Origin of the sequence: Phormidium sp. CCY1219, from assembly GCF_035615515.1 — a bacterium.
Lineage (GTDB): Bacteria > Cyanobacteriota > Cyanobacteriia > Cyanobacteriales > Laspinemataceae > CCY1219.
Window position 1 is genome coordinate 1 of the sequence record NZ_JAJENT010000418.1, and the last position, 57,671, is coordinate 57,671.

Annotated in this window: 43 protein-coding genes (1 of these 43 running past the window's edge); 19 read left to right on the plus strand and 24 right to left on the minus strand. The window is 51.3% G+C overall.

The genetic code is table 11. The features are described 5' to 3' along the window. Positions 1–306: 306 nt before the first annotated feature. The 4 genes from LKK83_RS09270 to LKK83_RS09285 form a co-directional block, all read right to left on the minus strand. Entirely contained in the window at positions 307–918 is a 612-nt protein-coding gene (locus LKK83_RS09270; protein ID WP_324630795.1) for a hypothetical protein, read from the minus strand. Between the two features lie 339 nt (positions 919–1,257). Further along, positions 1,258–1,719, minus strand: a complete 462-nt coding sequence (locus tag LKK83_RS09275) for a YbhB/YbcL family Raf kinase inhibitor-like protein (RefSeq protein ID WP_324630796.1) — start codon at positions 1,717–1,719, stop codon at positions 1,258–1,260. A 175-nt stretch (positions 1,720–1,894) separates the two neighbouring features. Beyond that, complete coding sequence (locus tag LKK83_RS09280) at positions 1,895–2,806, minus strand: hypothetical protein (RefSeq protein ID WP_324630797.1); 912 nt, start codon at positions 2,804–2,806, stop codon at positions 1,895–1,897. A gap of 111 nt (positions 2,807–2,917) precedes the next feature. Then, a complete protein-coding gene (locus LKK83_RS09285) occupies positions 2,918–3,493 on the minus strand; it encodes a type 1 glutamine amidotransferase domain-containing protein (protein WP_324630798.1) in 576 nt (191 codons plus the stop codon). Between the two features lie 850 nt (positions 3,494–4,343). Between LKK83_RS09285 and LKK83_RS09290 the strand changes: the two genes are divergently transcribed. Beyond that, positions 4,344–6,008 carry an alpha-amylase family glycosyl hydrolase gene (locus LKK83_RS09290; protein WP_324630799.1) on the plus strand — a complete coding sequence of 555 codons (1,665 nt, stop codon included), beginning with the start codon at positions 4,344–4,346 and terminating at the stop codon, positions 6,006–6,008. A gap of 124 nt (positions 6,009–6,132) precedes the next feature. On the opposite strand, the gene cls is transcribed toward LKK83_RS09290, so the two are convergent. Then, on the minus strand, positions 6,133–7,554 hold the full coding sequence (gene cls, locus LKK83_RS09295; protein ID WP_324630800.1) for a cardiolipin synthase: 1,422 nt from the start codon (positions 7,552–7,554) through the stop codon (positions 6,133–6,135). Between the two features lie 81 nt (positions 7,555–7,635). Then, a complete protein-coding gene (locus tag LKK83_RS09300; protein ID WP_324630801.1) occupies positions 7,636–8,445 on the minus strand; it encodes an endonuclease/exonuclease/phosphatase family protein in 810 nt (269 codons plus the stop codon). Between the two features lie 466 nt (positions 8,446–8,911). Between LKK83_RS09300 and LKK83_RS09305 the strand changes: the two genes are divergently transcribed. Then, positions 8,912–9,907, plus strand: coding sequence for a manganese catalase family protein (locus LKK83_RS09305; RefSeq protein WP_324630802.1), 996 nt, complete (start codon positions 8,912–8,914; stop codon positions 9,905–9,907). Between the two features lie 156 nt (positions 9,908–10,063). Beyond that, on the plus strand, positions 10,064–10,963 hold the full coding sequence (locus LKK83_RS09310) for a DsbA family protein (protein WP_324630803.1): 900 nt from the start codon (positions 10,064–10,066) through the stop codon (positions 10,961–10,963). On the opposite strand, the gene LKK83_RS09315 is transcribed toward LKK83_RS09310, so the two are convergent. Next, the gene (locus tag LKK83_RS09315; RefSeq protein ID WP_324630804.1) at positions 10,901–11,185 is read right to left on the minus strand and encodes a glycosyltransferase family protein; all 285 of its coding nucleotides are present in this window, start codon (positions 11,183–11,185) and stop codon (positions 10,901–10,903) included. The genes LKK83_RS09310 and LKK83_RS09315 overlap by 63 nt on opposite strands. Before the next feature lie 245 nt (positions 11,186–11,430). Then, on the minus strand, positions 11,431–13,407 hold the full coding sequence (locus LKK83_RS09320; RefSeq protein WP_324630805.1) for an AMP-dependent synthetase/ligase: 1,977 nt from the start codon (positions 13,405–13,407) through the stop codon (positions 11,431–11,433). A 482-nt stretch (positions 13,408–13,889) separates the two neighbouring features. Here LKK83_RS09320 and LKK83_RS09325 point away from each other — a divergent pair, with 482 nt between their 5' ends. After that, positions 13,890–14,609 (plus strand): hypothetical protein, encoded by a 720-nt coding sequence (locus tag LKK83_RS09325; RefSeq protein WP_324630806.1) that lies wholly within the window; start codon positions 13,890–13,892, stop codon positions 14,607–14,609. 104 nt (positions 14,610–14,713) lie between these two features. Continuing rightward, positions 14,714–16,006 carry a hypothetical protein gene (locus LKK83_RS09330; protein WP_324630807.1) on the plus strand — a complete coding sequence of 431 codons (1,293 nt, stop codon included), beginning with the start codon at positions 14,714–14,716 and terminating at the stop codon, positions 16,004–16,006. Between the two features lie 118 nt (positions 16,007–16,124). On the opposite strand, the gene LKK83_RS09335 is transcribed toward LKK83_RS09330, so the two are convergent. Next, positions 16,125–17,588: a carotenoid oxygenase family protein gene (locus LKK83_RS09335; protein ID WP_324630808.1), complete on the minus strand. Its 1,464-nt coding sequence runs from the start codon at positions 17,586–17,588 to the stop codon at positions 16,125–16,127. Between the two features lie 320 nt (positions 17,589–17,908). Here LKK83_RS09335 and LKK83_RS09340 point away from each other — a divergent pair, with 320 nt between their 5' ends. Together LKK83_RS09340 and LKK83_RS09345 are read left to right on the plus strand one after the other, a co-directional pair. Continuing rightward, on the plus strand, positions 17,909–20,464 hold the full coding sequence (locus LKK83_RS09340; RefSeq protein WP_324630809.1) for a penicillin acylase family protein: 2,556 nt from the start codon (positions 17,909–17,911) through the stop codon (positions 20,462–20,464). A 1,095-nt stretch (positions 20,465–21,559) separates the two neighbouring features. After that, a complete protein-coding gene (locus LKK83_RS09345; protein WP_324630810.1) occupies positions 21,560–25,525 on the plus strand; it encodes a PAS domain S-box protein in 3,966 nt (1,321 codons plus the stop codon). A 63-nt stretch (positions 25,526–25,588) separates the two neighbouring features. Here the strand turns inward: LKK83_RS09345 and LKK83_RS09350 are convergent, their stop codons facing one another. Further along, positions 25,589–25,891 carry a hypothetical protein gene (locus LKK83_RS09350; RefSeq protein WP_324630812.1) on the minus strand — a complete coding sequence of 101 codons (303 nt, stop codon included), beginning with the start codon at positions 25,889–25,891 and terminating at the stop codon, positions 25,589–25,591. Between the two features lie 616 nt (positions 25,892–26,507). Here LKK83_RS09350 and LKK83_RS09355 point away from each other — a divergent pair. Next, entirely contained in the window at positions 26,508–26,759 is a 252-nt protein-coding gene (locus tag LKK83_RS09355) for a hypothetical protein (protein WP_324630813.1), read from the plus strand. 547 nt (positions 26,760–27,306) lie between these two features. Further along, a complete protein-coding gene (locus tag LKK83_RS09360) occupies positions 27,307–28,119 on the plus strand; it encodes a PHP domain-containing protein (protein ID WP_324630814.1) in 813 nt (270 codons plus the stop codon). Positions 28,120–28,219: 100 nt separating this feature from the next. Here LKK83_RS09360 and LKK83_RS09365 read toward each other — a convergent pair whose 3' ends face one another. From LKK83_RS09365 to LKK83_RS09405, 9 genes are all read right to left on the minus strand, one after another. Next, positions 28,220–29,914: an alkaline phosphatase D family protein gene (locus LKK83_RS09365; RefSeq protein WP_324630815.1), complete on the minus strand. Its 1,695-nt coding sequence runs from the start codon at positions 29,912–29,914 to the stop codon at positions 28,220–28,222. 413 nt (positions 29,915–30,327) lie between these two features. Next, positions 30,328–31,515 carry a baeRF7 domain-containing protein gene (locus LKK83_RS09370; RefSeq protein ID WP_324630816.1) on the minus strand — a complete coding sequence of 396 codons (1,188 nt, stop codon included), beginning with the start codon at positions 31,513–31,515 and terminating at the stop codon, positions 30,328–30,330. A gap of 134 nt (positions 31,516–31,649) precedes the next feature. Next, positions 31,650–31,787 carry a hypothetical protein gene (locus tag LKK83_RS09375; RefSeq protein WP_324630817.1) on the minus strand — a complete coding sequence of 46 codons (138 nt, stop codon included), beginning with the start codon at positions 31,785–31,787 and terminating at the stop codon, positions 31,650–31,652. A 185-nt stretch (positions 31,788–31,972) separates the two neighbouring features. Continuing rightward, a complete protein-coding gene (locus LKK83_RS09380) occupies positions 31,973–32,503 on the minus strand; it encodes a gluconokinase (RefSeq protein ID WP_324630818.1) in 531 nt (176 codons plus the stop codon). A 91-nt stretch (positions 32,504–32,594) separates the two neighbouring features. Continuing rightward, complete coding sequence (locus LKK83_RS09385; RefSeq protein ID WP_324630819.1) at positions 32,595–33,446, minus strand: Npun_R2479 family HD domain-containing metalloprotein; 852 nt, start codon at positions 33,444–33,446, stop codon at positions 32,595–32,597. Between the two features lie 105 nt (positions 33,447–33,551). Continuing rightward, positions 33,552–33,719, minus strand: coding sequence for a hypothetical protein (locus LKK83_RS09390; RefSeq protein ID WP_324630820.1), 168 nt, complete (start codon positions 33,717–33,719; stop codon positions 33,552–33,554). Positions 33,720–33,848: 129 nt separating this feature from the next. Further along, positions 33,849–34,016 carry a hypothetical protein gene (locus LKK83_RS09395; RefSeq protein ID WP_324630821.1) on the minus strand — a complete coding sequence of 56 codons (168 nt, stop codon included), beginning with the start codon at positions 34,014–34,016 and terminating at the stop codon, positions 33,849–33,851. Positions 34,017–34,688: 672 nt separating this feature from the next. Continuing rightward, positions 34,689–35,450: a hypothetical protein gene (locus LKK83_RS09400; protein WP_324630822.1), complete on the minus strand. Its 762-nt coding sequence runs from the start codon at positions 35,448–35,450 to the stop codon at positions 34,689–34,691. 135 nt (positions 35,451–35,585) lie between these two features. Continuing rightward, the gene (locus LKK83_RS09405; protein ID WP_324630823.1) at positions 35,586–37,946 is read right to left on the minus strand and encodes a glycoside hydrolase family 31 protein; all 2,361 of its coding nucleotides are present in this window, start codon (positions 37,944–37,946) and stop codon (positions 35,586–35,588) included. 374 nt (positions 37,947–38,320) lie between these two features. Between LKK83_RS09405 and LKK83_RS09410 the strand changes: the two genes are divergently transcribed. Beyond that, a complete protein-coding gene (locus LKK83_RS09410) occupies positions 38,321–39,124 on the plus strand; it encodes a hypothetical protein (protein ID WP_324630824.1) in 804 nt (267 codons plus the stop codon). 444 nt (positions 39,125–39,568) lie between these two features. Next, on the plus strand, positions 39,569–40,384 hold the full coding sequence (locus LKK83_RS09415) for a hypothetical protein (protein ID WP_324630825.1): 816 nt from the start codon (positions 39,569–39,571) through the stop codon (positions 40,382–40,384). Between the two features lie 17 nt (positions 40,385–40,401). On the opposite strand, the gene LKK83_RS09420 is transcribed toward LKK83_RS09415, so the two are convergent. Next, the gene (locus LKK83_RS09420; RefSeq protein WP_324630826.1) at positions 40,402–40,566 is read right to left on the minus strand and encodes a hypothetical protein; all 165 of its coding nucleotides are present in this window, start codon (positions 40,564–40,566) and stop codon (positions 40,402–40,404) included. Between the two features lie 173 nt (positions 40,567–40,739). Here LKK83_RS09420 and LKK83_RS09425 point away from each other — a divergent pair, with 173 nt between their 5' ends. Both LKK83_RS09425 and LKK83_RS09430 read left to right on the plus strand, forming a co-directional pair. Further along, a complete protein-coding gene (locus tag LKK83_RS09425; RefSeq protein ID WP_324630828.1) occupies positions 40,740–41,570 on the plus strand; it encodes a hypothetical protein in 831 nt (276 codons plus the stop codon). Between the two features lie 141 nt (positions 41,571–41,711). Beyond that, positions 41,712–42,455, plus strand: a complete 744-nt coding sequence (locus tag LKK83_RS09430) for an LmeA family phospholipid-binding protein (protein WP_324630829.1) — start codon at positions 41,712–41,714, stop codon at positions 42,453–42,455. A 130-nt stretch (positions 42,456–42,585) separates the two neighbouring features. Here the strand turns inward: LKK83_RS09430 and LKK83_RS09435 are convergent, their stop codons facing one another. After that, entirely contained in the window at positions 42,586–43,452 is an 867-nt protein-coding gene (locus LKK83_RS09435; RefSeq protein ID WP_324630830.1) for an aldo/keto reductase, read from the minus strand. Positions 43,453–43,696: 244 nt separating this feature from the next. After that, positions 43,697–44,479, minus strand: coding sequence for an ABC transporter permease (locus LKK83_RS09440; protein ID WP_324630831.1), 783 nt, complete (start codon positions 44,477–44,479; stop codon positions 43,697–43,699). 260 nt (positions 44,480–44,739) lie between these two features. On the opposite strand from LKK83_RS09440, the gene LKK83_RS09445 reads away from it, so the two are divergent. Next, a complete protein-coding gene (locus LKK83_RS09445) occupies positions 44,740–44,859 on the plus strand; it encodes an ATP-binding protein (protein WP_324630832.1) in 120 nt (39 codons plus the stop codon). A gap of 104 nt (positions 44,860–44,963) precedes the next feature. On the opposite strand, the gene LKK83_RS09450 is transcribed toward LKK83_RS09445, so the two are convergent. Then, positions 44,964–45,752 carry an ABC transporter permease gene (locus LKK83_RS09450; protein WP_324630833.1) on the minus strand — a complete coding sequence of 263 codons (789 nt, stop codon included), beginning with the start codon at positions 45,750–45,752 and terminating at the stop codon, positions 44,964–44,966. A 68-nt stretch (positions 45,753–45,820) separates the two neighbouring features. Then, positions 45,821–46,819 carry an ABC transporter ATP-binding protein gene (locus tag LKK83_RS09455; RefSeq protein ID WP_324630834.1) on the minus strand — a complete coding sequence of 333 codons (999 nt, stop codon included), beginning with the start codon at positions 46,817–46,819 and terminating at the stop codon, positions 45,821–45,823. A 59-nt stretch (positions 46,820–46,878) separates the two neighbouring features. Between LKK83_RS09455 and LKK83_RS09460 the strand changes: the two genes are divergently transcribed. The 5 genes from LKK83_RS09460 to LKK83_RS09480 form a co-directional block, all read left to right on the plus strand. Further along, positions 46,879–47,124: a hypothetical protein gene (locus LKK83_RS09460; protein ID WP_324630835.1), complete on the plus strand. Its 246-nt coding sequence runs from the start codon at positions 46,879–46,881 to the stop codon at positions 47,122–47,124. Between the two features lie 172 nt (positions 47,125–47,296). Then, positions 47,297–52,573, plus strand: coding sequence for a PAS domain S-box protein (locus tag LKK83_RS09465; protein ID WP_324630836.1), 5,277 nt, complete (start codon positions 47,297–47,299; stop codon positions 52,571–52,573). Between the two features lie 678 nt (positions 52,574–53,251). Then, on the plus strand, positions 53,252–54,433 hold the full coding sequence (locus tag LKK83_RS09470) for a hybrid sensor histidine kinase/response regulator (RefSeq protein WP_324630837.1): 1,182 nt from the start codon (positions 53,252–53,254) through the stop codon (positions 54,431–54,433). 191 nt (positions 54,434–54,624) lie between these two features. Next, entirely contained in the window at positions 54,625–56,361 is a 1,737-nt protein-coding gene (locus tag LKK83_RS09475) for a hybrid sensor histidine kinase/response regulator (RefSeq protein WP_324630838.1), read from the plus strand. 181 nt (positions 56,362–56,542) lie between these two features. Next, positions 56,543–57,671 carry the 5' portion of an AAA family ATPase gene (locus LKK83_RS09480; RefSeq protein WP_324630849.1) on the plus strand. The gene runs 398 nt beyond the window's last position, so only the first 1,129 of its 1,527 coding nucleotides appear in the window; its start codon is at positions 56,543–56,545; its stop codon lies beyond the right edge, outside the window.

The window sequence follows — 57,671 nt, forward strand, 5'->3', positions numbered from 1 at the left end:
TTTAGGCTGGTCAGGTGGTTAGAAGTACAAGCCCCTGGCTTTAGACATGGGGTTGGTTTCTACGGAGTCCCTGACTACTCGCGGGAGTGGGGTTCAATGCGGGCTGGATCGAACGGCAAGAATAGCTAGCCGCGCGCGGGTCAGCCAATATCCTATTGCATAACAACGTGATTTTGTCAAGGGGAAATCGAACGGAAAATCTCCGTTAAATTCACTCTTTCAAGAATACAAGAGTTGTGGGTGAAATCAATCTGGCGTTGCGGATCGATTCGATTCTCCCGAGAGGCGAATTTTTGATGACTCACCCTAACAAATGGGTTGATTCCCGGGTTTGACTGCATGAATGGACTCGCTACCCGAATCGGGCCACGATCGCCGATAGGAGGCTTCTTCGGGTTTGCCCCATCCCAGTTGCAGTAGGATTTCGAGAAAGTCGGATTTCTCCCATTTAAACAGGGTGGCCCATTCGGTTTTGCGGGCGATCGCCGCTACATCCCCGGGGGAAATCTGCCGATAGTCCGCCCCATGATTGACCCTCAAATACAAGTCCATCTCTGCGGTGACTCCTTCCCAAAATTCTAAGATCGAGGCTTTGGCGGCTTTCAGGGTCTCGCGATCGCACGGGAGGCAAATCAGTTGATCGTCGAGTTGCGGATAGGTTAGGGTTTTTCCTTTCAGGGCGATGTCACGCCACACCAGTCCCGACACTTGATGCGATCGCTGATACTCGTGAACCGCCGCTTTAAAATCTTGATATGCCGTGAATTTCTGCAAGCCTTCTGCTTTGAGGAAATAGTCAACCACCGGCAGCCCAATCGCGGGCGTCGCAGATAAGTTCAGGCGATCCCCTCTCAGACAGGCGCGGCGCTCCTGAGCTAAGATGTCGATTAACTCCTGCGTGCTGTAGACTTTCGCCATGTGAACACCATCTGCCTTGGACTTTTCGAGATTGTGTACTGTTTCAGCAGATTTTTCACAATCTCGGCGGTTTTTCAACCTGAAAGCTGAGTGGATTTTAGCATAAGTCCCGAGGGCTATTCATCTTTAGGGTTGGCAATCTGCAATTCGTTGGCCGCCGATTGCCAAGCAATTTCGCAGGTAAAGACCGGAAATCTCAGGTCTCGACCTGCGAAGCGATCGCCGGGATGAGAGAGGAGCGATCGCGCAGAATTAACGAAAGAAGCCGAACATCAGTTATCCTTGTTCCACCCGAGAAAACCCGGTGCAAAAAGCGCTGCAAATCTCATCCATGCAGTTTTAAGCTGACTGTTTCGCATAGCGCCCCATGAGTTCTACCGCCGTTAAAATATGGCCTTCCATTGCCGCTTTTACTTCTGCCTTGCTTGCACCCGGGGCTAAACTCAACAAGCTATCCAAGGCATAGAGCTTGAAAAAATAGCGATGCGTGCCGCTGGGGGGACAAGGACCGCCATATCCGACCTTGCCAAAGTCGTTTTTCCCCTGGACGCCGCCCCGGTCTAAAGAGGATTCCGTGGGCACTCCTTCGGGCAGGTGACGAATATTTGCCGGAATATCGTAAACCAACCAGTGGGTAAAACTGCGGTTGGGGGCATCCGGGTCTTCCACAATTAACGTAAAGCTACTCGTCCCTTCCGGTGGCGTCCCCCAACTCAGTGGCGGCGAAATATCTTCGCCATCGCAAGTGTATTTTGAAGGGAGAGTGTTGCCGATAAAAAAGGCAGGACTTTTGAATTCCATAAGGTTAACCGATGTTTTTCAGTCTCAAATAAGCTATCATAGTTCAGGTCAGACAAAGCTTTTTTTAAGTTTATCTTAATATTGTTTGAAAAAGCCGGATAATGCCGATAATTTAACCCGAAGCAGGAGAGTTGGAAACGGGAAAAAGTAAGCGGATGAGTTCGGGAGAAAATTATTAAAAAGTGGCAGCGATCGCCACGGTGGCGATGGGGTAGAGATTGACAGAACCATCTCTAACCGATAGGCGGGGAAGCGAGGCCCATCGGAAGTCGCAGGGGGGAATAAAACCGCCCCAGAAAGCACCAGAGTTTAGCGCCATTCCCCAGTTAGCAGGGGTTCGATGGGATGGCGAGTTTTTCGCATCCGCTTTCTCGTTGAGAATTTCCGCCGTGGATTCGGATTCTTCTTGGGGATCGAGTTCCACGCCCAGTTCCTCGGACACATCGGCGCTAGCAGCAATTAACAGCATCTCAGCACCTTCGTAGTCGAGAAAATCCGGCGGATCTGCGGCGATAAAGCGACGAGACGCAAAGCGTTCTTGCAGGGTTTTCGGCAATTGTGGCTTTTGCTGCGATCGCTTCGCGGTGGCTTGGGGAGAAGGTTTTTCCGGATTTTTGATTTGCAAGATGTAACTGGCTTGTTCTGCAATATTGAGTTCCCCTTGCGCTTCCCCCGGATCCTCGGGTAACTCCAGGGCGTAGGCTAAATGGGTGTGACCGTGATGATTGACGATATCGTAGACCCCTTCACCCACGGATCGGGCGGCGGGTTGATGGCGATCGCCGCGCGTTTTGGTTTGGTAAGTGGTACGGCGCAGACCGGCTTCGATTTTTTCAGCAGAGTCGCTGACGCTTTCCACAAACCCCCAGATTTGTGTTCCACCATCGTTGATTTCGGGCAGGTGTTTTGACCCGATCGCCATCAAGCGATAGGATGGCTTTTCGTGGGGTTTGAGTACCATGTAGAAGCGCTGTAGGTCCGCAAGTCCGGTGACAGAATCGGTCTCCACTTTCGGACGATAGCAGAAATATATATTGCCCTTTTCTATAACGTTGACCCGATTGGGTTTATCTGGATTGGATGCCATAAATTTCTGCGATTTTAGCTAAACTGCATCGGTTGCGGTGTGGATGCACGCGAGGGAAACTGGGGTAGGGAGAAGAGTCGCCACCCACCCCGGGAAAGGGTTAACCGATTTCTATCCCACCGCTTGGGGTTGTTTTTGGGATTGTTGCTGGGCCAATAGTTCGAGGGTTTCGCGATTGAAAGCGGGTAAGTCGCGGGGGTTGCGACTGCTGACCCAGTTGCGATCGCGCACCACTTCGCGGTCTTCCCAGTTTCCGCCACTGTTGCGAATGTCATCCACAATGGTGTGATAGCTGGTTAAAGTGCGACCTGGGGTCAGTTCCGCCGACACTAGCAACCAAGCACCGTGACAAATTACCGCGATCGGACGGTTGGTTTCGTCAATGCGCTTGACAAACGCTTGCGCTTTGGGGTTAACCCGCAAGGAATCCGCATTCAATCCGCCCCCGGGAAGTACCACCCCATCGAACTCATCGGGGTTAGCGTCATCCAGGCTCATATCCACCGGGAAGCGATCGCCTTTGTCGTGATGATGGAAGCCTTGCACTTGTCCGGATTGTGGGGAGACGAGTACCGTTTTTGCGCCGGCGCGATCGAGAGCTTGGCGCGGTTCGGTCATTTCCACTTGCTCGAAACCATCGGTGACTAAGATGGCGACGCGCATGTGGTTTAAATTATGTTGTGCCATGATGTTTCTCCTGTGTGATAGTGTGTGTGTCGTGCGATCGCGCGCGCCGATGCGGCGATTCGCTCCCCCAAGCCAGTTCGCATATCACTCATCCCGAATGCGCTCGATTTAGGGAAAGGGGAAGGCATCAGTGGGGTTAATAGCGGTTGCGTCTGGCATCAGTTTAAGGATTGAATAAAGGTGGACGGTCGGCGCAGTGAGCTGGGCGATCGCAATTAAATTTGTTGGGTTTGTTATCCGGGATTTAAGATTCCCTTTCACTGCTGTTTAGTTTACAGCCCTTCTCGCCTCTACCCTTCTATCGAAAGGAAGGGTTCGGGGGAAACAAGCAAAAAATTTCAAATGCCAAAAAATTATCGAGGGAGCCATCGCGCGATCGGCACATTTTTCAGCTTAACCCGCATGAGGGAGAAAACCCTCTACCGAAAGAATAGCTCGCGCCTCTACCCAAAGGCAGAAATTTCCCAGAAGGGAAGGCGCTGCTGCAACAAAACCCTCAAAGAGTGGTGCAGGGCAGCTCCGCGTATTGAAAGCGACAATCGGCTGTTACCAAAAATCTATCTAGCGGTAGATATAAACCGCAAAATTGCGGCAACAATGTTATTATAAAAGCACAAACGATGCCCCGGGGTCGGCAAAAATGACAAGGAGCGATCGTGCTAGGAAGTGGGAAATTTCCGACGGAATGTCTCACCCTGGCTTCCAGAGAAACGAGAGCGATAGGAAAGACGCCGGGGATACAAAAACGTAAAAAAACACAGACCCTTGCTGATTTCGCGGAATGGATTCGCGATCGGCGAGGATTTACGAGAGTTGTATAGATTGGTTGAGAAGAAAAGAGAGGTTTAAAATGGCAACCCCGATTGAATTCACCTTATTTGCACCTTATAATAAAGCAGCAACCCTGAAAGGGTCTTTTTCCGATTGGGAAGAGATACCGATGGAAAAAGACGACCGGGGAAATTTTCGCACCACCGTGGAATTAGAAGATGGGGTTTATGAATACAAATACCGCGTTCGGTCAAAAAGCTGGTTTCTCGACCCCGATGAATGGGTAGAAATCATCGATACCTACGCCACGGATATTAACGATTCCCAACAAAATGGGGTGGTCAGAATTAAAGATGGCGAGCGAATTGTAGATACCTACGTTTGGCAGCATGACGACAAATGGCTACCGCCCAATGACGAGTTAGTGGTTTACGAAATACATGCGGCGGACTTTTGTGGCGGGATAGGAGATTCAATTTCGCGCGGGAGTTACAAAGCACTGACCGAAAAATTAGATTATCTGGCAGATTTGGGAATAAACGCCCTGGAGTTGATGCCGGTGAACGAACACCCGGGAGATAAAGGGTGGGGCTATAACGTTCGCCACTATTTTGCCACAGAATCGAGCTACGGTTCTACAGCAGAGTTAAAGCATTTAATCGACGAGTGCCACGCGCGCGGAATTCGCGTCATTCTCGACGGAATTTACAATCATTCAGAAGATAAATGCCCGTTATTGTTAATCGATCGCGATTACTGGTATTATCACGATCGCCACTACCCCGACGATGCGGATAATTATTGGGGTCCGGAATTTAATTACGATCGTTACGACGAGAATCTCGACATTAAACCCGCCTGGGAATTTATCGGCGATGTGGTGCGTTTTTGGGTCAGCGAATATCATATCGATGGCATTCGTTACGATGCATTGCGTCAACTCGCCAATCGCGATTTTATGAAGTGGATCGCCCAGGAAGCGAGAAACACCGCCGGACCGAAACCCTTTTATAATATTGGGGAAAATATTCCCGATGATTCCAGTATTGCGGCGGGATTAGACGCGCCGATGAATGCCTGTTGGCACGAGAGCTTTCGCTATCATATAGTGGGGCATATTTGCGGCGACACCTTCGATGTAGAGGAACTCAAGAAAGCAATTGATGGGAAGCGCGACGGATATTTGGCGGCGACAGATGCGATTAATTATATCTCCAATCACGACCACCCGCATGTTTTGGCGGAATTAGGCGATCGCGAAATTTTAGATGATGCCGCCTTTCAACGGGCTAAATTAGGAGCTGTTTTATTAATGACCGCAATGGGCGTCCCCATGCTGTGGATGGGCGATGAATTCGGTCAAGCAGACCACGAAAATCCGAATGCCGAATGCGACGTGCAATGGTCTTTGTTAGAAAATGACCGCAATCGCAATTTGTGGGAATTTTATCGCGGATTAATTGCCTTACGCAAAGACAATCCGGCGTTGCACTCTTCCAATATCGAGTTTTTCCACGAAAATCCCGAGGATAAAGTGCTCGCCTACATTCGGTGGAATGACGAAGGAACGCGCCTGGTTGTGGTTGCCAATTTTTCCGATAATTTTCTCGAGGGATATGAAGTGACGGATTGTCCCCACAACGGAACCTGGCACGAATGGACGAAAGATTACGATTTGGAAGTACAAGACAATCGCTTAGTGGTGGATTTGGGAGAATGGGAAGCCCAAGTGTTTGTTTCTTAACCCAAAAAAGCAGATAAAACTTACCTCATGGTTTTCCTCGGGGCGCAGGAACATGCGCCCTTTTTTTTTTGCGGGAAGGGTTGATATCAATTGCGCCAGATTGGTTTGACAAAGCCCCCCAGGATTACAGAATCGGGGACATCAGACGGGCGACGCGAACCGCTAATTTAAACCATAAAGGCTTGGTTTTCATTTCCGATGAGGAGATTAAGTCGGAATTGTTAAAGTCAGTGTTTAGCATTTTCTCAATACGGGTAATAAAACCGCAATTGAGAATAAAAGCCATAATCTCAAAATTTAGCTGAAACGAGCGATTGTCCAGATTTATGGTGCCCACGCCAGCCATTTGGTCATCGAGTAACAGAACTTTTTCGTGCAAAAAGCCGGCGCGATAGCGATAGACCTTGACGCCACTGTTAATCATTTCGGCAGCATAGGAAAAAGAGGCGAGAAAAACCAGCAAGTGGTCCGGGCGATCGGGCAATAAAATCCGCAGGTCTACTCCGCGCAATGCTGCAAGTTTCAGCGCCGTTAATATGGATTCGTTAGGGACGAAATAAGGGGTGGTAATCCACAAGCGATCGCGCGCGGCATTAATCAGACTGACAAACAACAGGGTACAGGTGGAAAATTTATCTCCCGGTCCGCTAGGCACTACCAGTGCGGTTTCGTTTTTCCCAGCAGTAGATTTCACCTGCCAGCAGACCTCGGGAATGTCGCGCACGGCCCAATACCAATCTTTCAGAAAAGCAATTTGAAGGCATTGCACCGCAGGGCCAACTATCTGCAAATGAGTATCCCGCCAAGGACTCAACGGGGGTTTTTTACTGGCATATTCTTCCCCGATATTCAAGCCGCCAATAAATCCAATTTTACCATCAATGACGACAATTTTGCGATGATTGCGGAAATTAATTTGAAACCGATTGCATTGTCCTTTTGTGCTTTTAAATGCTCTCATTTTTATGCCGCGCGATCGCAGCTCTTCCACATACCGATTGGGCAGGGCATAACAGCCGATTTTGTCGTAGAGAAAATAAACCCGAACCCCTTGGTTTGCCTTTTCAATCAACGCCTGTTTAAATTTCTGACCCACCCGGTCATCGCGCACGATATAGAATTGAATCAGAATGTAATCCGTAGCCGATTCTATGGCAGACAAAATTGCCGGAAAGGTTTCCTTGCCATTGATGAGTAACTTCGTCGAATTCCCGCAGGTAAACGGAAAGCGATCGAGGGCTTCAGTGAGTTTCGCTAAAGAAGCAAAACGCCGGGGCGGGTCGATTTGCCATTGATAGATTTCGCGATCGAGTTGTTGAATGATTGTTTGATACTCGCTGTCTGCGCTGCGGTGCGCTTCCACATAACCGTGAAATTTATTTCTGCCAAAAGTCCAGTAGAGGGGAATAGCAATATAGGGAAAAGTGGACAGGGAAAGCGCCCAAGCAATGGCACCTCGGGACGATCGCACCCGCATCACCGCATGAGCGGCGGTGGCAATTCCCAGCCCATGAATTAACAAGACTATCGCAATTACAATTCTCATGTTGTCACTCCCCAAATTGTTCCCCCGCTTGGCACTTCTGTGTCAAGGGTTGATGGCATTTTATCTTTTTTTTGGTTGGTTTTATAGCAAAAGTTCCACCCCCATCGGTGTGTGATCCGAGGAGGTAATTTCTTTGAAGACTGTAGCACTTGCTGGTTTTTGAGACAACCCGCGATAGTAAATCCAATCTAACGGGGGAGAGGCGAAAAAGGTTTTCAGATGGGTTTGTGCCGGGGGAGAAAACTGCACCGGGGTTAAGTGCAAGCGATCGCCCATTAAATTGAGCAATCTCAGTCGCCGCTGACTCCAGGTATTAAAATCCCCACACAGGACGATCGGTTCGGATCGGCGGTGGAGAAATTGTTCGAGTTTATTCAGTTGCGCTGCAAATTTTTCGGAGGTGACAAAATTAATGGCATGGGTGTTGACGACTAACAGGGGTCGATCGCGCTTGGCAATCGCATATTCGACAATCAAGGAAACTTTTGGCGTATTGGTCAGAGGTTCGCAATCTTGGGTCAGCAGTGCGGTTCTGGCGATTGGTTTGACGGGCGAGGCGGTTAAAATGCCGCAATAGTTATCGGTATAAGTATCCCGAAAATTGGGGGCAAAGTTCCAGCCCATTGATTCTAAGGCTAAAATCGATTTGGTTTGGGTATTGAGGCCAATTTCTTGCAAGCAGACCAAATCCGGTTGATAGGTTTCGAGAATGTGAAAAAAGTCTCTGGTCCAAGCGGGGGTGTTATTTTGTTTGGCGACATTCCAGTTCAAAATTTTGACAGCGGGACTGGCGATCGCCTCCTGGGAAAAATTATCGCGATCGATAATGCTTTCTGCCACCATAACAAAGCGGGTGGACAAGGAAAAGAAGTTAAAAAAATTGTTGGTCATCGATAAAACACGGAAGGATAAACGCTGAAAAAATAGAGGGTGGTTTGAGAGTAGGATGGGCATTCTCCACCACTGCCGACAGTTAGAGATGACCCTCGGGCAACAGTTTAGGAGTTGAACTTTCACCGTAGCGCTCCGAGGGGATTTTCTCATCTTCCCATAGGTATAGATAAAGCTCGAATAAAAGATACAAAACAGTGGGTCGGGTTTCTTAAATAAAACAAGAGACCGGCTGAGATTTGAGGGGAGGCGATCGCGGTGGGTTTAGGGGAAATCAACTCAATTTTTTGGAAAATCATCCCTGGGGTATAAAAGAGAGGAGCGCAGAAAGACTAACCTGTGAAAAGAGGTCAGGCTCATCCAAAGCCAATGGTTCTGCGAATCAGCAGAAAGACTCAGGCAAAACAACTCGATCGAAATTGAAGCCGCTCCTTTGTAAAAACCAAAGATTATTCCAGGAAAACACATGTTTTATCACGTCAAAGAGTTACAATACAACGCGCGGGTTTCCGGTCCGGATCCGCGCTTTGCCAGTTTGCTTTTAGAACAATTTGGCGGTCCGAATGGGGAATTGAAGGCAGCGATGCAGTATTTTACCCAAGCTTTTGGTGCCCGTCAGCCGTACCCGGAAAAGTACGATATGTTGATGGATATCGCCACGGAAGAATTCAGCCATTTAGAAATTGTCGGTGCCACGATTACCATGTTGCTAGATGGCATCAACAGCGACCTGAAAGAGGCGGCGGCGAATAGCGAAATCATGCGCTTTCTCAATGGTAACAAAGAAGAGCGGGAGAACATCGTGCATCAAGTAGCGATGACCGGGCCGCAATTAATGGCACGTTCTGGCGGGGGTCCGACGGTGACCGACAGTCAGGGAATGCCGTGGAGTGGCTCTTACGTGACGGCGAATGGCGACCTGACGGTGGATCTGCGATCGAACATTGCCGCCGAGTCGCGCGCCAAAATCGTGTACGAATACTTGATGCAGTACACAGACGATCCCTATGTGAACGACACCCTGCGCTTTTTGATGACCCGGGAAGTCTCTCACTTCAAGATGTTCTCGGCAGCCCTAGATACCATCGAACCCAATTTCCCGCCGGGAGTGCTGCAAGGGGATCCGCGCTACAGTCACCTGTACTTCAACATGTCTAACGGAACCAGCGCGCGCGGTTCCTGGAACGAAGGCCAAGGCCCGTGGGAGTCGGGGGAACAATGGGTATATATTGACGATCCGGTAGACCATGTGGTGAAGAGCAAGGGGTTATCGGAGAATTACCCCGTGCAAGGCAGCAAGCACAGCGAAGAAGAAGTGGCGCGCAAGAACAAGGAGCTGAGCCAGAAGCGATCGCAAGAGGTGAAATCTGCAATGGCACATCACTCAAACCAGTGGTCTGCCTATGGGGAAAACACCTTAGCCAGTCCGAAACAAGCGCAAAACAGTCCGCAATCAAAGTAAGCGATCGCAGAAGGGGTAAATCCTGCGATCGGGCTTTGGCGGGTTAAGCCAATCGTTGTGCGGGGAGGGGCATAAGGGTGCCTCTCCCCACCGCTGGTTTAATTCTCTCATTGTTTGAGAAATTCGCCGTTGAAAATAGAGTTAGGAGGTCAATACATGGTACTGAGTCCCGAAGCCACAAGTGAGACAACCGACAATCCGCTGCAAGTTCCCTCGGAAACCGAAGCGGTGGAATCGATGCCGTCGGATATCGAAATTACCTATTACACCGATCCGCTGTGTTCCTGGAGTTGGGCGATCGAACCGCAGTGGCGGCGGTTGCGCTACGAGTTTGGCGATCGCCTACAGTGGCGTTACGCGATGGGCGGCTTAATTCCCGACTGGCAGAAATTTAGCGACCCGCTCAACGATATTTGTCGCCCGGTGCAGATGGGACCGCTGTGGGTTCAGATTCGGGATATCACCGGGATGCCCGTGCGCGAAGGGATTTGGGTAGAAGACCCGCCGAACTCCTCTTATCCGGCATGTCTGGCGGTGAAAGCCGCCCAACAACAAGGCAACACCGTGGCGGAAGTATATCTGCGTCGCCTGCGCGAGGCGGTGATGGTGGAACAGCGCAATATCGCCCGTGACGAGGTGCTGTGGGAACTGGCGGAGGAACTGTCTGGGGCGATCGACCTGGGGCAATTCCAGGAAGACCTGGACAGTGCGGAGACGGTGGAAGCCTTCCGGGAGGATATCAAGGATATGCGCTATCGCGGGAGCGGTCGCTTTCCCGCCCTCATCTTGCGACCCCGGAATGGACGAGCGGTGCTGCTGGTAGGCTTTCGCCCTTACAAAGTGCTGCGCGACGCGATCGCTCACATTTCGCCGGAGACCGAACCCCAGCGCTCCGCTACCGATGCGATCGCCTATACTACATACTGGGGACGCATCACCGCCCCAGAACTGGCAGAGGCACTGAACCTGCAAACGTCAGACGCTCGCCAGAAGTTAGACGATGCGGTGCAGGAGGGGCATCTCGCGCGATCGGGGGAATTTTATCGGGAGCGATAATGTGAGGCAATCCGGGATAGGGTCGGTGCGCCACCCCTCCCGGCTGTCAATTGTTCCCGTTCGGTGGCTGTAGGTATGTTCGGCGAAAACCCGCTTGCGGGCCGTTTCTCCGATCGCCGTTGCTTGTGCGGGAGTGAGTTGACGCAGGATATCGGCAACGCGATCGCTCAGTCGGTTGCCTAAAAATCCTAAATCGCAGGCAAATTTCGGATCCGGTGGCACGGGGTGATGGGTGTGGGGATCTAAGGCGTTGTAAATGGGAACGCATTGGCGCGCCCCCTTGGCTCTCGCATGTTGCCTTTAATGTCCGTTAGGATATGCTGTTTTGACCGCCAAAACCTGTCAATAAAACTACTTAATATAAATCGAACAAATACTAGCCGCATCCAATTAATTTTTTTCAAATGAAGTCATGTAGGATGGGTCTACCCACCCTACGACTTTAGCTGGGTTTTTTCCCCAGTGACCTATCCAGAAAACATTTGCTCGATTGTCTCTTTATAGCGTTCCAGCACCACATTGCGCTTCACTTTGAGGGTTTGGGTGAGCATGCCATTTTCTTGGGAAAAGGGTTCTAAAAGAAGGCGAAACGAACCGATGCGCTGGTTGGCATTATATCCGGGGCGGTTTTTGATTTCCCGTTCCATTTCTTTTCGGAATAACGATTCGACGGCTTCATTTTTTCCGGCATCGAAAACCCTTTCCGATTCGGTGTTCGAGTCGGTAGAATCGGGTAAATCTAGGGACACTTGATTCTCTTTCGCCCATTGTTTCAGAGCATCGAAATTGGGGACGATTAAGGCACCGAGCGATCGCCGATCTTGTCCGATAATGGTGATTTGGTCGATATACCGACTGCGGGCACAGGCGCGTTCCAGGGGTTGCGGTTCTATATTTTCGCCATTGCTCAACACGATGGTATCTTTCGCCCGCCCGGTTAGCACTAAATTGTCTTGCACCGTCAACCAACCGAGGTCTTCTGTATTGAACCACCCTTCGGCATCAATGACTTTTTCCGTCGCCTCTGGATTGCGATAATAGCCTTGCATAATCTGCGGACCTCGCGCCAAAACTAATCCTTTTTCGCCTTGGGGTAACGTTTCTTTGGTTTCCGGATCGACGATGCGAATTTCCGTCGCGGGAATCGGTTGTCCGGCGGATCCGCGCAGGTTACAATCGGGACTTCTTGCGGTTAAAACTGGGGAGGTTTCGGTCAACCCGTAACCTACCAGCACTTCAATGCCAATTGTTTCGTAAAAGGTATCCAAACTCATGGCGAGAGTGCCACCGCCACAAATGGTTAGCTTTAATTCCGGACTCATTTGTTGGCGTATTTTTTGATAAACTACTCTCTCGGCTAAGCGATGCAGCGGCCAGAAAAATGCCATTTCTCCTCGGGCGCGGAGGCGCTGAAATCCGGAAGGATTTGGACGGTCTAAACTCAGGTTATTGACGATTCGGCGCGCTTGGATGTAGCGATGACTGGCAGACATTAGAAACTTCGCGAGTCGCTGTTTTTGGGGAGATTGTTTGCCTAACTGCTTTTCGATTGCGTCGTGGATGAATTCTAATAAGCGAGGGACGGAGACAAAATAATTGATTTTTTGGGCTTTTAAATCGCGCTTGACGTGGCGCAAATTGGTGTAAACTAAGGTACAGCCTTGGGAAAGAATGTAATACTCGATCGCCCGTTCGTAGATATGCCAAGGGGGAAGAATGCTCGAAACCCGATCGCCGGATTTCACCTTGGCGAAGGCGGATAAGTTATTCACTTGATGGAGTAAATTGCTATGAGAAAGCATCACCGCTTTTGGCTTGCCGGTGGTTCCCGATGTGTAGATCAGCGCCGCTAAAGTGTCGGGGGTTTGTTCTACTGGTTCTAACTCGCGATCGCCTCCGGTTTCTATCAGCCGATTGAAATTGAGAACGCTTAAATTATTATCCGCTTCCGGTTCTTCATCGGAGAGCAAAATAACCACCGCGATCGGCAAGTCATTCAGTCCTTCCCGCAGCTTTTTCAGGGTAGCTTGATTCTCCACTACTAAAGCGGTGGATTCGCTATTGCTGAGGATATAAAGTAGTTCGTCTTTATCGGCGTTGGAACTTCGCACTACATCCACTGCGCCAGCAGTCATAATGCCCATATCGGCGATCGCCCACCGATGACTATTTTCCGAAAACAAGGCCACGCGATCGCCCGGTGTGACCCCCAACTGTTGCAACCCCACGGCAAATTTCACCATGCGATCGCGCGCCTGGGAATAGGTGAGTTTCGCTTCCGGTTTCCCGTGGGGGTCATATAACGCCACGGTATCGCCAAATCGTTCCGCCGCCAACGCCCACATTTCCGGTAAAGCGCTGACTTCGGTATTCTTTTGACCGTTTCGGTTTTCCCTTTCGCTTGCGGTAGGTTGCGTGGCAGTTGCTAAGGAGGGGCGATTCATTTTCTTTTCTTTCTTTTCTTATACCATCCCCGATATGATAATTGTTTTTTGCCATTTTGCACTCTACCTAGGGGTAGAGAATTTAGCCAATTGTGTGAGTTTTTTGGGGTGCAGAGATTACAGTTAAAGTTGATATTTGATGCGGATTTATTATACCACAATTGATGACTTTTTTTCTGGTGTTAAAGAAAAGGAGTCAATTGTGCCACCCACGGCGGGGAGGCGGTATCTCTGGAGGGGAACGAGGGGAACGCGGGGAAGGGCGAGGGCGAGGGGTCACAGCAGGTTGTCATCGGCTGATTTTAGGCTTCAGTTGCGATCTTTCCCGAGAAAGAGGGGAAATTCTACCCATAGAGGGTGGATTTGGGGGGAAGTTCGATGAAAGAATATTGAAGGAGTAAACCCCTCAGAATTGTAGATCGGCGATCGCCGTTTCGCAGTTCTATGAGATTGGACTAAAATTTTAACTAGGCAAGGATGGTATGCAAACCTTTCGATTGACCTCCCTCTTGGGCTTAAAAGTGCGAATAGACTTATGCTGGATGATTATTTTCGCCCTCATCCTGTGGACTTTTACCGCCATCGTATTTCCCTACCAATTCCCCCATCTATCCCCCAGCACGCATTTGGGGATGAGCGTGATGCAAACCCTGTTATTCATGGCGTCTGTGTTTGCCCATCAACTTTCCCAAGCTTTAGTTGTGAGGGCGAAAGGCATTCCGGTGAGCGGAATTAACTTATTGATTTTTGGCAGAATCTGGCGATCGCGCCCCTATACTGAAAATCCGCAAGACGAACTGCAAATTGCCGGGGGGGGACTGATAACCCTGGTGGCGATCGTGCTTTTGTATGCGTTCCTCGGGTGGTGGGGCAACCGCGCGGGGTGGAGTGTGGCGGTGACGGGAATTGCCAATGCTCTCGCCTGGATGAATGGCATGTTAACCATGTTTAAAGTGCTTCCCGGTTTTCCCCTGGATGGCGGGCGCTGGTTCCGCGCCCTAGTCTGGAAACTCACCGGCAACTGGAAAACCGCCACCCGCATTGCTTCTCGATGCGGTGTATATCTCAGTTATGGGATTATCGCCGTGGGCGTGGCAGAACTAATCGGTGGTTACATTCTCGACAGTATGTGGTCGATTTTAATCGGTGGATTTCTCAAAACTGCCATTGTTCAAGGAAACCGCGCCTCTTTAAATCAATAGGGCTTTTTTAGATTAAACAAACCGATAATTCTATACGCTAACAACCAATAATTGCCATTATAGAATATGCAGGCTAAACTAAAAAAAGAATTGAAAAAGGGAGGATGCAACTCTTGCGAAGTGCAATTAGAAGAACGCTGCTATTTCTGACGGGGTTGGCGTTATTAATCGGACTCAGTGGTATCCCGCCAGCGTGGTCTCTAGTGAGCGAAAGCGATCGCGAAGTCGTGGTGCCGGCTTCAGAAGCGATCGCCGATGACTTTTACGCGGCGGGAGAAACCGTCACCATCAATGGCACAGTGGGCGGCGATGCCATTCTCGCCGGGGAACAGCTCATTATCAACGGCGCGATCGAAGGAGATTTAATCGCGGCGGGTCAAACGGTAAAAATTGCCGGTGCGGTAGGAGATGATGTGCGAATCGCGGGGCAAGTGTTAATGCTGGCACCGGAAGCACGCATCGGAGACGATTTGGTTGCGGCGGGGCTGAGTTTGGAAACCCAGACCGGCAGCACCATAGGGGGCAATGTAGCCTTTATGGGGTCCCAGGCACTCCTTGCCGGCACCGTAGGAGAAACGGCACAACTCACCACCAGCGCCTTGCAAGTGCAGGGAACGGTGGGAGGAAACCTGGATGCGAAGGTGGGCGGAAACAATTTCGCGTCTCCGGGAATGTTTGATACGCCGTTACCCATCCCGGAAGTTCCCTCGGGTCTCACCCTCGCTGCTGAGGCGCAGATCCAAGGTAATGTGAGCTATCCCGCAACTGCCGCCGCCAATATCGCTCCGGAAGCTACAATCGGCGGTGAGGTGGTGGTGGTGAAACCCTCGCCCCCCGAGGAGGTTTCCCCTGATGCGGGACAAGTGGTGTGGGAAACCTTGCAGCGTTGGATCGCCTTAAGTTTGGTGGGGTTGCTGCTGCTGTGGCTGGTTCCCGACTGGACGCAAAATCTGGGCGAAACGGCGCGATCGCGAGTTCTGCCCAGCCTCGGTTGGGGAATTCTCACTTTAGTGCTAGTGGGAATTTTGACCGCCCTGGTGATTCCCGCACTCAGCCTGTTGCTCGTGGGTATCTTGGGCACTACCCTCTCCAGTTTAGCGCCCTTGGTTCTGGGAATTGCTTTACTCGCCGAATTGATATTAATTGTCGGTTTCTTGATTTTTGTCGGTTATGTGCCCCAGGTTGCCTTGGGTTGGCTGGGCGGACAGTGGTTGCTCTCATCCATGCAGCCCACTTGGGCCGCTAACCGCTTTTTACCCCTGCTGCTGGGTCTGCTCTTGTTTGTCATTCTCACTGCAATTCCCGGCTTCGGCGCACTTCTCAATCTGGTTATTATGCTCTTGGGTTTGGGCGCTTTCTGGATCTGGATTCGCCCGAAACTCGGATCGGTGTTTTAATCTCGCAATACATACAAATCCCTGTAGCGATGTAGTAGTAGTGTGACTCGTTCCCAGCATCTAGCATCTGCTGGGAACGCCTGGCCCGAGGCTCCGCCTGCGCCACAACCAGGGTAGATTACCGTTTCGCCGCTCTCCAAGTGCCGTGAAAGCTAAAGGGAATCACTTCGGGCAATTCCAAGCGACACACCGGCTCGTCATCTAGGCGATCGCTATCGTAAATCCACACTTCGCTGCGATCGGCATCGCTGTCATACACCACCGACAGAATCCAGCCCAACCCGGGGTCGATCGCATCAGCAGCATAGATCGGCTCGCTCACATAGCGATTTTCGCCTAAATCCGCTTCGGTGAGGGTATTGGTTTCGTAGTCATAGCGCGCCAACTGCTGCAACAATTCCCGGGAAATATCCGCCTCGCGACGGTAGAGCGCCAGATAAGTATAGCGCCAGGATTGCCCCACGCGATCGGGTCGCACTACGGGAAACTCGCTGGGGCGCGCGATCGCTTGCTCCATCTCGACGATTCGGGCGGTTTGCGGCTCTACTCGCACTTTCCACAGCGTGCCACAGGCGGGCGTATGGGTTTCCCCGGTGGCCACTTCCCGCAAGTAGTGATTGGTTTGTGCGAAATCGTCAAACCGCACCAGATCCAGGATGGCGGTTCCGTCTGGCGCAACGCAGCCATTGCCAAAATGCCACTGGAAAAAGGGTTCGGTGTGGTTGCGACTGATGACCTGCAGGGTTTCGCGGTCTACCACGATAATCTCGGTTCCCCGGCGCGGTTGCCATTGTAGCGCTTCGCTATAGCTGCTCAACCCCAACAGCATCGAGAGTCGGTTTAATTCTAACGGGGGCACGAAAAAGATGAGATACTCTCCGGCGAGAACGAAACTATGGATAACCGACACGCTATCGAGTTCGATCGCCGCTTTTTGCCAAATTTTGCCAGTGCGATCGCTTTTGTAAAGATTTAACTGCGGTTTTGCCCCCATGCTCACTCCGAAACTGAATATCTCACCCGTTTGCGGATCGCGCTGCGGATGTGCGGTGTAGGTCTCTTTCCCCTGCAGTGCGCCTAAATTATCCGGTCCGAAGGTTTCCAAAGTGTCCAAATCCAGGGCGTGAGGCCATCCGCCTTCCCACAGGGCTAACAGTTTTTCCGGTAGGGTCAGCACGGAGGTATTGGCCGAGTTTTTAATCGCAGCGCGATCGCCAAACACGCGCATCCAGTAATTCCAAATCGGCCCTGGCTCTTTCATGCCATAATTCGCATACAGAAACCGACCTGCTGCGGATTCTTCTATATATCCTTCGGTTTGCACGAACCGATAAACTCCCGAAGCGCCCGCATCGGTAAACTGCACGGCTAAAATCGCCCCATCGCCATCAAACCAGTGGCCCACCGGTTCGCCGCCGCGTTCTAAGCGCGCCGGACCGTTGCGATACAAGGTGCCGCGCAACCCTTCCGGAATCTGACCGGAAATGATACTCAGGGGCGTGCGAGAAAATTCTGAGGGAATGCGCGCGATCGCTTTCGCCCATCCTTTTTGAGAGGGCTGTACCCGGGGTGCTGTTGTCATCACTAAACCCGCCTATCCAATTGTGACATCGGTAACGAAGCAAGGCGATCGCCTCCATAAAACTCCCAAGACGCCACGTCAGCTTCCTGGTGTCAATGAAGGCATTTAATCCCCTTCCTCCCGCCGCTCATTGTAGCACCACCCAAGCCCAAATTTCTATTCCCAAAGAAAGATTTTTTTTGCGATTTTGCGATAAAATTAGCCCAGGTTCCACCTGCCCTTTTCCGAGACCAGATTCTCGCAACTCTATCGGGGCAGAGGCCACCCTCTCTTATCCTCAAAATTCTCTCTGAATTAATTCTACCAATCGATTGTTCCGCATGAAACTAAACTTCCGCAAACTCTTTACCATCAAACTCTTTACCATCCTCGGCGTCATTGTGCTAGTCGTGGCCCTGCTGCTGGGGGGAAGTGCCACCTACCTGATTCGCGCCTCTTGGCCCCAAGAAAAAGGCGTGGTGCAACTTTCCCAACTTTACGATACCGTCACCGTCTACCGCGATCGCTGGGGCATTCCCCAAATTTACGCCAATAATTCCCATGACTTATTTCTCGCTCAAGGCTATCTCCACGCCCAAGATCGCTTTTGGCAAATGGATTTTTGGCGGCATCTCGGGGCCGGTCGCCTGTCAGAAATGTTTGGCGAATCGCAACTGAAAACCGACCGCTTTTTACGCACCTTGGGATGGGCGCGAATTGCCGAACGGGAATTAGAAATATTACCCGCCGAAGATATGGCCAGCTTACAAGCGTATGCCGAAGGCGTCAATGCTTATTTAGCCACCCATAAAGGCTCTCACCTCAGTTTGGAATATCCGGTGCTAAAGGTTCTCAATCCCAACTATCAACCAGAACCCTGGCAACCTCTCCACACCCTCACCTGGTCAAAAGTGATGGCGTGGGATTTGGGAGAAAATATGCAAAAAGAAATCGAACGGGTGATTTTGCTCAATACCCTTCCTCCAGAACGGGTGGAAGAATTATTCCCCCCTTATCCCGCAGAACACCCCGTCATTGTGAAAAATTTTAACCCGCCAAATCGCAACAAATACAGAAGCATTTCCCCCGGCAAAAATCAGCCGGAAGAAAACAGCTTTTTTTCGGATAACATGTCCTTAAATCCCTGGAAATCGGTGCGGGAAAAAATTATCGCGCTTAACGAGATAGTCGGGCCAACCGGCAGCGCAATTGGGTCGAATAGTTGGGTGGTTTCGGGAGAGAAAACCCGCAGCGGCAAACCCCTGTTGGCGAATGACCCGCATTTAGGGGTACAGATGCCCTCAATTTGGTATGAAAATGGCCTGCATTGCACGGTGAAATCGGCGGAATGTCCTTATGAAGTCACCGGGTTTTCGTTTCCTGGAGTCGTGGGGGTCGTTATCGGACATAGCGATCGCATTGCCTGGGGATTTACCAATGCAATGGCGGATGTGATGGATCTGTACGTGGAAAAAATTAACCCGAATAATCCCGACCAATATGAAGTAAATGGGGAATGGGTAGATATGGAACAAGTCACGGAAACGATCGCGATCGCTGGGGAAGATCCGCGCCCGATTGTCCTGCGCTATACTCGTCACGGCCCGATTATTTCCGATACCTATCCTAAGCTGGCACAATTAGGCTTGCTACCCGGCAACGACCTACCAGAAAACTACGCGATCGCCTTGCGCTGGAATGCCTTAGAACCCGCCCGATTAGTTTCGGCAATTCTCAACATCAATCGCGCCCAAAATTGGCCGGAATTTCGCGCAGCAGCCCAGTTTTTCGATATCGCCCAGCAAAATTTACTTTATGCCGATATCGAGGGCAATATTGGCTTCCAGATGCCTGGAAAACTGCCAATTCGCAGCCGTGGCGACGGACGTTATCCCGTGCTGGGTTGGCGGGAAAATGCGGCGGAATGGACCGATTACGTACCGTTTGAAGACTTGCCATTTCTATTTAATCCCCCGCCAGGATATATCGTCAATGCCAATCACGCGATCGTCGATCGCGATGCTCCCTATTCCATTGCCAAAGATTGGGATTACGGGTTTCGGGCAAAACGGATTGTAGAAGCGATCGCCGAGTCAAATCGGTTGTTTGAATTGTCGGATTTTCAGCAACTCCAGGGAGACAATACCAATCTGAATGCCGAAATTATATTGCCCATTTTCCGAAGTTTGTCTTTTTCCGAAACCCGCTTAGAAACGGCGCGTCAGTTGTTGGTTAACTGGAACGAGAAAAACCAGATAGATCGACCCGAAGCCGCGTTGTTTGAAGCGTTTTGGAAGCATCTGCTCGCGGAAACCTTTCAGGATAGTTTACCGCTGGAATATTGGCCCGATGGCGGCGATCGCTGGATGCAAGTGGTCAAACTAATCCGCCGCGAACCGAATAGTTTTTGGTGGGATAATCAAATCACTTCCGCCCGGGAAACTCGCGACGATATCTTTGAGAATGCGTTGGTCAAAGCTGTGGAAGAATTAGAAGAAACCTTCGGTCCCGATCCGAGTCAGTGGCGTTGGGGAGATTTGCATCCCGTGACCTTTCGCAATAAAAGTCTGGGAGAATCGAATATCCCCGCGATCGAAGCGATATTCAATCGCGGTGCTTTTGCCACTTCTGGCGGAAATGCGATTGTCAATGCCACGGCATGGGATGCAGCAAAATCGTTTGAGGTCAATTGGATTCCCTCAATGCGAATTATCGCCGATTTAAGCGATTTGAATGCATCGGTGGCGATTAATTCCACCGGGCAATCGGGTCATGCATTCCATCGCCACTATCAAGATCAAATCGAACCGTGGCGCAATCTAAAATATCACCCGATGGCAAGCAACGCCGCCGCAACGCTCACCTTAATCCCCTCCTCTCACTCCCAGCGCCACTGATATCCCTGTCGGTTGATTCGCTTGATAAAAGGTTCGGTGGATTGCCTGAAAAAAAAGGGGGGAATTGAAATCCCGCACGGCAGACATATTAAGCCTCCGCCGACTCATGTTTTCCATCTATTGTGCGGGCGATTATCTGACTCGTTCTCAGCTCATGCTGGGAACGGGCAGGGAGATTGATGCGGTTTCCCCCATAAAGGCTCGCTTGCCGCTGTTGATTGGTATCAGTGCCAAGCAAGCCCCTCTATATCGCGCGATGGATGAGAATTGGTCTTTCTGTATTCCCTCGCGGTTGAGGCTGCGGTTCTGGCGAATGGCATCGGTTTTCCCTTGCCCGTCCTTTCATATAACTTTATAACTAAATTAAAATTTAATGAAATTTAGCTCAAAAGAACTGAATTTTACAGAAATCTGCAGTAAGATTAGACGAGAATTAAAATTTTGCCGCTACCTCGTGGCGATAAAAGAGGCAAGGAGAAGAAAATTGCTCAACGCTAAAAAAAGGAATCATGCTATCATATCGGCCCTTTATGTTATCCAATCCTAGGATAGGCTAATCACCTAAATATTGGATAAACCCGGCGATTTAAACGAAGTAGAAGCAGGAATCAAAATTTAAAAATGTTGTGAAATGAAAGGAGAAGGGATTGATTGATTTACAAGGGATAGCCTGCTGTAAGCGCTTAGGCATTAAAATGGGGGAACTGTAGGGAGCGAGACGCAAGCGCCCTGAGCGCAGGCGATCTCCCTTTCCTGCGTTCAGCCCCCTTCGAGCCTCTACGGGCAGAGCTATGCCGAAGGCTTGAGGCACGGTGACAAGAACTGGGATTGAGGGGGTTTGCGCGATGCCGATGCGGACCCGCTGATTCCAAGGGTTTGAGAATATTGCCGGAACAACCATGTCAAAGGAAGGAACGAATCACCAGCATATCTTTCAACATCACCGTTGAAAAAGGCTTGGCACTCGGTTGCGCGCGATTGGGTTGCCAGGAGACAAGCAACCTGGCTCTTGAGGGTCAGGGAAACAGAAAAAAATACTTGCTTGTTTTGGAGGAGTTCCTTCTAATTGACGCAAGGTTAACTATTAAAGCTCTTATGAAAAGCGATCGCCATTCCGCACACCAACTCAGCTATCAGATTGTTTTAGTGTACCTGTTGCTGAGCAGTTTGTGGATTTTACTATCCGACAGAGTGCTCGGGATCCTAACCGACGATTCAACCACCCTAACCCACTGGCAGACGGTGAAAGGCTGGGTATTTGTACTGTTCACCAGCGCCTTGCTGTATCTGCTGATTCGCCTAAACTTGCGATCGCTGGAAAAAGCGGAACGCAAATATCGCAGCATTTTTGAAAATGCCGCCGAGGGCATTTATCAAGTCACGCCGGAGGGATATTATATCAGCGCGAATCCCGCCCTCGCGGAAATTTACGGATATCGCGCCCCCGAAGAGCTGTTCGATTTAAACTGGTGGCAACTCAACGTCGAACCGAATCGGCGAACGGAATTTCTCCGGGAATTGCAACAAACCGGCAACGTTGTGGGGTTTCAATCTCAAGTGTATCGAGCCGATGGCACGCGGATTTGGACCACAGAAAACACCCGGGCGGTTCGGGATAGAAAAGGAACGTTAGTTTACTATGAAGGCACGGTAGAAGACATTACCGATCGCGTGGTGGCCACTTCGGCGCTGCACAAAACCTACAGTCTTTTAAATGCCATCATTGAAGGCACCACCGATGCGGTGTTTGTCAAAGACCGAAAAGGGCGATATTTGCTAGTAAATACAGCATTAACGATACTTTTAGGCAAATCTATGCGCGAAATTATCGGCAAAAGCAATGCCGATTTATTCGGAGCAGAAAAGGCACGCGAAATCCAAGAAACCGAAGCAGAAATTATCGAGAGTGGCGAAACGAGAACCTACGAAAAAGTGACCGAATTTCAAAATAAGAAGCGGACATTTTGGGTCACGAAAGGGGTGTATCGAGATAGCGAGGGGAATCCGATGGGATTAATCGGGATTTTGCGCGATATTAGCGATCGCTTCCAAGCAGAAACCGCGCTTGCAGAAACCAAAGAAAAATTAGAAGCGGTGATTCGCGCAGCGCCGGTGGCGATCGACATGATTTCCCCAGAAGGAAAAGTGTTGATATGGAATCGCGCCGCCGCAAGGATATTCGGATGGAGTGCCAGGGAAGCGATCGGAGCGGTTTTGCCCATTGTCGATCGCCAAAACCCAGAGCAACAAGAACAATTTCTCGCCTGGTTGGACAGTCTCAACCAAGGAGCCACCTTTACCGATTTAGAAACCCGACGCCGCTGCAAAGACGGCACCGAAATCGTTGTCAATCTGAGTGCGGCACCGGTGCGCGATGCCAACGGAGAGATAATCGGCGCGATGGAGATTCTCGCCGATATCAGCGATCGCAAGCGCCTGCAAGGGGAACGCGATCGACTCATTGCCCGACTGCAACGGGAAACCGAGGACCTCACCGCCCTCAGCTTAGTCACTGCTGATAGTACCAGCACCTTAAAACTGTCCCAACTATTTAACGTGATGCTCTCGCGCATTGTAGAAGTCATGCAAGCGGATGCCGCCGTTATCTTATTAAAAGAAGACAACCACCTGCACCAGTCTGCCAGTGTGGGCATCGACTCCGACGCTTTAGACACCTACAAGGTAGCGATTGGGGAATGCTTTGCCGGACGAATTGCCGCCACCCTGCATCCGCTTTACGTGCCAGACGCCACCGAAGACCCGCGCATTACCAGTGATTTTATCGCCCAACGGCAAGTCTGCACCCTGCTGGGCGTCCCCCTGAAACATAATGGCGATCCGATCGGGGTTATACAGGTAGAATGGCGGAACTTTCACCAACTGAGCGATCGCGAGATTCACCTGCTAGAAACCACCGCCGAACGCTGTACGATGGGGATTCTCAACGCCCAGCTTTACGAACAAACCAAACAATTGCACGATCGCCTGCGCTTGCAGATTAACGAAATGCCCAGCGGATGTATCGTGGTAGATTCCCAGTGGCGCTTTACCGACTGGAATCCCGCAGCAAGGCGGATTTTCGGCTACACCGCCGAGGAAATTATCGGCGAGTCCTACGAGGCGCTCGTGCCACCCAACGCCCGAGCGCAGGTGGCGGAAATCTTGGAGCAACTGGTGGAAAATCGCGTCCCGATTCACAGCGTCAACAAAAATCTCACTAAAGACGGCAGAACGATTATCTGCGAGTGGTATAATACCGCCTTGTTCCACGCCGATGGTTCCTTTCACGGTCTCCTGGCGATGGTGCAGGATATCACGGAACGCAAGCGCGCTGAAGACGCCCTGCAAGCCTCAGAAGCCGAACTGCGGGCGCTGTTTGCGGCGATGACCGATGTTATCTTTTCCATCGACCTGCAAGGACGCTATCTGAAAATCGCCCCCACCAATCCCCACTTGCTCTATGAACCGCCCCAAGAACTGCTGGGCAAAACCTTACATGAGGTCTTCGATCGCCCCCTAGCCGATCGCTTTCTCGGCTATATCCAACAAGCGATCGCCGCCCAGGAAACCCGCGAATTCGAGTACAGCTTGCCTATCAACGGCAGCGTGGTGTGGTTTGCCACCAAAATTTCCCCCATGTCCGACCATGCGGCAATTTGGGTGGCGCGCGATATTACCGATCGCAAGACCGCTGAGGCACAACTGAAACACTATGCGTTTTTCGATTCCCTCACCGGCTTGCCCAATCGCACATTCTTGAGCGATCGCCTCGCCGAATTGATAAATGCCGAAACGGCTGTTCCCCCCACCACCGACACCGACGAGCTAAATCCCTCGCCCTCGCCGTGTTTTGCCGTGTTATTGCTCAACCTCGATCGCTTCCGCGCCATCAAATACAGTCTCGGCCATCTCGTGGGCGATCGCCTGCTGCTCACTACCGCACAACGTCTCCGTGCCTGTTTGCGTCCCACGGATTTGCTCGCGCGCATGGGGGGGGATGAATTTGCGATCGTCCTGGAAAATATCCGCGATGTCAGCGACGCCCAACAAATCGCCGAACGGATTCACTCTTCGATGCGCTTTCCCTTCAACCTAGAGGAACATGAGGTATTCTCTACCATGAGCATCGGCATCGCCGTGAATACCTGCGAGTATCACCGCCCGGAAGATATTCTGCGCGATGCCGATACGGCGCTGCATTATGCCAAAAAACAAGGTCACGGTCGTTCGGTGGTGTTCGCCAGAGACATGCACGCCCATGCGATCGCTCGCTTGCAGTTGGAAACCGATCTGCAACGGGCGATCGACCTAGAGCAATTTCAGGTCTTCTATCAACCGATCGTCTCCCTCTCAACCCGCCAACTTGCCGGGTTTGAAGCCTTGGTACGCTGGAATCATCCCCGCCGCGGTAGGGTTTCTCCGGCAGAATTCATTCCCTTAGCGGAGGAAACCGGTTCGATTGTGGCGATCGACCGCTGGGTAGTGCGCGAAGCTTGTACCCAATTAGCGCAGTGGCAAGCTCGCTATCCTGCGGCGGCATCCTTGACGATGAGCGTGAATTTGTCCGGGGTGAATTTCTCTCAAGTGGGCACCATCGAACGTCTCGATCGCATCTTGCGAGAGATCGGCATTGAAGGCCGATTTCTCAAGCTGGAAATTACCGAAAGTGTGATTATGGAAAATCCCACCTCCGCTTTACCCATGCTCGAACAGCTCAAATCCCTGGGAATTCAGCTTTCTATCGATGACTTCGGCACCGGCTACTCCTCTTTGTCTCGCTTGCATCAGCTCCCTCTCGATACCTTAAAAATCGATCGCGAATTTGTTAAGGATATGAAGGGACTGGATGACAGCGCCCAAATCGTGCAGACGATCGTGACCTTAGCCCACAGTCTGGGAATGGATGCGATCGCCGAAGGTATCGAAACCCCCCAACAACTCGAACTCCTGCGAACTCTCGAGTGCGACTACGGTCAAGGCTACTTTTTCGCTCCACCGCTCGAGCGCGATGCGGCGTTGAATTTACTTCGGTCCGATACTCTGTTTCGGGACAATGGATAAACTCGCGATCGCCACTCCTCCCGAATCCGATTAACAGTCCCCAGCAAGAACCGAGCCAATCTCTTAAAAGTCGAACTGACGAAAATCCCAGTCATTCCTCGGGAAAACCGGCTGGCTCGATTCCACGTCGCTTTCCTCCCCTTCTCCCTCTAACAAATGTTCCATTCCTTCGGGAAATACCGACTCGTCAATAATTAAAATCGCCCCGTCAATGGGATCTGTTTCGGCAATGGTTTGAATTTCGCGCTCGAATTCTTCCTGTCCCCGTTCAAAAAATTCTTGGGAACTGTTGCCGGGACGTGCAACCCCACGCAGGGATAGAGGAGTAATCAATGCCACAGTGGCGATCGCTAATAAAATTTTCATCGTTTTAACCTTGGGTTTACACTCTTTAATCGAACGGAAAGCGGGAGCCTTGACTTAAGGAGTTTGGCCATCGGATTATTCACTTACTCGTTCTCAATTGGAAGGCGAAAAAAACCCTTCTCGAGTGCCGATTTGCTCCCGCAATAACTATACGTTTAGCGGTGGGCACGAACCCACCGGAACCCACCCGACTTCCGGAAATTGAATCGGGGTTTCGATGTCTTGCCCCTACCCCTGCTTGCACCACAAAGGAATCCCCGGAATGGCAAGGGTTTTTTCTCCTCCCTTTAACTTTATTTTAGCTTATAAACAAAATTTATTTAAAACCCGCTCGCCCATAACGTAAACCCCAGATTCCCGCAGAAAAATGGGCGGCACCCAAGATGACAACCTCCCCTCTGCCCCTGGGTGACGGTTTGGCAAGACCGATGTCATATTAGCCGCACAATACCCCGATCGAGGGTTGACGAAATTGCTGCCCTGGATTCACAATAATGCCAGAGAGTCAAAGGAATTCGATTGGCACAATTTTGCTCGGGATTCCTAGGCGATCGCGGCTCCGATCGCAAACGTAACAGCATCCTGGTTTGTTGTACTCAACCAGAAGGTAACATTTATGACAAATTCTCTGTTAACTCAAGCCAAAACTCTCGGATTTAATCTCCATCGCGACCCGGAAGGAAAACTGTGGATTTTACCGCGCAAAAAAACCGACCGATGGAAATTGCTCGAATTAGAAGAAGGACGCTGGTTGTTAATTGTAGGTAACGTGCCCCAGATTAGTTTTTGGCCTCGAGAAGCTCAACTCTTTTTGTTCCGTCGTCGCTCTTCCCTAAAACCCCATGAAAAACTGGTAAAAAACCCCTGAGCGGGCCATCCCACCGCAATCGAATGCTCTCAATTCTCCCAAGTGGCACGGGAGCTATTGGCTGCACCTGTGAAAAAAGTCTTCGTGCCGCAAATTGATCTTACATTTCGCAAGTCAGATAGGGCGATCGCGAATTGACTAGGGTTGAGCCGCTACTCAAGACCCTACTCTGACCGTTAAGCGGGTGGCCATCGCCATCGCGCAAACCGCTCAAGAACGACCGTAACCCAATTCAATGGCGAACAGCTAACTCGAGATGATGCACGGATCCCCTCGGGTAGAACCCTCGATTTATCGCGTCTCTGACGGGGGCTAGGGAGAACCCCACCCGCGCCCGCCCTATGGAAAAATGGTATAACTGCTGAAAACATTTAGAATTGCATATTTGGGGCAATAACGCTGAGGGGGAAAATCGTTCAAGTTTTTAAAGCCCCCCAATGTATGGAGAATAGAAATAAACCGGCAGAATGTGGGTGGATTCGCAGCAGATTACAATGATCTATAAACAACTCGCTCATCCGATTCGCAAATACAGGTCAAAACAATTATGCTAGAACTACACTGCCACACCACCTATTCCGACGGAACCCTCACGCCGACGCAACTCGTGGAACGAGCCGTGGGTGCCGGCGTGCGCGCCTTAGCCATCACGGACCACGACACGGTGTCGGGGTGGGACGAAGCGATCGCCGCCGCCGCCCCCTATCCCCTAGAAATCGTCCCGGGACTGGAACTCAGTACCGTCCACAATGGCTGTTCCCTGCATATCCTGGGATTCTATCCCGATCGCCAGCGCCTCGACTCCCCCTTGCGCGACGCCCGAGCGGGACGGTTTCGCCGCGCTACCCAAATGGTCGAAAAGCTCGCCGAGTTGGGATATCCCATCGAATTGCCGGAAATGCAAGGCGGGATGGCCCCCGGACGCCCCCATATTGCCGCCGCAATGGTGAAAGCCGGCTACGTGCAAACCCCCCAAGAAGCCTTCGATCGCTGGATCGGCGAGGGGAAAAGCGCCTACGTGCATTACGAGAAATTCTCCATCCAGGAAGGCATTGCCTTGTTACGCAATTGCGGCGCAATTCCCGTCTGGGCGCATCCCTATCTCTTCCGAGGCGGCGACATCGAAACCGTTTTGGCAGAAATGGTAGAGGCGGGGTTAATGGGGGTGGAAGTGTATCATCCCACTCATACCCCCTTCCAAGTGGCACATTTAAAACGCTTATGCGCTGAATATAATTTATTGATAACCGGCGGGAGCGACTATCACGGGCCGAGTTCAAAAGGGGAGGAACGCACAACTCTCAATCAACTCAATTTGCCCTTACAACTGCTCGAGGCGCTGAAAACAGCGGCGTCTTAGACAGAGAAGACCAGAAACCGGGTTTCTCGCGCTCAGAAGTGGCTCATTCGGACAGTTTTTCTGAACCAACCCGGTTTCTCATCTATAGGACTCCCCCACCCTAGGAAATGGCATCCAAATCCAGACGAGTTTTGTACACCTCAAAAGTACCGTGGCGATCGTGTTTGCCCCCAAACAAATCGTAAATCACCCCCACATCGCCATTGTCTTTGTCCGCGAGGCGGACGATGCCGAAATTATAATGCCGGCAGAGGGCTAAATTGCGGACGCGATAGGGAACATTGCCTTTGCGATCGCCGAGTACCCCGTCTTTTTGCACCCCGAATTCCAACACCCGGCGAGCGAAGGGACTGAGATCCGCATAAGTAATCCCACTGGAGGTAAGCTGGAAAACTCTCGCCCCGGGAGAATCGGGATGAGAGATTTTAAACGCTGCCCCAACGTGAACGTCACCGCTGATAAAAATCACCTTCCCCTGGGTCTGTTGCGACCACCGAAACACCAAACTCAGCAGTTTATTGCGTTCGTCCCAGTTGCTTCGATGTTCCCAGTGATCGCGCTGATCGTCTTGATATCCCATAAAAGACAAGTCGATTTCGTTAATCGCAAAGCTGTTGAAATGAACCACTGGCACTGGGGAGATGATAAACAATATCCGAGGCGGATCGTTATATTGTTGGTTCAACCACGCTTCAAACCGCATCCATTGCTCCACACCCAGGCTGCGGAGTTCGGCTCGGTTATAGTTATGATGCCCGCGCATGTCCAAAATGTAAAAGGCATACCTGCCGTAATTAAGGGAATAGTCAAACTGGTTGGCCTCGGAGTCTGTAGGCGGATTGTGGGAATGTTGATATTCTTCATACACCTGTTTGGCCGCCTCGAACATTTCTCCCGCCAAACGCAACTGTTCGTTTAAATTCCGCAGTTCCCAAGAGCGATCGAGCAAGCCGGCCAGTTCTTTCGGCGTATAAGACCCCCACCCATCCACGATATCGTGGTCGTCCCAAATCATATAGGTGGGAAAGCGGCGATACACTTTCTGGAGGGCAGAAAACCCCCAGTATCCCCGGTATATATCTCGATACCAATCCACCATCTGCGCGCGATCGGGATTGCGATGTCGGTTCTGTCGCAGCCATTCCCAAATACTCAGCTCTTTTTCCCCATCTACATACACCTGATCTCCCGTGGCGAGGATGAATCGCGCATCGGCGGCGCACAGTTCTCGGTAAAAGGCATCCCACATCTCCATCTGCGCGATTTTGTGTCCTTCATAGGGCATGTGGCAACTGTAAATGCCAAAGTTGACGGCTGTGGCTTGCTCTGGAAAGGTTCTAAATGACAGTGGCTCTTCATGGCCCAATTCCCAGGGCATCTCGCGGTTGGGCTGAAACAAAGCGTAGTAGTACCGGGTATCGGATTGCAAATCCTCGATATCCACCACCACCGTTAGGTCGCGATCGCGGTCGATCTGTAGGGGAATCGGACTTTCTGTGGCTGTGGCGATCGCCCTTCCGTCCCCAGTTTCCGAAGGTTGCGTCCCGGGCACCTGACCCCTGGATGACGTGACTCGGCACTCCTCGCGGTTGTTCTCCCGCACCACATCCGGCATCCCCTGGGTGGGAATCGGATCCCGAGACACCACCAACCAGTACCTCCCCGCCTCGGAAACCCGGAACCACAGGCGCACGCTAGACGCGGTGGTATGTCCGATGATGCTCCCGCGATCTAAGCGCGGATTGGGCCAAGGTCGCTTTTGCGGATCGTAGAATTTAAGATTGTTCTGCGTCACGGCTAACCTCCGGGTGAAAATTTAGAAATGCAAATGCCTTTATTATGGAGGAAATTATGCGATCTCGTTTCATCCACGACCCCCACCCCCGACCCATTCTTTCACCTGCGGCAAAATTGAAAATTGAAAATTGAGAATTTAATCCCGGGGTGGGAAAATCAACCCGAATCGAATCTACGGAGTTCGCCCGACCCCATCCTCACCCTGCGTGCCTCGCGCAATGCCCATATTTCCTCCCCCTTCCCGATCGCATCCTTGTGGCGCACGTAATATCCCCGTTCCCGTCCCTACAAGCCACTGCCGGACAAAAAAACCTCGTCAGTTCTTCAATTGCACATCCCCCAAATGTTTTAGGGGCACGGCATTGCCGTCCCCCTATCTCTGGTTATTGCGATCGCGATCGCCCGATTCTGCTACTGGGCAGCCGCCACACTATAGCGGGCGATCGCCGCTACCGGTGCATTCCCGGGAACCCGATCGCGCGGTTCGGCATAAACCGTTCCCCCATTCAAGAAGGTATAAACTGCCGCGAAATCTAACAGGTCTTCGTCATTGGGTTGGGGTGACTCGTGGATGTCCACGGTATTGGTATTCGGGTCGAACTGTCCCCATTGATGTCGGTCCACCGCCACAAACAAGGAATCCAGCCGTTTGTAATATGCCGCCGGCACGATGTCTTGCAGTTGGCTAAACGCTTCGTGGTTCTCGGGGGAACCGACTAATTCTTCATACTTGCTCACCGCCTCGTGATAAGCCTGCTCGAATTCCGGCTGTACCACCTGCCAGGCCCATTTTTGCAGTTCTTCCGGTTTGAGCAATTTCGGATTGCCTGCAATGCCTTTTTCCAGCAAGTGGGAATAGCTGTTCGCTTCGTGGTAAATCGGCAAGATCGACTCGTCGCCGGCTAATACCAAGGGCGCGTCTTCATCGTGCAGCTTTTGCGCGATCGCCTCATTGACTTGGTGGAAATATTGCGCGATATCCCGTTGGAATTTATCGCGATCGGGGCTTCCTTGTCCGTGGGACACCCTTTCCTGCGCGGGATTGCGGGTTCCGCCTCGGGAGGTGAAAAATCGGAACTGACCGGATTTAGCTGTTTCGTCATACAGCAGCGCTTCTTCCAGACTCTCCGGCACATCTTCCACATGCATTTCCCGGACGTTATACTGGGTTGCTTCTAGCAGTCGCACGTTATGTTGGCTCAGTGCCAAGATAAAGAAGCGTCCGTTTTTGGTCAGCAGGGGCATCAGGGGCTTGAGATGGAAGCGATCGCCCACCACCGCTAGTTCTTCCACCTCCAATGGCACCCGATAGTAAACAAAGCGATCGGGAGATGCAAAAATTGCCAACCCATGCTCTTGGTGCTCCCAAAAGTCGGGGGTATCCAGATCCTTGACGGGCTGTAGCCATTCCATCGCATCGGAAACCCGAATCCCGATCGCGTCTAATTTCTGCTCTACCTCTGTCATCAAGTTTTTGAAGCGAATCGGACTTTGCTGCGTTTCTGACCCGCGCTTGGGAGTGGGCATGTAAATCGACACGCAAGGGGTTTGAGTGTTTTCTATCAAGTTTTTAAGTTCATCTTTAGAGAAAAAATCCATAAATTCGGTCTCCTATGTTTGCAAAACAAAATATGCGAAAAATCCATCGCCACCGGAACGATAAAGCCGATGAAAATGGACTTTTCTATTAAGGTGAGCCATTAAACGCTCAACAAGTGCCTGTTAATATTTCATCAAAACCCGGCTTGCATGTCATCTTTCTTTTGATAGAAACCTGCTCTGAGCCGATCGCCGCGATCGCCCCTTTTCTCCCGGCGCGTCTTTCCCACTCCCCCCACTCCTCCCCCGCCCTCGCGGTTAAATTGTGGCAAGGGGTTGACAAAAAAATGGGCATCGGGTACAATGAAGCCGTGGCGTCAGGCAGGGCTTATGTGCAATGCGCATATTGCTTAACGAGGCTGCCCGCGCGATCGCATTGTGTTTCACCGATGATTATATCACCCCTGGCGATCGCATCGCATACCCCGGGGTAGGGAAATGGTGGGCATTGCCCAGTCTAGGGAATGTCGATCGCATTGGCGATAATTTCTTGCACGATCGCCGTCACGGGTAAGGCAGCATCCACATAAAGCGCCGCTTGCGGATCGGGGGGTTCTAGGGTGTCGAATTGACTTTGGAGCAATTCGGCGGGCATAAAATGATTCTGGCGCTGATTCATTCTGGCCTGGATGAGTTCAAACGACCCTTGCAAGTAAATCCACTTGAGCGCATCCCAATCATCGGCTAGGGTTTGGCGATGGGCAGCTTTGAGGGCGGAACAACTCAGCACCAGGTTTTGCCCTTGTGCGATGGCGGTGGCGATCGCCTGACGCATTGCCCGCAACCAGGGTTGGCGATCGGCATCATTTAACGGGATTCCCCGACTCATTTTCTCTCGGTTCTCGGGGGGATGAAAATCATCCGCATCCTTAAATTGCCAATTCAATTGCGCTGCCAAAGTCTGGCCCACTGTGGTTTTCCCGGAACCGGATACCCCCATAACGATCGCGATGGTGGTGTTTTCTGCGAATCTCTCCTGGTTTACCATCGATTTCCTCTGCGTTCCTGTAACTGCAATAAAAACCCGCGTTAGCCACCCCCCGGGTAGCAACGCGGGAAACCGCTACGACCCCGACGCCCTAGGCGATCGCGCTGTAACTATGTTCGTGTTCTACCCGGAATACATTTGCCGTTAAGTTGGCGATAACTTGCTTTCCTTGTTGGGTCAGCTCTAAATATTTGATGGCATCTTCGATGTAAGGATAAACCACGCCCCAGAAAAATTTGGGATAATTGTGACGCAAATCTGCGGGAGTGCGGTAGTTTAAGGCTTGATTTTGACCCGTTTCTTCAAATTCATAAAATAAGGCGGCGATTTTTTGCAAGTAGCGCGGATCGCTCAACTGACCGATTAAATCTGCAGCGCGAACTAACCCGGGGTAGTTTATCGTGTCTTGATGGTCTTTATCATTGGGGACGGGAAACCGAGTGAGTTCGATATTGCGCTTGATTTGTTCCGCATCGATCAGTCCGTGACCGCCAAAGCGTTCTTGGATAAACTGTTTTCCGCGATCGACGTGATAAGGCGTCAAACTGGCATCCGTAGCCCCGCGAGGCAGGGACACCCTCATGCCTTCGCGTCCCGTGGCATACAATCCTTCCGTCGGTATGTCTTGCTGACAAACGCCTTTGACATACCCAATATCGTGGCACAATAGGGAAATAATAAAGTGCAGCCAATCTTCGCAGGAAACGCCCCCTTCGCGGATATGCTTTCCGCGCAAGATTTCTTGTCCGACTAAGGTGACGAAAATGGTATGTTCCACATTATGATAAAGGGCATCGCTGTTGGCAATGTTTTCTAGAGCCATGCCTCCTGCCCAGGCGATAATCTCTGAATAGTGCGACTTGTAACCCCCATAGGTTCGCCGATATCCTGACTGCAGTCGGGGAACGAATGAATTCATTAACAGTGCGGTTGCATTAAACATTTGAGTTCATCTGTGCGATTGAAATTGCTAATTCTACTTTCTCCGATTTGGCTGAAAATTGAAGCGATCGCGATCGGTAGTAGCGGGTGATAAGTGTTAATACGGCTAGGCGATCGCTACCAGACAATCTGGCGATCGAAATCGGAAAGTTGAGGTGACGGATCCGGGGCATCCGGTGCGATCGCGATCGCACTCACAGCCGTTTTTCCCTGGCACGCTGGCTTGGCGCGAACGCAGCACCCCCGCCATCCCTGGCACCACAGCAGGTGCCACCTTCCCGAAAACTCTGCAAGCCAACCACAGAAAATTGCAAAGGTTTGCAATCTTGTAGAATTCTACACCCCTTGTCAATCGGAGCTTTTTTGCGATAAATCCCTGCAATTATTGTGTAAATTATGGTGACTACCGCGATCGCCCCCCAGTGCGAGGGTCGAGGAATGCAGGTTCGCCACCACCGATTCGATTGAGGGATGTCTCGCGATCGCCAATGCAAGAGAAAATTGTATTTATTTTTATTCTATCCGCTTCGGCGGGACATTGCCCACCCGCTTTGCGGGGAAAATTGAGCATTGAGAATTGAGAATTGAGAATCGAAAAGTTAAACATTAACGGTTGTCAGTATTTAACTTGCAATCCGCCCCGGGGGGAGACTTTCGAGATTTAATTGTTAATTATTAATTGTTAATTGTTAATTGTTAATTGTAGCTCGCTTTCCGGCAAGGGAGTGGAAGACTCCACCGCCTCAAAGCGGTAAACCCATGCAAGGGAGGCAACAGCGGTGAAAGAAGACTGAGAAAAGTGTAAAAAAATATTTCAATTTACCTTACCGTAGCGTAGGTAACACAGAAAAAGGTAGGAATCTTTGTTAATCTAGAAAGTGTGAGAATTGTAGTCGAGTGCCAAACGGCACGCTTTGAGGAATGCAAAATTGTCAAACTTGTAAACACAGAGGAACGAAAACCTGCCCCATGCAGAAAAAAGTGTTTATCGTGACTGAAATCGAACAGTTAGCCAATCGCGGATACTGCGATCGCTGGCAACCGGCGTTAGCGGGGTAATAGCTAAAGCAGTGGTGGGAGCGATCGCCCTAGAGCGGTTGCCAACCCGGTAGAGTCAAAATAGGGAGTTTTCCGTGGGGGGGGGAATAGAGGGGCAGGTTCAGGAAAGTTCATCCCCAATCTAGAAACTTGCTGTCAACCCGCCCCTACATTGGTGGGTATTTTTTTTGAGAATTATCGCCCATTAATCCGCAGAATGGGAGATAGCAGATTGGGAAAACACAACCTCATCCAAGGCGTGATTAATCTGCAGTAAAATGGCTCTAAAAATGCGGGGTTCGTTCGCGATCCACCAAGAGGCAGCGGTTTTGCAATCCACCACAGCGCGAACCTGCGGGGTTAAAAGCGGGGAAAATTCTGCCAGAGCCTCGGAGTCGAGCAATGCAGCGATCGCCCGTTCCCGGATAGGGGTAGCGCGAGCCACCTCAGCTTTTTTGCCCAATAATTCCGGCAGAGTTTCCCTCGGGGAAGCAAGTGCGTTTTCCGGGGTAGAAATCTGCTGTTGTTTGAGAGCGATGCACTGAGATAGAGCCTGTAAAATCAGAGTTTCAATCACCTGCAGTTGCGGTTCTAAGCGATGAATCAGAGAAATTACATCGTTTAATTCCACATAAACTTCTTCGATAAATAAGGTAGCCGATTGATGAAATGGATGTAGGGGATCGATTCGAAAGGTTTTGGTCGGCAACCGATCGAAATCCGCTTCTACTTGTTGCCAAAGGAGGGTTAACAATTGACTCACTCCGATCGCCTCGCGATCGACAATTGCAGTGTGCAACAATTTGCGGGTTTCTGAGGCATTGACCATATCCACGAACCCCTCCACATAAGTCCCCAACTTTTTGCTGGGGTCGAGCTTAAACTTTTTAATGGGCAGAGCTTGCACGAGACGCGCGATCGCCTCGAGTTGGGAAGACACCGGGATAGTGGCAATCAATTGAGACATGGGATTGGAATTCAGGGGATCGACGATAGGGGAAAAGCGATCGCACTGTGGCGAGGAATGCGGCAAGAGGGGGGAAAGGGTGAAGGAGAACCCTTGCCCTTGTCCCCGCCTTGGGGGAAACCGTCAGGGAAACCGTCAGGGGATAAACCGAAGCTGACGGGGGGAGCCATCGTCTGCAAACCGTTGTTCGCCGATGCCGATCGCTTCGATGATTATCTCACGCTTTGGCGGTATCCAGTTGCCATCCCGGGCAGAAATCTCCACCACCAGTTGTCGTTCGTCTTGGGTGACTGAATAGGTGATGGTAGAGCGATCGCCTTGTTCGTAGGCAAAACTGTCACCGTCATCCTCGTAAAGGACAAAGGTTTTGTGCAGAGTTTCCGGGCCAGTTATCGGCCAAATGCGGATCCGAAGAGCATCCAGGGGGCGTTCGTTTGCATACTGCATCACCGGAGCCATTGGAATTATCGCCCCAGCACTCACGTAAAGCGGCATACGGTTCAGGGGAGCAGCGGCCAAGATATAGCCCGGGCCTTTGTGAAGCTCCCCCGTCCACCAATCGTACCACACCCCGGCGGGCAAATACACCGCCCGACAGGTGACCCCGGGACGGTAAACGGGAGCCGCCATCAAAAACGGACCGAGCATCACTTGGTCGTGGAGGGTGTAAGTTTGGCGATCGCGGGGAAAATGATAAAGCAGGGGGCGCAAAATCGGTGCCCCAGAGGTAGCCGATTCCCAGAACAAGCTGTAAATATAGGGTAGCAGGCGATAGCGCAATTCGATATACTCGCGACAGATACGTTCTTGCGCCTCGCCGAAGCACCAAGGTTCGTGACGTTCCGTACCCAAAGCCGAATGGGCGCGCATCAGGGGATAAAGCATACCCACCTGCATCCAGCGCGCGAACAATTCCGCCGTTGCATTGCCCGCAAACCCGCCGATATCGCAGCCCACAAACGGCACGCCAGAAAGGCCCATATTGCATAACATCGGCAGCGACATTTCCAGATGTTCCCACAAGGATTGATTGTCCCCCATCCATACCGAAGACCAGCGCTGAATGCCGGCAAAGCCCGATCGCGTCAGCACAAACGAGCGTTTTTCCGGGCGGTGTCGCCGCAACCCTTCATAACAGGATTTTGCCATCATGTGACCGTAGAGGTTATGGACTTCCGCGTGAGTGGTACGTTCCTCCGGCGGGCCTTGGGGGGCATCCAGGGGGAAAGAAATTTTCTCGCCATTATCGCCAAACGGGCGATCGGCGATTGCCGGTTCGTTCATATCATTCCAAATCCCCGCCACGCCCACATCGGTGAGAGATTTGTGGCACTCCCCCCACCAGTGTCTCACATCCCGGCGGAGAAAATCGGGAAACAGGGCTTTATCCGGCCAGACATAGCCGTGAAACAGTTGCCCATCGGCTTTGCGGACGAAATAATCCCCCGCACATCCCGCGTCGAACGCGGGATAATCCGCTTCCGGTTCGTACTTCACCCCCGGGTCCACGATCGCCACCGTATGGAAGCCATTGCGTTGCAGTTGCGCGAGGGTTTCCGCCGGATCTGGAAAGCGAAACGGACTCCAGGTAAAGACGCGATAGCCGCGCATGTAGTCGATATCCAGATGAATGACATCACAGGGAATGCGGCGATCGCGAAACTCCCGCGCCAACTGCAGCACTTCCGCTTGGGAGTCATAACTCCAGCGACACTGATGATAGCCCAGCGCCCATTTCGGCGGCATCGGCATTCGTCCCGTCAGCTCGGTATAAGTAGCGAGAATCCGTTCCGGTTCCGGGCCGTAGATAATATAGTAATCCAGTTCATCGGCGCGGGTTTCCATACTCGAGACCCCTGCTTGTGCCGCACCGATATCGAATTGACTCCAAAAGGGGGAATTGAGAAATATACCATATCCCACATTCGGACGCAAGGCCATAAAGAACGGAATGGCTTGGTACATTTCATCGGTGAGGACGCCATAATCCAGGGCATCGGTAGTCCAGTTTGTGGCCACTTTCGAGCGTTTGTCCAGCAGTCCCGTGCGTTCCCCGAACCCATAGAAGTGTTCTTCCGCTTCGATGTGCTTCGCGCAGGCGATCGCTCCCATGCGCCAGCGCATCCCCGCCTCCGTATCGGCGGCGAACGGTTGACCTTGAGGGTTGCGACAGGTAATCCGAGGCGGGTTCAGATTGATGCCAACCTCCATTCGGGCGGTTTGGAGAGTGGCGACATCGGCGGTTTGCTCCAGGGTAAAGTCGGTTTCGGGCCATGCTTCGTCTGGTAAGGTGACGGCCCAAGACCGACGGGGCATGAATTCCCCGGTGGGGGACATTCGCACGCGCACTAAATTCGGTGCCAGCACTGCGATCGCCACTTGCGGGCCGCCACAGTCAAAATAAATCTGGCGACCAGACGGCTGTACCGATTGTACTGCATCCAGACCGTTCCAGGGCTGTGGGCTGCTTGGAAGTTTTCCGAAATATTGTGGCATAGAATGGTTCGATGGGTGATTGTTTTTCATCATCTTTCCTTCGTAGGATATCACCCAGCCATGCAATTGGTTGCTCTCTATACAAAACGCCCATCAGGCGAGGAACCCCGAGGGAGAGCCTCTTTCCGCCCGGGTTCCCCTGTCTGCCCCTGCAAAAATACCTCTTTAGGTAGAGGAGAGGCTACTCCATCGACAGAGGCGATCGCGGCATCCCTGTGTCTACAATGAGAATATAGAATAGCAGTTAAACCTTGTGCTGATTGATGGCACGAGGCAACTTATTCGACATCAGACATCAGTGGCACTGGCGATGGGCGCTCCAAAAAAGCGCGATCGTTTGCCAGACTGAATTTTAATACGGAGGAACTTAAAATATGTTAAACCGATTCTCTCGAAAAAACGGTCTGCCTCGCATCGGAGGGTTTCGCACCAGCGCGATCGCCCTAGCATTGATGGCAATGCTGTTGCCCGCTTGTAACCAGCAAGAGCCAGAAACTTACGAAAATGCCGAAGAATCCAACGTGACGCAAGAAGAAGTCGCCCAATCTGCTGAGCAACTCATCGGTCAAACCGTGAGCATCCGAGGAGATGTGGAAGACACGGGAGATTATCCCACTTCCTTTTTAATGGACGACGACACCTTGTTTGGCGGTGAAGAAATTCTCGTCATCAATGCCACGGAATACCCCTTTGTGCTTCCCGAAGATGACGAGATTGAAGTGCAAGTTACCGGCGAGGTTCGCAACTTAGCACGCGGTGATATGGAAAATGAATTGGGCATTGATTGGGATGCAGGGATGTACTCCGACTGGGAAGGCAAACCCACCATTATCGCCCAGTCTATCGTATTAGCCCCAGAACCGGAAGAGATAGTCGAAAATCCCGCCCAGTTTTACGACCAACCCCTGGCGGTGGAGGGTGAAATCGCAGAAATTGTCGGTCCGAATGTATTTACCCTCGAGGAAGAAAATCTGGCGATCGTCAATGTGGGTGCGGGACAACCCCTGCAAGCAGGCGAAGAGGTTGTCCTCACCGGTGAATTGCGTACATTCGTGTTGGCTGACTTGGAACGAGAATACGAATTAACTTGGGATTTAGACGTGCAAGAACAGCTAGAAGCTGAATTTAGCGATCGCCCGGTCTTTGTTGCCGAAGGAGTCTATCCCAGCGCTAAATAATTGATTGGTCATTGGTCGTTGGTCATTAGTCCTTGGTCATTTGTCATTAGTCCTCGGTCATTAATTGAAAGGGTCAGTGGGGGAGCAAACTCATTTGCACCCTTACCGATGACCTGGAAAGGCAATTTGGAGGCGGAAGCGACAAAAAACGGCTGACCCACCAGATTAAGCGTTAAATTTGGGAAAAATTGGCACAATCTCTCTTCAATGGGGGTTACTTCTCCACGAATATTCGGCCTAGGATTTTTTCCCTTGGCAAGTGCCCCTTTGAAGAGATGCAGTTAAATATTACTCCAGTAAGAGGCGATCGCTCATCTAAAGGCAGAGGCGATCGCCCTTTCATTTGGGCTAAGATAAAGGGAGATGAACAGTTATCGCTCGCTATTCTGTTGTAGAGAAGAATAAAAAAGCGATCGGAATGTAGAGTAAGGAAGAAAATTTAACATGAATAACCAATTTAAAAGCAACACCCATTTAACCGACTTCGGCATCCGCACTGGGGCGATCGCCTTAGCGCTTTGCGCCGCGTCACTGATGCCCGGTTACAGCAAAAGCGAAGTGGAAGCCGCCACGCCTCGGATGAAACAAACCATCCCAGCAGAAGAAGTTTCCGAATCCACGAGCGAATATCTCGGGGAAACTATCACCATGCGCGGCGAAATCGAAGAAACCAACGAATATCCAAACTCGTTTTTAATCGATGACGAACGCTTTTTCGGCGGCGAAAATATTCTGGTGTTGAATGCCACCGGAGATGTGATTTCACTTCCCCAGGAAGATATCGACGTGCAAGTTACGGGTGAAGTTAGAGAATTTCAAGTCGCGGAGATCGAGCGAGAATTTGATTGGGATTTAGATGCGGATTATTACGTGGAATATGAAGGGCAACCCGCGATTGTGGCCACTTCCATTGTCTTATCCCCAAAACCAGAGGAAATCACCGAAAATCCCCGCGTTTACTACGGTGAAGACCTCTCCATCGAAGGGGAAGTTTCGGAAGAGATGGGCGTGAATACCTTTACCCTGGAAAATGACGAATTTGGCGGCGAAGACTTGCTAGTTTTAAATGCAAAAACCGGAGAAATCGTCCAAGATGGGGACAAAGTAGTAGTCACCGGAGAAGTGCGTCCATTCATTATCGCCGATCTGGAGCGAGAATACAGTTTAGATTGGGATTTAGACATGCAGCGGCAGCTAGAAGCGGAATACGAGAATCAACCCGTATTAGTGGCAGAAGGCATCTATCCGGCTGCGGAATAATTAAATCCCCTTGCCAGTTATCCTAGGGCAACTTTGAGAGCCAATCGAAACTGGGGGATGGCGGATAAAATCCCGGGTTTCCAGTTGCCCGGTAAGGGATTGCACTCATTGCTGAAGCCGATTTGCTCGAGCCGATCGCGCTTTGGGGAATGAATCCGGTGCAACTGATTTCCCGTCCTCACCCCGAGAACTACTCCCTAGATAGAGGCGAATATTCTCCGGTGGGGTTATCCTAGAAATATAACGCAAGCTCGATGATTTAAACAAAATAAAAAAGCAAGAAACACGCTTAAATATAGAGCGACTGCTAGTGCAGCAGTCCGGAAAATGATATGAGTTAGGAGGAAAATCTCTAATGCTAAACGTATTCACAGAGAAAAAATTGGTAAACCGTGGCGTTGGTTTCGGTACCGGTGCGATCGCCTTAGCCGTAGCATCTGCTTTATTTGTGCCCGGTTATGGGAAAACCAATGTAGCCCAAGCCAATCCGATGCTGAAGCAAAACGCCGAAATCGAAGAAGTATCCGACTCCCCGACACAATACGTCGGTGAAAGCGTCACCCTGCGGGGAAATGTAGAAGACATTATCGATCGCAATTCGTTCGTTATCCAAGAAACCGATGAGTTGATCGGCGGTGACAAAGTGCTGGTGCTGAATGCAGCGGGAGAACCGATGAACTTTGCCGACGATGAAGAAATACCCATTCAAGTCACCGGTCAAGTGCGCTTGTTTCGCGCCGCCGAACTCGAGAGAGAATTTGGCTGGGACTTTTGGGATCCCGACTTGTATGTAGAATTCGAGAACAAACCGGTAGTGATTGCCCAATCCGTTGCGTTAGCGCCGGAACCGGACGACATCCGAGAGAATCCGCAATTATTCTACGGCAAAACGATTGCAGTGCGCGGGGAAATCGACGAATATTTTAGCATTAATGCCTTTCGACTCGAGGATGAAGAATTCTTTCAAGGCGACGAACTGCTCGTCCTCAATTCTGACACCGGAAAGATGATTAATGCCGGCGATGATGTGGTAGTGACCGGCGTGCTTCGTCCCTTCGTGATGGCAGATATCGAACGAGAATTCGATGTTGACCTGTGGGATTTTGAGCTGCGAAGAGAGCTAGAAGCAGAATTCGATCGCCGACCGATGATGTACGCGCGCGAAGTTTATTCCGTAACCGACTAAGGAAATCAAATACAGCAATTCATTCTGCTGAGTTAGGCAACTCCATCCCCTCGGTTTCCACTCGAAACGGGGGGTTTTTTCAGGAATAGAGGGTGGGTAAACCTACCACACTCAGCGGTAAACAATCCTCAAATTTAAACCATGAAAAATACGAACAACAAAATGCACGAAAAAGCAGTCAGCAAAGCGGCAGAAATGGGACTGGCCAGCAGTTTGACTGAAGTAGAAGACTTGAACGTAGAAGTGCAGTGCGATCCGGGCAAGATTGTTTCCGGTCAAGTGGAAACAGTAGAAATATTAGGTGAAGGCTTGGTGATGAAACAAGACCTGCGGATGGAGAAAATGGAAGTAGAAACCGAGGCGATTTCCATTAACGCCATGCGCGCTGCGATCGGGAACATCGAACTGGAAGAACCCACAGCGGCACAGCTTCGCGTTATCCTCACCGAACGGGATATCACCCGTGCTTTTGCCTCGGATTACATCCACCAAAAACTGCAAAAGTTGCGGGTAACAATTGATGGAGAACCGAAAACCCTGGACATTCAAAAGGTAGATTTTACGTTACCGGGAAAGGGTAAAATACACCTGAGTTGTAATGTCTGGGTGCGCGAAACCGGAGAAAGCAAGCCCGTCGCCTTTACCGCAGTGCCCCAGGTGCGATCGAATAATCACGGCGCAACCCTGACGGATATTTCTTATGGGGACAAACGGGAACTTTCCCCAGAACTCACCGCCGCATTGGTGGAGAAATCCGATGACATTCTCAACCTCCGCACCTTCGAGTTATCTGGCATTTCCCTGCAACTGGAAAACCTGGAGGTTAAAAAAGGGCAAATCAAGCTACAAGCGCAAGCCTATATCGAAGAAATTCCCACAGCTTAAAGCGGTGAGAAAAAGCCGATCGCAAATGGGCGATTGAAATCGCCCGCTTTAATTAACCAGCGATCGGACATGAGATTAATTTCCCCTAGGGTGATTCCCCCTTGGGTTATCTTTTGCCCGGTATTGCGGATTAAATACCCTCTTCAATGCGTCGCACATCGTCCGGGGAAAGTTGCAATTCTACGGCCCGCACCGAGTCTTCGATGCTGGAAATTTTGCTTGCGCCGGGGATGGGAAGGATACAGGGAGATTTGGCGCGCAACCAAGCCAAGACGATACAATAAACGGAGAAACCTTTTTCCTGGGAAAGTTGTTGGAGGATGCGAATATCGGACAGTTTGCTGACGCGACTGGAACCGCCGAGGGGACTCCAGGGAAAAAAGGTGAGTCCTTCTTTTTCGCAGTATTCGAGAACGCCGTTAGATTCGGGTAGTCGATGCCAGGGATTGTACTGATTTTGCACCGAGACGATTTCGACAAATTTGCGGGCGGTTTGAATTTGTTCGACGGAAAAATTAGACAGACCAATGTAGCGAATTTTGCCCGCTTCTAGGGCTTCTTTTGCCGGGGCGAGGGAGTCTTCGATCGCGTAATTCGGATCTGCTGCGTGGTATTGCCACAGGTCGATGGATTTTTCGCCGCCGAGGGCCTGGAAACTCTCTTGAATGGTTTGGCGCAAATGGTCTGGGTTGCCGTTGCGAACCCAGTTGCCATTCGGTCGCATCAGACCGCCTTTTGTGGCAACAATGACCTGGCTGGTATCGCCGGAATACTGCTGCAGTGCTTTGGCGATTAAGCGTTCGTTATGGTGCTTGTCCGATTCATCTTTGCAGTAGGAATCTGCGGTATCGATGTGTCTCACGCCGAGGTCGAGTGCGCGATGAATCACCGCGATCGCTTGCGACTCCGGGGGGCGGCTGCTCAATGACATCGGCATCCCGCCCAATCCAATCGCACTCAAAGTGACATCGGTATTTCCCAGTTTTTTCGTTTCCATACTCTACCCCAGTTGGTTTGATTTGGTTGGGACTTCCGCAAATCGTCCCATTGAAAGTGACCTGTAGGGTAGCGTTCGAGTTTGCCACCCTACCCGTAATTTAGGTGCGAAAGTCCGGTTGTTATCTTAGTGTATATCGCAAGAGTGCCCCGATCGCGTCAGTCTTTAGATAGAGATTCGCGGCGGCGCTCCAGTTTTTCCCCGATCGCCGCCGAGTTAGGCGCGGGTGAGGCGCGGCACAATGCTAGCTCGAAGCGCTGGTGTAGAAGCGCAGGGCGAAGCGCCAGAATGCCATCGAAGCGCAAAGCAAGGCGATCGCCAGCAAAAACGCCGCCAGCATCCACACCCATTCGATGCGCCCCAACATCGCCTGGGCGGGGATGGTGGTCAAAAATGCCACGGGAACGATAAAGGTGAAGAAGAAGCGATAAGCCGCTGGATAAGCCACCATCGGAAATCGACCGGCTTCGAGCAAGCCGCGCAGCACTTCGGTTACGTTATATATCTTGACAAACCAAATACTGGTTGCCCCCAGGATAAACCACAGACTGTAGAGGCTGATGATGCCGCACAGCAGGGGAATCGCACTCACCAGATAATCCCGTGCATGCAAGTTCAGTCGGGTGCCGGCATAACCAATTACCGCCAAACCCAACAGAAAATCTGGCAATCCCCAAGGGGAAACGGTGCGCGCCGAGAGCCAAAATTGCGAACTAATCGGTTTCAAGAGTACGAAGTCTAGGGTGCCTTCTTCCACGTGACGCACGATGCGGTTGAGGTTGGGAACCAGGAAGGTGGCGGAAATACCTTGCAGCAGGGTAAAAATGCCGAGAACGATTAAGGCTTCTTCCCATTGCCAGCCGGCAAAGTTATAATTTTGGCGGTAGAATAAAAACAAGGCAAACCAACTGCCGGCTAGATTGCCCAAACTGCTAAGTGCCGCTAACAAGAAGTTGACGCGGTATTCCAGTTCCGCCGCGATCGCCGCACTCCAAAACAAGATTAAGGTCTGTAGGTATCGTTTCATTTCCAGAATCGGTTCGCCTCCAATTGAGCGTTTCTTAGGGAAAGGGACAACGAAGACCACCCGGGGTTTTCCTACAGGAAATCCGCCCCGACACTGCAGCCGCCTCACGCTCCCCAACTTTATCAAAATTTCCCAAATTTTATCAAAATCAATCGCCAAAATCAAATCATTAAAATCTATCATTTGGCTGAAACCCAAAAAAATTCGGGACAATCTCGATGCGATCGCCTCGATGCTGGTTCAATCGGAACACAACCGGATTGGGACTTGCCATTGTCTCGCGATTAGTCAAACTTTTGCAAGGCAGAATTCAGGTAGAATCGGAAGTCAATGTGGGGTCTACTTTTACCGTAATTTTGCCGATGAAATTGCAAGTTTAATCCCCGATTTCGATGTTCGTGGAATTGGTTTTGCCGGGGGGAAGTAAATCCGGTGGAAAGAACCCTGAAAGCACCGGGCGAGAAGGAATATCCCCCGGATTTTCCTACGCGCCCATCCCGGAATACTGTCGCAAACCGCGACGCCACAACCAACGATTAATGACTAAAAATATTCCCGTCCAACCCAGCATCACTGCCACACTGCGGACCGCATCAACGGGCAATCCAACTAACAACGCCGCTGGAAAATGAATCAGATAGGGAAAGGGGGTCCATTGCACCACTTGGCGCACCGGTTCGGGGAAGACTTCCAGGGGAGCAACCATTCCGGAAAGAAACAAGTAAAATAACATCCAAAACTGTTCGATCGCCACAGCGCGTTCTATCCAAAACGAAAACAAGGCAAAGGTGTATTGAATCACAAACCGCAACACAAACGCGATCGCCACCACCACACAACACAGTAAAACTTGCCCCAGACTCGGCACCCAAAATGCCTCGGGGTACAGGGCAAAAAACAATAAAATCAGCCCGATAACAAAGGGCAACCGGGCAAATCGTTCGGCGACATGGGTAGCAAAATGATGCCATACCGGATCGATGGGTTGCAGTAATTTAGGAGAAAGCTTTCCTTGCACCACTTCTTTTTCAAACTCCCAAATCACCCATACCACCGTAAATTGTCGCACCAGAAATGCGGCAAAAAAATAGCGCGCAAATTGCACCGGTTCTAAGGCAAACTGACCCGCCTGGGAGGCTTCGATCCAGATGCCCATGAGAATAAATGGCAATGAACCAGAGAGCAACCAAAATAAAAGTTCGGCACGATATTCCACCAGGTAGGCGTAATAAACCGAAAGCAGGGTTTTGGCAATTTTCAAAAATCGAGGCATGATAGGATTTTAATTGATGTGCGAATCGTTTGTATTCGATGGGCAATGCCCACCCGACGACGAGGACATTACCCGATCGCACCGGCTTGAAATACGCGACCGATGACTTCTTCGATGGGCGGATCGGTGACGGTCAAATCTAGAATATCTAACTGTGCTAAAATCTGACTGACCGTGGCGGTGAGGGAGTCGCGCCGTACCAGCAAGCGCAGGGACTGACCCTCGATGGATTCTACTTCACCATAGGTAGAAACCTGCTGGCGTAGTTTGGCTTCATCGGCGACTGGGTGAGTCAGTTCCAGTTGCACCTCGCGATAGGGGGCAAAGCGATCGAGCAAGCCGGCTAAACGACCATCATAAATCAACTCGCCGGCATAAATCAAAATCACGCGATCGCACAGGGCGGTAATATCCGCCATGTAATGACTGGTGAGCAAAATCGTCGCCCCAGTGTGCTGATTGTACTCCCGCAAAAATTCTCGTACTCCCGCCTGGGCGTTGACATCCAAACCCAAAGTGGGTTCGTCGAGAAACAAAACCTGCGGATTGTGCAACAATGCTGCCATTAATTCTGCTTTCATTCGCTGTCCCAAAGACAGTTTTCGCACCGGTTGTTTGAGTTGGGGTTGCAGGGAAAGCATTTCGCTCAATTCGCCGATGCGGCGGCGACATTCTTTATCTGGAATTCCATAAACCGCCCCATTAATTCTTAACGAATCAATCGCCGGTAAATCCCAGATGAGCTGTTGCTTTTGTCCCATCACTAAAGTGATTTTTTGCAAGAATGGTTCTTGTCGGCGATAGGGGACGTGACCCGCCACTTCCACTACGCCGCGCGAGGGGTGAATCAAGCCGGTGAGCATTTTTAAGGTGGTGGTTTTCCCCGCCCCATTCGGGCCTAAAAAACCCACCACTTCCCCGGATTCGATCGCAAAGCTGACAGATTTAACCGCTTCCACTTGGCGATAGTTCCGGCGAAAAAAATGGCGCAGGGTGCCGGTGAGTCCCGGTTCTTTGATCGGGACTGGATAGATTTTGCTGAGTTGATCCGTAAAGATAATCGACATATTGTTTAGTTTACACAACAATTTACCCTTCTGAAGCACTGCATGTTCCATCTACAGGGATGGAGGGCGGGAGGGCACCCACCTTTTCCGCAAACCGATGCATCTGGGGCGGTGGGGGCCACGGGCGTCGCGGATCCATCCCCCCAGAGACCCCCCGCCCCTCCTCCGGTTCATTGGTGCGCGATCGCGACCGTCACACCAGCTTGTCTTTACAATTTTACTGCATGTTTTCTAACTTGCGGGTTGATGAGTTTCAAGTCATTATGTGTCATGGGTTGTGGGATTTAATTCACAAACTGCAATGAAAGCCGGAATTATTTTACCAAATCTCTTCCCCGGTAAATAGAGAGAAATAACTAACGCTAAAATAAGCTCGATCCAGGTGTACAATAAGAAAAAACGACAAACTCGTAATTCATTCACCCTTTACCCTTAACCTTTCTTTATTCACAGTTATCCCAAGGACGAGAAAATCTGATGATAAATCCGAATTCCGAATCAAGGGGTGCCAATTGTGGGGAGATTGCAGATACATTTCCATCACAGCAGCGCCTTGCATTATTAGAGGAACGATGTCGCGCTCTTGAGGCTACATTACGGCAAAAAGAAAGCGAATTAAACCGATACCGCACTTTATACGACGGAAACCCGTGTTTTTACGTAATCCTGGATAGTGACGGGGTGGTGTTGCAGGTCGATCGCTGGGAGGCACAGCGTCTGGGAGACCCCCCGCCAGGGTTGACGGGCAGCTCTATGTTGCAGTGGGTGTGGCCGGACGATCGCCCTTCTTTGCAGGAAACCTTGCAGGGCGCGACCCAGGAAGGAGCCACAATGATGACTTGGGAAGGTCGGTTAGAATTTCCCGGTCGGGCCGAGGTGCGCGTCTGCGCCACGGCGATTTCTGTGGCGCAGACGCCGCCGCCCACGGAGTCGGCGGGGCGAAGGGTGATATTGATCGCCCGAGAAAATGGCGATCGCCCCGTGGCAACCGCCCCACCCTGGGATCGCGACCCGAGATACTGCCGCATTTTTGAAACCGCACCGATGGGCATGGCGCTGATCCATTTAGAAACCCATCAATTCATCGAAGTCAACCCTACCTTGTGCAACATGCTGGGATATTCCCAGAGGGAATTAACCCAACGCACTTGGATGGACATTACCCCGGAAGAAGATATCGAGGAAAATATGCGCTGGGTAAAACAAGTCATCAGGGGCGAAAATGCCAGGAAGGGACTGGACAAACGGTATATTAAAAAAAATGGCGAGATAATCTGGGCCAATCTGAACGCTACGGTGATGGGAGACGCCGAGGGCAAACCGATTTATCGGTTGGGAACGATTCAGGATATCAGCGATCGCATCGCCAGCCAATCCGCCTTGCAAGACAGCGAACAACTGCTGCAAAATGTGTTGCAAACCCTGCCGGTGGGGGTGTGGATTCTGGACAAAAGCGCTCGCATCTTGCGCGGAAATTTGGCGGGAGAAAAAATTTGGGGGGGCGTGAAATATGTCACCAGCGATCGCTATGACCAATATTGCGCCTGGTGGCCCGACAGTGGCAAGCGAATCGAACCGGACGAATGGCCGGTAAAGCGCGTATTAACCACCGGAAAAACTTGCCGCAACGATATTATGAATATCCAAAGCTTTGATGGCAAGCGCAAAACCATTTTAACCACCGCCGTCCCCCTGCGCGATCGCGCCTCGGAAATCGTCGGGGCGGTGGTGGTGGCCCAGGATATCACCGAGCAACGATTGGTAGAAAATGCCCTGTGGGAAAACCAGCGTTCCATCCAAAAAATTGCCGATGCCACGCCGACGATTTTGTATCTTTATGATTGTAGAGCCAAACAAACGATTTACTGCAACCAACAAGTGAGCGAGCTGTTAGGATACTCGCCTAAAGCGGTGCAACAAATTGAGTCGATGTTTCCCTTCGGGTTGATTCATCCCCACGATCGCGACAGCTTGAGGCATAATATCGAGCGATTAATTGCCGCACCGGAGGGAGACATCGTAGAAACCGAATACCGACTGCGCGATGCGAGCGATCGATGGCGCTGGTTTGTGGGTCGAGATATTGTGTTTACCCGCACCGCCGAAGGGGTGCCGCAACAAATTCTCGGCACTGCAACGGATATTAGCGATCGCAAAGAAGTCGAGGCGGAATTAGAACGATATCGGCTGCACTTGCAGCACTTAGTTCGCATCCGGACCAGCAAACTGATCGAAACCAATCAAAAGTTACAGGCAGAAATCGCGGAACGCATCAGGACCGAAGAACAACTGCGCGAGAGCGAAAAACGCTATCGCCTGCTGGCGGAAAATTCCACCGATCTGATTTCCACCCACAATCGGGAGGGAATTTATCGCTACGTTTCCCCTGCCTGTACCACCCTGCTGGGGTACGATGCCGAGGAATTACTGGGTCATAACACTTACGAGTTTCTCCATCCAGAGGATATCGACACCATCCAACAATGCCACGCCCGGATTTTAGAACGGGCGGTGACCGACTCCGCGATCTACCGATTCCGGCACCGGGACGGGCATTATGCGTGGTTGGAAAGCACGATGCGCGGCGTGTGGGATAGCCAGACCGGAGAATTTATCGAGATTCAATGTGCTTCGCGCGAAATTGGCGATCGCGTGCGATCGCAACAGGCATTGCAAGACAGCGAAGAACGGTTTCGCCAGCTTGCCGAAAATCTCACCGATGTGTTTTGGATGATAAGTGCCGATCGCCGCGAACTCCTGTACGTCAGTCCCGCCCTAGAGAGGATCTGCGGTCGTGCTTGTGCCAGTTTGTACGAACGCCCAGAATCCTTTCTCCAGTGGATTTATCCCCCCGATCGCCACCGAGCGATTGTCAGCTTCGCCGATTTGCCCGGGGGAAACTACGATGAAGAATATCGCATCCAACGACCGGACGGTGAAATCCGCTGGATTCGCTCCCGGGCATTTCCGGTGCGCGATGCTTCCGGGGTCATTTATCGGATTGCCGGCATTTCCCAGGATATCACGGAACTGAAACAAGCACAAGCGGAAAAAATCCAACTGATCGCCTCTTTGCAAGACAGTCAGCACTTTATTCAAAAAGTTGCCGACACCGCCCCGGTGATTATTTATTTGTACGATATTCTCCAACAGCGCAACCTGTATGCCAACCGCGAGATTGCCGAGGTTCTCGGGTACACCCCGGAGCAAATCCAGGCAATGGGAGGTGACGCGATGCCTATGCTGCTGCATCCGGAGGATTTAGAGAGGCGATCGCAGCACTTGGAACAATTCGAGCGCGCCAGCAACGGCGAAATGTTTCAGTGCGAGATCCGCATCAGAGATGCCAGGGGAGAATGGCGCTATTTGCAATGTCAGGAAACCGTCTTCGCCCGCACCGCACAAGGACAACCGCAACAAATTCTCGGGGCGGCGATCGATATTACCGATCGCGTCTTAGCCGAAGCCGCAATTCGCGAAAGTCGGGAAAAATATCGGGTATTATTTCAAGTGTTGCCCGTGGGCATTTCCGTCAGCGATAACCGGGGCAATTTAATTGAAGTTAATAAGGCTTCCGAGCGGATTCTCGGGATTTCCAAACGCCAGCATAATGGGCGACAACAGGATAGCCGAGACTGGCAAATTTTGCGTCGGGATGGGTCGCCGATGCCGACGGCTGAATTTGCCGGGGTCAGAGCGCTCAGGGAAGGACGACTGGTGGAAAATCAAGAAGCCGGGGTGGTGAAACCCAATGGGGACATCACCTGGATTCGCGTCACTGCAGCGCCCATTCCCCTGGACGGCTATGGGGTGGCGATCGCCTATATGGATATCACCGAACTCACTCAGACGATGGAAGAACTGCGCCGCAGCGAACGCAAATTTAGAACCCTGGCGGAAAATATTCCCGATATTGTGGCTCGCTTTGACCGAAACCTGCGCTATCTTTACGTCAATCCGGCGATCGCAACCGTAACGAACTCGAGCATCGCCGATTGTATCGGCAAAACCCATCAAGAGTTAGGAATCTCGGCAGAAGTGGCATCGGCGTGGAATACCATGATGCAAACCGTATTTGAAACCGGTCGCGACGCGGCGATGGACTTGGCATTTCCCACCGCCAAGGGCATCCGGTACTATCACGTTTACCTGGTTCCGGAATTTGGCGACAATAGTGAGGCACACTCGCGCCGCCTATCGGTGGAGTCGATTCTTTGTATCAGCCGGGACATTACGGTTCGCAAGCAGATGGAAGACTCCTTGAAAATGGCGCGGGCACGGCTGCAACATTTGATTGCGGTCAGTCCGGCGGCGATTTACAGTTGCAAGCCCTATGGCGATTTCCTTCGCCAGAGCTTCGCTTACCGCGCCATTACCTTTATCAGCCATAATGTGAGCGCAATGGTGGGCTACGACCCGCAGGAGTTTCTCGATGCTCCTCACTTTTGGAGCGATCGCGTTCATCCGGAAGACCTGCCCCAGGTGTTGGCGCGCGGGGCGCAGCTATCCCACGCCAAGTCTCTGGTGTGCGAATACCGCTTCCGCACTGGAAATGGTGACTATCGCTGGATTTACGATGCAGTGCAACTGGTGTGCGATGAGGCGGGAGATCCTTTGGAATTGGTCGGCTCTTGGATCGATATCAGCGATCGCAAAGCCGCCGAGGAACAACTGCTGCGCCTCAGCCAAACCGTGGAAGCCGCCCGGGACGCGATCGCAATTGCCGACCCGCACCAAACCCCATTATATCACAATCCGGCATTTGTCAAGCTGTTTGGCTATACCGTCGCCGACTGCATCGCCCTGGGCGGCCCTTGTGCCCTCTATGCCGATCCGACCCTAGGGACGGAAGTTTTCGAGGCCATTTCCCGGGGAGACGCCTGGACCGGGGAAGTGCAGATGCTCACTCGTGAGGGAGAAACCCTGGATATTTTACTGCGCGCTTATGCAATTAGCAACGATCGCGGAGAGTGCATTGGATTAGTGGGGATTCATACCGATATCAGCGATCGCAAGCGCATGGAACAAGAACTCGCCCACCATGCAGCGGAGTTGGCGCGATCCAATCGCGAACTAGAACAATTTGCCTATATCGCCTCTCACGACTTGCAAGAACCCTTGCGGATGGTTGCCAGTTACACCGAGCTTTTGTCCCGACGCTATCGCGGTCAACTGGATGAAAAAGCTGACAAATTTATTGCCTATGCCATCGATGGGGCAAACCGAATGCAGCAGCTTATCGATGACCTGTTGCAGTATTCCCGGGTGGGCACTCGAGGCAAGCCTTTTGTACCAGTAGATATGCAAGAGATTTTTACCACAGTGACCCGGAATTTGCAAATGGCGATTGAGGAGCGCGCGGCGGTGGTGACTTGCGCCGATCTGCCGGTGGTGAATGGAGACAACACTCAATTGCTACAGTTGTTGCAAAATTTAATTGGGAATGGGATCAAATACTGTGAAGCGCGATCGCCTCGGGTTCATCTGGATGTCACCTATGGCGACAACGAATGGCTCTTTTCCGTGCGGGATAATGGCATTGGTCTCGACCCCAAATTTTCCGATCGCATTTTTTTGATTTTCCAGCGCCTCCATACCCGGGAAGAATATTCCGGCACCGGCATCGGATTGGCGATTTGCAAGCGAATTGTGGAACGCCACGGCGGTCGCATTTGGGTAGAATCCCAACCCGAAATTGGTTCTACCTTTTATTTTACCCTGCCCGATTCTCTCACCGGCAATTCCGGCGCTTGAACCGACAATTATTGCTTCTTTAACGCGATTTTAACCGGGTTCCCAGCGCCAAATCCTGGTATGTTCTGTCATCGAGTAACTGATGCTATATCAAGTCCGGATAAACCCAACTTTTATAATTTCCATGCTTCCATTAAAACTGGCAAAATGGCTTGACAAATTACCAGAATTAATTCCCAAATGTTTACTCTCCTTGCCTGGGTGCCGACCCTTCCGTTAGCGCCGAATTTACAACCATTTTGCTGGATCTCGGGATACAGGCTATTCGGTGAGCTAGGAGTTGAATTTTTCCGTAAACTTCCGCCCAGTTTTTAAGGATGCCGACGATGGATATCCGGATGAGAGAAACCCTGGAACATCCCGCTGGATAAGCTTGGGGAGTTCTGGGGAACCAAGGAAAAAGAAAAGTTCTAAAAAAAACCTGCAACGGCGGGCGATCGCCCAGGGATGTCAGAATATTTTAAGGAGCAGTTGAAAAAGGGATAATTTAGAGTACGATATGAAACGGATGGGCAATTCTGTATCCGAGAGGTTGCCATCGGCGTTCCACCGTATGGCCTCCCGAATGCACCACTGATTGCCTAGGGCAGATTTGGATTGAATACCGCAATTTAGAGCTGGCAACTTGCCAGAGAAAAAAAGAGGCTGAAAGGCGACCAAATTTATTAGAGGTGTTTTATGAAACCTGAAGTGCTTCAAGTTCTGTTAGTAGAAGATAACCTGGGTGACGCCGAACTGCTGCAAGAGCTATTAGAAGAAGCAACCGGCAGTGAATTTGAGGTGAAAGCCGCGATCCGCTTGTCAGATGCCTTGACTCACTTGAGCGAAAATAACTATGAAGCGATTTTGTTAGATTTATCCCTTCCCGATAGTCAAGGACTCGATACCCTGGTGCGGGTACAAGAAGTTGCCGATCGCCAGCCGATTATTGTATTAACCGGACTCAATGACGAAGAAATAGCCGTGCGGACGGTGCGACAGGGGGCGCAGGATTATTTAATCAAGGGACAACTCAATGGCGTATTGCTCGGGCGAGCGATTCGCTATGCCATCGAGCGCAAACGAGTCGAAATGGCCATGCGTTATGCATTAGACCAAGAACGAGAAATGCGGGAATTAAAATCGCGGTTTGTCTCCACCATTTCCCACGAATTGCGATCGCCCCTGACCACGATTTTCGCCTCAGCGGACTTGCTACACAAATTTAGCTCGCGACTGAACGAGTGCAAAAAAGGGGAAATGCACCAGCAAATCAAAGCAGCGGCGCAGCGGATGAATCAGCTACTCGATGATGTGTTAACCATATGGAAAGCCGAATCTGCCGAACAGCCATTGATTCCGGTTTTGATGGATTTAAAGCAATTTTGCCGGGATTTAGTCGAGGAATGTCACATTCAACTGGAAGATTTGCAATCGTCGCACAGGGGGGAAAGCGATCGCACCATTGTATTTGTCAGCGATTGTTCCAGTTGTCCCGCCTGCGTCGATCGCAATTTATTGCGACAAATATTGAGTAACTTGCTCTCCAATGCCATCAAATATTCCCCCCAAGGCGGAACGGTGCGCCTCGAGCTAAACTGTGATGGGAGCAATGCCATTTTCCGGATAAAAGACGAAGGCATCGGCATTCCCGAGTCGGATCTAGACAAGTTATTTTCCACCTTCTATCGCGCCAGTAATGCCGGGGGGATCTACGGCACCGGATTGGGATTAGCGATTGTGAAAAAAGCGGTAGAATTGCATGGGGGTGCGATCGCCGTGAGCAGCGAAATCGGCGTGGGTTCCACCTTTACCGTCACCCTTCCCTTATCTCCCACCTTCCTCGGGAACGCCTCGCGCACCGTGGAGGAAAAATCGTGAGCGGGCGATCGCCCCTCGGGAAAACTTGTTTTAAAATCGCAATAGGTGGGTTGTCCAGTTCGATCCGACGATCGCCCGGTTTCCGGGCTGTCAACCCCACGAAATGGCAACTCAGCATCAAAAAATGTATGATATCAAGTCAAAGAACTAGAAACCGCGCAGATTCTTTAGAACGAGGCATGGGGGAGATATTGACTCACATTTTACTGGTGGAAGACCATCTCGGGGATGCTGAATTGCTGCAAGAAATTTTATCCCTCGTCAGTGCCGATCGCTTTCACATCGATTGGGTGCAACGAGTCAGCCAAGCCTTAGAATGCTTGGGTGAGGTGGGATTTGATGTGGTATTGTTAGATTTATCCCTACCCGACTCCCAAGGGTTAGAGACCCTGATGCGGGTGCAAGCCGCCGCCCCCACCGTACCGATCGTGGTGCTAACGGGTTCGAATGACCAACAACTGGCGATCGCCGCAGTTCGCAACGGCGCGCAAGATTATCTGGTCAAAGGTCAGTTAGATGGTGCGGGCATCTCCCGGGCGATTTACTACGCGATCGAGCGCAAGCAAACCTTAGAACAACTGCGACAAAGCGAAGAACGGTTTCAAGCCCTCGCCGCCGATCGCGACGCCCAAGTGCAAGAGCGCACCCGGCAATTGCAACAAGCCCTAGAGTTTGAAGCCACCCTGAAACGGATTATGGAAAAAGTCCGCGACAGCCTCGACGAAAGCCAGATTTTACAAACAGCGGTGGAAGAATTGGCGATCGGGCTAAATGTGGACTATTGCGATGCAGCACTCTATGACAGTGCTTTGCGCCTCGCCCGGGTATGTTACGAGTATAGTAAAAATTATCCCTCATTTTTGGGGCGCGTGGTGCAGATTGCCGACACGCCAGAGATTTATTCCCAATTGCTCAGGGCACAGACGGTACAGTTTTGTCCCCTGGTAATTGGTAGTGCACCCGATCGCGCCGCAATTTTAGCCACGCCGATTTTTGACGAATCCGGGGCGATCGGGGATTTGTGCTTGTTTAAACCCGCCGGGGACACCTTCAGCGAACCAGAAAGCCGACTGGTGCAGCAAGTGGCGAATCAATGCGCGATCGCCGTGCGTCAGGCGCGCCTCTATCAAGCCGCCCAAGCGCAAGTGAGGGAACTCGAACGGCTCAACCGTCTGAAAGATGATTTCCTCAGTACCGTCAGCCACGAACTGCGAACCCCAGTGGCGAATATTAAAATGGCGGCGCAAATGTTAGAAATTATTCATACCCAGCATAAATCCGCCTCAGAAACCGCAAAGGCCCCAGCCTCCCTGCTCCAACGGGGCGATCGCTACATCAAAATTTTACAAACCGAGTGCGATCGGGAAATGAAATTAATCGAAACCATCTTAAACCTACAGCGACTCGATGCCGGCGTAGAATCCATCGAACTGAGCGCCATTAACTTACAACAGTGGATTCCCTCCTTAATTGCCCCTTTTGAACCTTTGGTACAAAAACAGCAACAACGCTTGCGCCTGGATATCCCATCCACCCTACCCCCAGTGCTGTGCGATAGCGGCATGTTAGGGCGCATCCTGTCAGAATCCATCGAGAATGCCTGTAAATATACGCCCCCCGGAGAAGAAATTGCGATCGCCGTACAGCGCGATCGGCAGCACTTGCGCTTTCAAGTCAGCAACACCGGCGTGGAAATTCCCCCAGAAGAACTCCCCCATATTTTCGATAAATTCTATCGCGTCCCCAGCACCGACCCCTGGAAACATGGCGGAACCGGATTGGGATTGGCTCTCGTTCGCAAACTCACCGAACACCTCGGCGGCACCATCCAAGCCACTAGCGGCGACAGCAAAACCTCCTTTATCGTCGAATTGCCCTGGAGGTCCGCCACCGATACCGCCAATTCCCCCCTCTTCAACCCAGAATAATCGCGATCGCGGGTACCGCCCCCTTGCTATGCTAGATTGTGGGACTCGCGCCCCCTCGATCGCACCGGAAAACTGCCCTTGATTTGCAATGCTCAATCACCCTCACCCTGCCAAACCCAATCGCCCCGCCCCCTCCCACCCCCATCAACCCCACGCCGCCGCGATCGCCCAACTAGACTTGATGATTCGCGCCCGCTACCCCCTGCTTTACCTCGTCGCCGTGGAAGAAGAACCGGTGGAAGTCGTACTGCACAATGTCGCTCATTTGTCAACCCCCCAACGAAAAGTATTTTTCTGGGATATCGTGCGCGGATGGCAAGACAACAACGCCGCCAAAGGATCCGTCATGGCAGCCCTCGATCGGATCGCCAAAGCACCCCCCCAAGAATATGCCATTTTCGTACTGCGCGACTTGCACCCCATCCTCAAACATTCCGCCTCGGAAAAAAACATGCCCATCATCCGAGAATTGCGGAATCTCACCCGGGAATTAAAACGCTCTCGCAAAACCTTAATCCTCACCGCTCATACCCTCGAAATTCCCCCAGAATTGCGCGAAGAAATCACCATCATCGACTTTCCCTTACCCGACATTAACGAAATCAACTACTTAATTTCTCAATTCGTCAAACCCGAAAAACTCAACATCAATGGATTAGCCCGAGAACAATTAGTCAAAGCTTGTCAGGGATTGAGCCGCACCCGAATTCAGCGCGTCTTAGCCAAAGCCCTCGCCGCCAAACAACAAGTCAACGAAACCGATATCGATAGCGTACTCGAAGAGAAAAAACAAGCCATTCGTCAAACCGGGATTTTAGACTTTTTGCCCACCCGAGAATCCCTGAAAAATGTCGGCGGTTTGGACAATCTCAAACAGTGGGTGCAGATGCGAAAAGATGCCTTTACCGAAGAAGCGCGACGCTACGGCATTCCCAACCCGAAAGGTATCTTGCTCGTCGGCATTCAAGGCACCGGAAAATCCCTATGCGCCAAAACCATTGCCCACGAATGGCGCTTGCCTTTATTGCGCTTAGATACCGGGCGCTTATTTGGCGGCATCGTCGGCGAAAGCGAAAGTCGAGTACGTCAGATGATTCAACTGGCGCAAGCTTTGGCTCCTTGCGTGTTGTGGATTGACGAAATCGATAAAGCTTTCGGGAATATTAGTGGCGGTTCCGATGGGGATTCTGGTACCTCTCGCCGCGTGTTTGGCAGTTTGATTACTTGGATGCAGGAAAAAACCGCTCCCGTGTTTATTGTTGCTACTGCTAATAACGTGAAAATTCTGCCAGCGGAATTGTTGCGAAAAG

Bases quoted from the DNA above. Each gene is read 5' to 3' on its own strand.
- LKK83_RS09440 (WP_324630831.1), bottom strand. From the start codon at position 44,479: ATGAAACGATACCTACAGACCTTAATCTTGTTTTGGAGTGCGGCGATC.
- LKK83_RS09450 (WP_324630833.1), bottom strand. From the start codon at position 45,752: ATGCCTCGATTTTTGAAAATTGCCAAAACCCTGCTTTCGGTTTATTAC.
- LKK83_RS09355 (WP_324630813.1), top strand. From the start codon at position 26,508: ATGACAAATTCTCTGTTAACTCAAGCCAAAACTCTCGGATTTAATCTC.
- LKK83_RS09350 (WP_324630812.1), bottom strand. From the start codon at position 25,891: ATGAAAATTTTATTAGCGATCGCCACTGTGGCATTGATTACTCCTCTA.
- LKK83_RS09385 (WP_324630819.1), bottom strand. From the start codon at position 33,446: ATGTTTAATGCAACCGCACTGTTAATGAATTCATTCGTTCCCCGACTG.
- LKK83_RS09300 (WP_324630801.1), bottom strand. From the start codon at position 8,445: ATGACCAACAATTTTTTTAACTTCTTTTCCTTGTCCACCCGCTTTGTT.
- LKK83_RS09290 (WP_324630799.1), top strand. From the start codon at position 4,344: ATGGCAACCCCGATTGAATTCACCTTATTTGCACCTTATAATAAAGCA.
- LKK83_RS09320 (WP_324630805.1), bottom strand. From the start codon at position 13,407: ATGAATCGCCCCTCCTTAGCAACTGCCACGCAACCTACCGCAAGCGAA.
- LKK83_RS09455 (WP_324630834.1), bottom strand. From the start codon at position 46,819: ATGTCGATTATCTTTACGGATCAACTCAGCAAAATCTATCCAGTCCCG.
- LKK83_RS09460 (WP_324630835.1), top strand. From the start codon at position 46,879: ATGGAGGGCGGGAGGGCACCCACCTTTTCCGCAAACCGATGCATCTGG.
- LKK83_RS09270 (WP_324630795.1), bottom strand. From the start codon at position 918: ATGGCGAAAGTCTACAGCACGCAGGAGTTAATCGACATCTTAGCTCAG.
- LKK83_RS09275 (WP_324630796.1), bottom strand. From the start codon at position 1,719: ATGGAATTCAAAAGTCCTGCCTTTTTTATCGGCAACACTCTCCCTTCA.
- LKK83_RS09415 (WP_324630825.1), top strand. From the start codon at position 39,569: ATGAATAACCAATTTAAAAGCAACACCCATTTAACCGACTTCGGCATC.
- LKK83_RS09325 (WP_324630806.1), top strand. From the start codon at position 13,890: ATGCAAACCTTTCGATTGACCTCCCTCTTGGGCTTAAAAGTGCGAATA.
- LKK83_RS09360 (WP_324630814.1), top strand. From the start codon at position 27,307: ATGCTAGAACTACACTGCCACACCACCTATTCCGACGGAACCCTCACG.
- LKK83_RS09370 (WP_324630816.1), bottom strand. From the start codon at position 31,515: ATGGATTTTTTCTCTAAAGATGAACTTAAAAACTTGATAGAAAACACT.
- LKK83_RS09425 (WP_324630828.1), top strand. From the start codon at position 40,740: ATGCTAAACGTATTCACAGAGAAAAAATTGGTAAACCGTGGCGTTGGT.
- LKK83_RS09395 (WP_324630821.1), bottom strand. From the start codon at position 34,016: ATGCTCAATTTTCCCCGCAAAGCGGGTGGGCAATGTCCCGCCGAAGCG.
- LKK83_RS09380 (WP_324630818.1), bottom strand. From the start codon at position 32,503: ATGGTAAACCAGGAGAGATTCGCAGAAAACACCACCATCGCGATCGTT.
- LKK83_RS09330 (WP_324630807.1), top strand. From the start codon at position 14,714: ATGCAACTCTTGCGAAGTGCAATTAGAAGAACGCTGCTATTTCTGACG.
- LKK83_RS09430 (WP_324630829.1), top strand. From the start codon at position 41,712: ATGAAAAATACGAACAACAAAATGCACGAAAAAGCAGTCAGCAAAGCG.
- LKK83_RS09285 (WP_324630798.1), bottom strand. From the start codon at position 3,493: ATGGCACAACATAATTTAAACCACATGCGCGTCGCCATCTTAGTCACC.
- LKK83_RS09310 (WP_324630803.1), top strand. From the start codon at position 10,064: ATGGTACTGAGTCCCGAAGCCACAAGTGAGACAACCGACAATCCGCTG.
- LKK83_RS09345 (WP_324630810.1), top strand. From the start codon at position 21,560: ATGAAAAGCGATCGCCATTCCGCACACCAACTCAGCTATCAGATTGTT.
- cls (WP_324630800.1), bottom strand. From the start codon at position 7,554: ATGAGAATTGTAATTGCGATAGTCTTGTTAATTCATGGGCTGGGAATT.
- LKK83_RS09470 (WP_324630837.1), top strand. From the start codon at position 53,252: ATGAAACCTGAAGTGCTTCAAGTTCTGTTAGTAGAAGATAACCTGGGT.
- LKK83_RS09340 (WP_324630809.1), top strand. From the start codon at position 17,909: ATGAAACTAAACTTCCGCAAACTCTTTACCATCAAACTCTTTACCATC.
- LKK83_RS09465 (WP_324630836.1), top strand. From the start codon at position 47,297: ATGATAAATCCGAATTCCGAATCAAGGGGTGCCAATTGTGGGGAGATT.
- LKK83_RS09400 (WP_324630822.1), bottom strand. From the start codon at position 35,450: ATGTCTCAATTGATTGCCACTATCCCGGTGTCTTCCCAACTCGAGGCG.
- LKK83_RS09280 (WP_324630797.1), bottom strand. From the start codon at position 2,806: ATGGCATCCAATCCAGATAAACCCAATCGGGTCAACGTTATAGAAAAG.
- LKK83_RS09405 (WP_324630823.1), bottom strand. From the start codon at position 37,946: ATGCCACAATATTTCGGAAAACTTCCAAGCAGCCCACAGCCCTGGAAC.
- LKK83_RS09335 (WP_324630808.1), bottom strand. From the start codon at position 17,588: ATGACAACAGCACCCCGGGTACAGCCCTCTCAAAAAGGATGGGCGAAA.
- LKK83_RS09305 (WP_324630802.1), top strand. From the start codon at position 8,912: ATGTTTTATCACGTCAAAGAGTTACAATACAACGCGCGGGTTTCCGGT.
- LKK83_RS09410 (WP_324630824.1), top strand. From the start codon at position 38,321: ATGTTAAACCGATTCTCTCGAAAAAACGGTCTGCCTCGCATCGGAGGG.
- LKK83_RS09435 (WP_324630830.1), bottom strand. From the start codon at position 43,452: ATGGAAACGAAAAAACTGGGAAATACCGATGTCACTTTGAGTGCGATT.